Here is a 55,072-nt window from a genome sequence, read left to right on the forward strand (position 1 = left end):
TTGGGGACGGGCCAGAACACGGTACGGCCCACCGGCCCGGCCCGGCGCACGTCGGCGTACCAGGCCGCCTTGACCGACGGCACCCCGTACACCTTGGAGCCGGGCCCCGCCGCCAGCCGGTCGGCCACCTCCGACTGCACCATGACCAGGCCCTTGCGCAGCGACGGCAGCACCTCCAGCAGGTGCAGCACCACCGGGACGGCCACGTTGTACGGCAGGTTGGCCACCAGGGCGGTGGGGGTGTGGCCGGAGAGGTCGTCAGGGGTGATCTTCATGGCGTCGGCGTTGACGACCGTGAGGTTGTCGGCCCCCTCGCGCTCGGCCACGGTGACGGGGAGCTGCGCGGCCAGCACCGGGTCGATCTCGACGGCGACCACGTGCGCGGCCGACGGCAGCAGCGCGAGCGTGAGCGAGCCGAGGCCGGGACCGACCTCTATGACCACGTCATCGGGTGAGAGGTCGGCCACGCGGACGATGCGACGGACGGTCCCTGCGTCGATCACGAAGTTCTGGCCCAGTTTTTTTGTCGGACGTAGATCTAGCTTGTTCGCCAAAATACGTATTTCTGCAGGGCCCAACAGCCTCATCATCCAACCAGTCTCCCGCATCGAAGAACCTGCGATGGCGGATGGGGAGACCAGAGGAGAGGATGGCGTGGAACAGGAAGGGACGTCGCTCATGGAACCAACGGGCGCCGCGCCGCTCCGGCCCACCGACTTGCGCGCGATCGGGCCGTACCGGCTGCTGGGCCGGTTGGGCGAGGGCGGCATGGGGACCGTGTTCCTCGCGCGGGCGCCGACGGGCCGGTTCGTCGCGCTCAAGGTGGTCAAGGCCGAGTTCGCCAATCAAGAGGGGTTTGCCGCGCGCTTCCACGCGGAGGTCGACAACGCCCGTCGGGTGGCGTCGTTCTGTACGGCCCAGGTGCTGGACAACGGCAACACCGGGGACGGCCGGCCGTACATGGTGACCGAGTACATCGCGGGCACTCCCCTGTCGGATCAGATCTCGAAGTACGGCGCGCTGGAGCCGGGGCCGCTGCACGGCGTCGCGCTCGGCGTGGCGGCGGCGCTGGCCGCCATCCATGTCGCGGAGCTGGTGCACCGCGACCTCAAGCCGGCGAACGTGATCCTGTCGCTGTCCGGGCCCCGGGTGATCGACTTCGGGATCGCCAGGGCGCTCGACCGCGAGACCGGGTTCACGCTCTCCGGCGAGCTGCTGGGCAGCCCCGGGTGGTGGGCGCCCGAGCAGGTACGCGGTGAGCTGGTCAGCCCGGCGGCCGACATCTTCGCCTGGGGCTGCCTGATCGCCTACGCGGGCAACGGGCGGCATCCGTTCGGGCGCGGCGACCCCATCACCATGGCCTCCCGGGTGTTGAACACGCCGCCTGAGCTGGGGGCGTTGCCTGCGCCGCTGAACGACTTGGTGCGGCGGGCCACCTCCATGGACCCGGCGCTGCGGCCCACCGCGCAGGATCTGCTGATCGCGCTGGTCGGCGGGAGCGCGCCGATGCCGGCGGCGGCCGATCCGCCGACGCTGGTGGCCACCGAGATGCTCAGTGATTGGCAGCCGCCGCAGAACGTGGTGGATGAGCCGGACATCACGGCTACCTTTACGACGCCGCCGCCCAGTGATGCGACTGGGCACCGGGGCACGGCGCCCGGATCGCCGACCGCCGCCTCGGCGGCTACGGGTCCTGGCGGCCCTCATGGTGCTAGCGGCGCTCACGGTGTTGGAGGCTCCAGCGGCCTCGGTGGCGCGGGCGGCGTTGACGGCACGGGCAGCTCCAGCAGCGCGGGTGGCGGCGGTGTGCCGAGCTCCGCTGGTGTGAGCGGGTTCGCGAGTGGGCCGGGGGCGGGTGAAGCGCCGTCCCTGGAGGAGCGGGCTCGGCGGGAGGAGGAGGCCGCCAAGCAGGAGCTGGCACGCTGGCAGGTGCCTGGGCAGGCCGGGGCTCCGCGGCGCAGGCCCGGGCTGTTCCGGGGTAAGGCGGCGAAGGAGGAGACAGGGCAGCCCGAGCAGGAGCCCGCGCAGTCGTGGCAGGGCACCGGAGCAGGGTTTTCCCAGCAGGGCAGTGGTCAAGGCTTCGCCCAGCCCTCCAGTGGGCCGGGGCTCGCACGACCGGGCGCCGTGTCCGGGGCCGGGCGGCCGGAGACGGGGCACGTCCAGCGTGGGGGTGGGTTAGGGGCGGACACGCATCCTGGCACGGTGGGCTCCCCCGCCGACCGGGGCGACGACACCGACGACACCATCGGCGGTACCCGTACCGCCGGCACCCGCTGGCTCATCGCCGCCGCGGCCGCTGTGCTGGCGATCGTGGTGACCGTGGCCGTACTGATCGTCACGTCGGCCCGCGACACGGTCACCACCGTGACGCCCGGCACTCCCACCCAGGTCGGGGGCAGTCCCAGTCCGAACGACGTGGGGCGCAGGTTCGCGCTGGGTGCTGGTTTCGACGACCCCGTGGCGATCGTGACGGCGGTGCCGGAGTGTGGGCTGAAGGAGTTCGAGGGCGTCACGTCGGCCAAGGGTCAGCTCTGCGTGATTCGCTGGACGATGCTGAACCCGGGGGGCGAGCGCAGGGTGCTGGTGCAGCCCGTGGTGACCATGGTGGACGATCGGGGTGGCGAGCACGATCCGGCTCCCGTCACGTTGCCGCCCGCCATCCTGCCTGGCGGCCGGGTGGACAGCGCGTTCGTGTTCGATCTGGCCATGTATCGCAAGCCCATGAAGATGACGGCGACGCTGCTGGAGAACGGCAAGCTGATCGAGGTGACGCTGTGAGGATCAGGGCGGCCCTCGTCGCGCTCGTGCTCGTTTCCGGGATGTCCGCCGTGGCTGTAACTGCGGCGTCGGCCTCGGCTGTGGCCTGCGCTGGAGCGGCCGACTTCGACGGTGACGGGGTGGACGACGTCGCCGTGGGTGATCCGTTCGCGGACGATCAGAAGGGTGCGGTGCATGTGCTGTCCGGCGGCAAGGTGGTGCCGGTCAGCGTGCCGGGGCCGGTCAGGGGTGACGGGTTCGGGTGGTCGGTGCGGCTCGCGCGGGTCAACGGCGATGCCTGCGCCGACCTGGTGATCGGTGCACCGTACGCGGACGTGGACGGCACCGAGGACGCCGGCGCCGCGTACGTGGTCTACGGCGGCGGCGCGGCGGCACCGCAGCGGCTGACGGCGCCGCAACCTCAGCGGTTCGCGCACTTCGGCTGGTCGATGGCCGCGCGCGGTGACCTGGTGGCGATCAGTGCGCCGTACGAGGACGAGGCGCGGCTGCTCGACGTGGGGGCCGTCTACGTGCGTCAGGGGGCGAGTGAGCTGCGCAGGATCAGCCAGGAGACCGTGGACGTGCGGGGCAACAGCGAAGTGGGCGATCAGTTCGGCTGGTCGATGGCGTTCGGGCCGAAGAACGGCCTGGTCGTCGGCGTCCCGTATGAGAACGATGACGGCGCGGGCCGGCAGGTGGAGGCGGGGAAGATCGACTCCGGCTCGGTGGTGTTCATCGACGATGTGCTGGCGCCGCAGATCACCTCGTTCAAGCTGGACTCGCCGACGAACGCGTCGGGCGATCGGTTCGGGTACGCGGTCGCGTACGCCGAGGGCTCCGGGTACGCGGTCGGCTCGCCCGGTCCCGGTTACGTGCAGCTTCTGGACCCCGCTCGCAAACCCACGCGAAGGGTGACCGAGGGGGGTAAGCAGGCGTTCGGTTTCTCGATGGCTGTCTCTACGGACGGGCGGCTGGCCATCGGCGCTCCCTATGGTGGTGGCGTGCGGATCGTCTCCTGGGAGGACGGCGCTGAGGAGCGGAAGCTGGCGACCACCGATGGGTTGTTCGGCTGGGCGGTGGCCTTCAGCGGGAACAAGCTGTATGTCGGTCAGCCGGATGCGGCGCCGTTCGGGAAGGTGGCGGTGTCCGCTCGCAACGACGAGGCGGCGCCTCAGCCCCTCCAGCCGCCGAAGGGGGCCGACTTCGGCGTCTCCCTGGCCGGCTGACGGGCAGACCTCAGCGGGCGTCCATGGTGAACAGACGGTCACCGCAGTGCGGCCACTGGCCCTGCCACCGACCACCCACCTGCTGATAAAGCAGCTGCGCCCGATAGGTCTGCTCCTCCTCAGGCCACGTGACCGGCGTGTCCATCCCCCCCACGGCCTGCCACATGGGCAAGCTGAACTGATACAACCCGTAATAGGGCCCATCCGGGTTATAGGCCTCAAGATCCCCACGCGACTCACACTGCGCCAAGGACTCCCAATCAAGCTCAAGCACCTCAGGCTGGATCGGCACCGTCCGCGGCGGAGTGACCGTGATGACCGTCCCGTCCTTGGGGAAGCTGCTGAGCGGCGGGTTCACCAGGTACCCACGTCGCAGAGCGATGCGCTTCTGGCGCAGCACCTCGCGCACCGTCCTGGCCGTCGTACGCCAGGTCACCCGCGTCGTGCCCGCCACCACGTACACCTTGCGCCGCGTGTAGACGGTCAGCTTCATGCCCTCCAGCGGCACCCTGTCGCCGGGCGGGGCGGAGATCTTGCTGGCGGTGCGGGCGACGTCCAGCTCGGCCAGGGCGTCGCCGACGTTGGTGGCGGTCACCAGGTGGGTGCTGGTGCGGCCGTCGAGGGTGAGGGTGAGGGGACGGGCGCGGCGCACCTCGATGGTGGCGCCGTCCTCGACCTCGGCCTGGCCGGACGGGCGGACGACGTCGCCGTACCCGACGGGGACCTGCGCGTCGGCGAGCACCTCGTGGACCGTTCCACCGAAGGCGCGCACGTGCCGGCGATCGCCGTCGACGACCACGATGACCTCTTTGACGAGGAACGACACCACCACGAGCGCGCCGACGGCCACCACCCCCGCCGCGCACACGACCGGCGTCCATGGGGAACGCCATGGGATCGGCGGTCGGGGCGCACGCCTCTTTCCTCGCACGGGCCACCTCCGGTGTGGGGCAGGACGGCCCGAACGTTACGCAGGTTCGCTCCCCGTATCTGATCGTTCACCAAAAGTTGGTCACCACTCGCCGAAAACTGTGACTCCGTTGGCGCTGATCGCCTCGCACAGCTCGTCCGGGTGGACGTTCTTGACCTCCGCGAGGCACCGCAGGGTGACGGGGATGAGGTAAGGGGAGTTGGGCTTGCCGCGGTGCGGGACCGGAGGCAGGTAGGGGGCGTCGGTCTCGACGAGCAGGAGCTCGGCGGGCGCCACCTCGGCCGCCTCGCGCAGGTAGCCGGCGTTCTTGTACGTCACGGGGCCGGAGAATGACATGAAATATCCGGCGTCGGTGCATTTCTTGGCCAGGTCGGCGTCGCCGGAGAAGCTGTGGAAGACCACCTTGTCGGGTGCGCCCTCGGCGGCCAGAACCTTCAGCACGTCGTCGTGTGCCTCCCGGTCGTGGATGACCAGCGCCTTGCCGGTGCGCTTGGCGATCTCGATGTGCGCGCGGAAGCTGGCGTGCTGGTCGTCCTTGCTCGCCCAGTCGCGGTAGTAGTCGAGGCCCGTCTCCCCCACCGCCCGCACCTCGGGCCGCCGGGCCAGCGCCTCGATCTCGGCCAGCACCTCGGGGGTGGCCTCGTGGGCCTCGTTCGGGTGGATGGCCACCCCGGCGTACACGCCCTCCTGCTGGGCCGCCACGTCGGCGTTCCAGCGGGAGGACGTCAGGTCGTAGCCGATCGTCACCAGGCGCGTCACGCCCACGGCCCGCGCGTCGTCGAGGATGCCGCGCACGCTCGCCGAGGCGGCCTGCGCGGCCTGCGCCACCGGGTCGCCCGACGACGCCTGCCTGTTGCCGACCATGATGTCGAGGTGGCAGTGGCTGTCGAAGACGGGCGAGGAAAGCGGCTCTGGCGCGGCGGGAAGCTTGCTCACGCCATCAGAGCCTAGCCGCCGCGCCGAGGCTGCCGTCACTCACCGAGCCGGGCCGGCCCCTCGTCGATCGTCACTCACCGAGCCGGGCCAGCTCCTCGTCGACGACCTTCGGGTCGAGCTTCTTGAACAGCGGCACGGGCGGCGCCAGCGGCGTGCCCGGCGTGATCGGCCGGTGCTCCCAGCGGGCGGCGCCTGTGGCGTAGTCGCCGGTGATCACCGGGTACGGGGTGCCGCCGTCCTCGTCGACCTCGCGGATCTCCGGCATGCCCGACCACACGCCCTCGCCGCCCAGCATGGCGTAGACCTTGTTGGAGGAGCCGGGCAGGAACGGCGTGAGCATCGTCTTGGCGTCGTCGACGACCTGCAGCGCGACGTGCAGGATGGACTTCTGCCGCTCCGGGTCGTCCTTGAGCTTCCACGGCTCCTGGTCGGCGAGGTACTTGTTGGCCTCGCGCACCACGTCGAACGCCTCCGTGATGGCGTTCTTGAAGCGCGAGCGGCCCAGCTCGGCCCCCACCGGCGCGAACGCGTTGCGCGAGCGCTCCAGCAGCGCCCTGTCGGCGTCGGTGAGGTCGCCAGGCTCGGGCACGGCCCCGAAGTTCTTGGCCGCCATCGAGATCGACCGGTTGACCAGGTTGCCCCAGGCCGCGACCAGCTCGCCGTTGTTGCGGTTGACGAACTCCTGCCAGGTGAAGTCGGTGTCCTGGTTCTCCGGGCCGGCCACGGCGATGTAGTAGCGCAGCGCGTCGGCGTCGTAGCGGGCCAGGAAGTCGCGCACGTAGATGACGACCTGCCGCGAGGAGGAGAACTTCTTGCCCTCCATCGTCAGGAACTCGCTGGAGACCACCTCGGACGGCACGTCGAGGGCGCCCAGCGCGCCGGGCGTGCCGCCGCGTGCGCCGATGCCGCTGTAGCCGAACAGCATCGCCGGCCAGATCTCGGCGTGGAAGACGATGTTGTCCTTGCCCATGAAGTAGTAGCCGCGGGCGTCGGGATTCTGCCACCACTGGCGCCACGCGTCGGGGTCGCCCGAGCGTCTGGCCCATTCGATGGAGGCCGACAGGTAGCCGATGACCGCGTCGAACCACACGTACAGCCGCTTGTTGGGCTGGTCGCGCCAGCCGTCGAGCGGGATCGGCACGCCCCAGTCGAGGTCGCGGCTGATCGCCCGCGGCTGCAGGTCGCCGAGCAGGTTGAGGGCGAACTTCAGCACGTTGGGCCGCCACTCGCCCTGCTTGGACTGCAGGTAGGAGCCGAGCACCTCGGCGAAGGCGGGCAGGTCGAGCATGAAGTGCTCGGTCTCGACGAACACCGGCGTCTCGCCGTTGATGCGGCTCTTGGGGTTGACGAGCTGGATCGGGTCGAGCTGGTTGCCGCAGTTGTCGCACTGGTCGCCGCGCGCGCCATCGTAGCCGCAGATGGGGCAGGTGCCCTCGATGTAGCGGTCGGGCAGGGTGCGGCCGGTCGAGGGCGAGATGGCGCCCATCGTGGTCTTGGGGAAGATGTAGCCGTTGTCGTAGAGGCCCTTGAAGATGGCCTGCGTGACGGCGTAGTGGTTCTTCGTCGTGGTCCTGGTGAACAGGTCGTAGGACAGGCCGAGACCGGTCAGGTCTTCGGCGATGACGCGGTTGTAGCGGTCGGCCAGCTCCTTGGCGCTGACGCCCTCCTTGTCGGCCTGGACCTGGATGGGGGTGCCGTGCTCGTCCGTGCCGGAGACCATCAGCACGTTGTTGCCCGCCATGCGCTGGTAACGACTGAAGACGTCGGACGGCACGCCGAAGCCCGAGACGTGCCCGATATGACGCGGCCCGTTCGCATACGGCCACGCCACGGCGGTGAGGATGTGCTGGGTCATGACTCCCAGCCTACGGGTTACTGAGATTCATCTGTTACGCGCCGCCGCCGCTCTGCCCGGCGTTGCCGGGCCCCGGCGGCGCGTGACAGGGGGCGTCAGTGCTTGGAGTCTTCGAGGCTGATGGCCGCGGCGGCTTCCTCGGCAGCGGCGGCGGCGTGGTCGATCGGGGTCTCGCGGGTGCGGCGGATGCCGAGGATGCTGATGAACAGCGCCGCGAAGATCGTCTGGAAGCTCATGATGAGCGCCGTCGCCGAGGGCACCACGATGCGCAGCGACTCGCGCGGGTCCAGCTCGCCGAAGTCGCGCACCTGCCAGTGCACCAGCGACATCACCAGGCCGACGAGGCCGGCCAGGGCCAGCAGCCCGCCGACGACGAGCCCCTTCTCCAGGCTCACGATGTCGATCAGCCGCCGGATCCGCGGCGACTCGGGCAGGAAGCCCTCCTCCGCCGCGTACACCTTGGTGAACACCGCGAACAGCGCCGCCTGGAAGCCGATCACCACCAGGGCCGCCGACCCGACCAGGGTGTCGACGTCGAAGGCCAGCTCGCCGATCTCGACCGGGCCGAACACCAGCGCCGTGCCCGCGACGAGCCCGATGATCATCATCAGCACGCCGGGGTAGAAGAACAGCCACTTCGGGCTGTACAGGAGCAGGAAGCGCAGGTGGCGCCAGCCGTCGCGCCAGGAGCGCAGGTGCGGCGGGCGGGAGCGGCCGTCGGGCGAGAGCGTGGTCGGCACCTCGCGCACGTCGAGGCCGGCCAGCGTGGAGCGGACCACCATCTCCGAGGCGAACTCCATGCCGCCGGTCTGCAGCTGCAGGCGCAAGATGGACTCGCGCCGGAAGCCCCGCAGGCCGCAGTGGAAGTCCTTGATCGCGGAGGGGAAGAACAGCCGCCCGATGAACGACAGCACCGGGTTGCCCAGGTAGCGGTGCAGCGGCGGCATGGCGCCCGGGGAGATGCCGCCCCGGAAGCGGTTGCCCATGACCAGGTCGGCGCCGTCACGCAACTGCTCGACGAACGGCAGCAACGCGGTGAAGTCGTAGGAGTCGTCGGCGTCGCCCATGATGACGTACTTGCCGCGCGCCGCCCTGATGCCGCCCATGAGGGCGTTTCCGTACCCCTTCTCGTCCACATGGACCACGCGGGCCCCGGCGTCTCGGGCGAGCTGTTGCGAGCCGTCGGTGCTGCCGTTGTCGGCGATCAGCACTTCGCCCTCGATGCCGTGCTCCTCCATGCACGCCAGTGCCTTGCGTACACAGACTTCCACGGTCTCCGCCTCGTTGAGGCAGGGCATGACCACCGTCAGTTCCACGTGTCTACCCTTCAGTTAAGGCTCTTCCAGTGAACCATCATGCCCTGAACGCGCCGATGCTCGGGCACGGACGCGAAAACGACTGGCATTCTTTACAGCATGGTGAGCGTCGCGGAGATTACCCCTGTGGACCCCTCCGCCCCTGGCAGGACGGCCCGTTTGCTGGCCATGGTGCGCAGGCATCGGGTGTTCGCCGCGGCTTTCGGCGTGGGCGCCGTGCTGCGGCTCATCACCATGCTCGGCTACGGCCCGGCCATGTGGTTCAACGACTCCTACGAGTACGTCTCGGTGGCGCTGCACCCGCGGCCGCACCCGATCAGGCCCGACGGCTACAGCTTCTGGCTGATGCTGCTCCAGCCGTTCCACAGCTTCACCCTGGTGACGTTCACGCAGCACCTGATGGGCCTGGCCACGGCCTGCCTGATCTACGCGTTGCTACGGATCAAGTTCAGGCTGCCGAAGTGGGGGGCCACGCTGGCCGCGGCGCCCGTGCTGTTCGACGCCTACCAGATCCAGCTCGAGCAGATGGTGATGTCCGACACGCTGTTCCTGCTGCTCGTGGTGGGCGTGATCACGATGGTGCTGTGGAAGCGGCGGCTGACCTGGAAGGCGGGCGCGGTCGTCGGGCTGCTGCTGGCGCTGACCTGGCTGACCCGCTCCATCGGGCTGCCGATCCTGGCGCTGGTCGTGCTCTACCTGCTCGTCAAGCGCACCGGGTGGCGGCCGATCGTGGCCGTGGTCACGGCCTGCGCGATCCCGGTGATGGCGTACATGGGGTGGTTCGCCTCGGCGTACGGCAAGTTCGCGATGACCAACAGCGACGGCCTCATCCTCTACATGCGCACGGCCATCTTCGCCGACTGCAACAAGATGGACATCGACAAGTACAAAGAGGTCCAGCTTCTGCTGCTGTGCATCAACGACCCGGTCAGCCAGCGCAAGGACTACGCGCAGTGGTACCTGTGGGGCCAGGGCAACGGCGACGGCACCGGCACCGGCGAGGTGCTGCACCGGTGGGGCATCAACAAGAAGTGGAGCGAGATCACCAACGACGCGGCCAGCAAGTTCGCCACCCGGGCGATCCTGTCGCAGCCGGGTGACTACCTGAAGGTCGTGGCGCGCGATTTCTTCCGCTCCTTCCACTGGGCACGTCCACGCTTCCCCGACGAGTCGACCTACAACATGTACCAGTTCAAGCCGTACGTGGAGCTGGACGACACCGGCCAGCCCAAGCGGCTGCCCAAGTGGTCGTCGTACGCGGGGGGCCGCACCGACACCGACGCCTTCAGCTACGAGCAGGGCCCGCCGGAGACCCGCGTCGTGCAGCCGTGGGCGACCATCATGAGCAACTACCAGAAGGTCTTCTACCTGCGCGGCATCATGCTCGGCGGCATCCTGCTGATCGGCGCATACGGCGTCGTGGTGCGCTGGCGGAAGTTCGGCGGCCCCGTGGTGCTGCCCTGGCTGGGCGCGGTCGGGCTGCTGCTGGCCCCGGCGGCCACCGCCGAGTTCGACTACCGGTACGTGCTGCCGGCCGTCCCCCTGGCCTGCGTCGCGGCGGCGATCACGCTGCGCCGCGGCGTCACTTGGGCGCGGCGGTCACCCAGGAGCTCATCAGCATCCGAGCCCACCACTGCGCGTACGTGATCGTCTCGGCGGTCAGCACCGGGTAGAGCCACCAGAAGTTGATCAGTACGACGAGCGCGAACGCGCCCACGACCGCGGCCCCCGTCGCCCTCCGGGAGGCGGGGGCGTCCTGTCTGCCGAGGGCGAGCCCGGCCATGAGCACCAGCGCCAGCACCATGAACGGCACCACGGGGATCATGTAGAACAGGTACATCGTGCGGTTGTCGGCGACGGCGTAGTAGAACCACGGCAGCCAGCCCACCGCGACGCCCAGCAGCGTCGCCCCGGCCCGCCAGTCGCGCGCGGAGACGTACCAGGCGACGAGCCCGAGCAGCGCGAGCACGGCGGCGTACCACAGGGCGGGGGTGCCGACCCCGAGCACGGCCTGGGAGCACTCGTCGGCGCCGCAGGCCGACGGCGGCAGGCCGGTGGGATAGTGGAAGGAGACCGGCCGTAAGAGCAGCGGCCACTCCCAGGGCTCCGACATGTACGAGTGGTAGTCCTCCAGCCCGCTGTGGAAGCCCAGCACCTGCAACTGGTACTGCACCCAGGACCGCACCGAGTCGAGCACGAAGAAGATCGGGTTGCCGGCGGAGGCGGCCCGGTCCCAGTTGCGCCCCCAGCCGTCGGCGGAGACGAACCAGCCGGTCCACGACGCCGTGAAGACCAGCGCGGGCACGAACGCCATGGCTCCGAACCCGCCGGGCAGGTCGTACGACAGCGCCCCCCGGTACGGCTGCCGCAGCCCCAGCGCCCGCCGCGCCCCCAGGTCCCACATGAGCGACAGCGCGGCGAACCCGATGAGGAAGAAGACGCCCGACCACTTGACCGCGCACGCCGCCCCCAGGCAGGCCCCGGCCGCCAGCCGCCACGGCCGCAGCCCCAGCCGCGGGCCCAGCTCGGTGACGGGCGCGCTCTCGTACCAGGCGACCAGTCGGTGCCGCGCCGCGTCGCGGTCGGCCACCAGGCACGCGAACCCGCACAGCACCCAGAACATGAGAAAGATGTCGAGCAGCGCCGTCCGCGACAGCACCAGGTGCAGCCCGTCGAGCGCCAGCAGCAGCCCCGCCAGGCAGCCGAGCAGCGTCGAGCGGGTCATCCTGCGCGCCACCCTGACCATGACCAGGATGGACAGCGTGCCGGCCAGCGCGGCGGCGAAGCGCCAGCCGAACGGGTCCATCCCGAACAGCCACTCGCCGAGGCCGATCATCCACTTGCCCAGCGGCGGGTGGGCCACGAAGGAGGCGCACTCGGACGGCTGCCCGCACTGTTTGAAGATGTCCAGGTTGCCGGCGATGAGGCGGCGGTCGGCGATGGGGTCCTCGGCGTTGCCGAGCGTGGCCATCTCGACGCCGTGGACGATCAGCGAGTACGCGTCCTTGACGTAGAACGTCTCGTCGAAGACGACGGCCTTGGGCTCGCCCAGCCGCACGAAGCGCAGGACGCCGCCGAAGAGCGTCACCGCCAGGGCCGCCAGCCAGCTCAGGAGGGCGCCCTCCTGCATCGGCGGGACCAGCCGCCGTGCCGACACCCCCCAGTTCCTCACGATGCGCACCCTATGGCGTGGCGGTCCGCCTGTGAACCAGGTCGTACAGCTCCCGTCGCGGCACCCCCGCGCCCTTGGCCACCTCGGCCACGGCCAGGCTGCGCCGCTCCCCCGCGGCCACCCTGCGGTCCACCTCGGCGGCCAGGGCGTCGAGGTCGAGGTCGGCCTCGCCCGGCGCGTGGCCCGCGACGACGATCGTGATCTCGCCCTTGACGCCCGCCGCCGCCCACTCGGCCAGCTCGCCGAGCCCGCCCCTGCGCACCTCCTCGTAGGTCTTGGTCAGCTCCCTGCACACCGCCGCCCGCCGGTCGGCGCCGAACGCCTCGGCCATCGCCCGCAGGGACTCCGCCAGCCGGTGCGGCGACTCGAAGAAGACCATCGTGCGCTCCTCGGCGGCCAGCGCGCCGAAGCGGCGGGCCCGGTCGCCGGTCTTGCGCGGCGGGAAGCCCTCGAAGCAGAACCGGTCGCTGGCCAGCCCCGACACGGCCAGCGCGGTGGTGACGGCGCTCGGCCCCGGCAGGGCGGTGACGGTGATGCCCGCCTCGACCGCGAGCTGCGTCAGGCGGTAGCCGGGGTCGGACACGCCCGGCATGCCCGCGTCCGTGATCACCACGACCGTGCGGCCCTGCTTCAGCGTCTCGACGAGCTCCTGGGCCCGGCCCGCCTCGTTCTGGTCGTAGTAGGACACCACCCGGCCGGTGAGCTCGACGCCGAGGTCGGCGGCGAGCCTGCGCAGCCGTCTGGTGTCCTCGGCGGCCACCACGTCCGCGTCCGCGAGCAGCTCGCGCAGTCGCGGCGAGACGTCTCCGACCTGGCCAATAGGGGCTCCTGCCAGCACCAACCTGCCGTTCCCTGTCACCCGACCATTGTGGCAGGGCATCCCGATTAGACCGTGTTTCCTTGGTAACCACCGCTCTGGGGCCCGTACGATGTCCGAATGGCGGTGACCGATTCCCCGTACCAGGCCTACGAGAGCTCGGAGGTCGGCGAGAGCCATCCCAGGACGCGGTCCGTACGCGACCGGGTCGTGCCCCCCATGCGCGGCAGCGTGTTGTGGGGATGGGTGGGGCCGCTGCTCGTCACCCTGTTCGGCGGCATCATCCGCTTCATCCAGCTCGGCCATCCCAAGGCCGTGGTGTTCGACGAGACGTACTACATGAAGGACGCCTTCTCGCTGATCACCCACTGGGTCGAGAAGGTCACGGTCAAGGACGCCGACAAGGCGATCATCGCCGGCAACACCGACATCTGGCAGTCGTGCACGGCCGCCGACCTCGACAAGTGCGCCTCCTACGTGGTGCACCCGCCGATGGGCAAGTGGATGATCGGCGCCGGCGAGTGGCTGTTCGGGCTCAACCCGTTCGGCTGGCGCTTCGCCGCCGCGGTCGTCGGCACGCTGTCCATCCTCATCCTGGCCAGGGTGGCCCGCCGGATGACCCGCTCGACGCTGCTCGGCTGCTTCGCGGGCCTGCTGCTGGCGCTCGACGGCCTGCACTACGTGCTCTCCCGCACGGCGCTGCTCGACATCTTCCTCATGTTCTGGGTGCTCGCGGCGTTCGCGTGCCTGGTGGTCGACCGTGACCAGGCCAGGGAGAAGCTGGTCACCTGGTACGAGAGCTCGCCGCTGTCGCCGCAGGGCCCGTCGCTGGGCATCAGGTGGTGGCGGATCGCGGCCGGGGTGTGCCTGGCCTTCTCGATGTCGGTCAAGTGGTCGGGCCTGGCGTTCGCGGTCGGGTTCGCGATCATGTCGCTGCTGTGGGACTTCGGCGCCCGCCGCGCCGTGGGGCTGCGCCGGCCCTACCAGGGGGCGTTCAGCAAGGACGTGCCGCAGGGGGTCGTGGCGTTCGGCGTCGTGCCGTTCGTGGCGTACATGGCCACCTGGTCGGGCTGGTTCCTCACCGCGGGCGGCTACGGGCGCAACTGGGACCGGGCCACCACACCCGGCAACCCCATCTTCTTCGTCTTCGACTCGATGCGGTCGTGGGTGCAGTACCAGTGGCAGGTCTTCACCTTCCACAGCGACCTGGAGACCTCGCACCCGTACATGTCGGAGCCGTGGTCCTGGCCGCTGCTGCTGCGCCCCGTGGCCTTCTTCTACGAGGGCAAGCAGAACACCTGCGGCGTCAAGGACTGCTCGCAGGCCGTGCTGGGCGTGGGCACGCCGGTGATCTGGTTCGGCGCGGTGGCCGCGCTGGTGGCGCTGATCGCGTGGTACTTCTCCGCGCGCGACTGGCGGGCCGGGGCGGTGCTGCTGGCCTACGCCATGGGCTGGCTGCCGTGGTTCTACTTCGCCATCGCCGACAACCGCACGATGTTCCTGTTCTACGCCATTCCGATGGTGCCGTTCATGGTGCTGGCCATCACGTTGTGCGCCGGGCTGCTGATCGGGCCGGCCGCGCCGACGGTCAAGGGGGCCATGCCGATGCGGCGTACCCTCGGCGCCGCCGTCGTCGGCGCGTTCGCGCTGCTCGCGCTCATCAACTTCTGGTGGCTGCACCCCATTCTCTCCGCCGAGCTGATTCCGTACGTGGACTGGAAGGCCCGCATGTTGTTCGAGAAACGGTGGATATGATCACGTTACAGTCGGCTCAATAGGGGTTTTTTAGGTAGTCGCTGTGCAAGACCCAATACGCACCGGATTCGGTCATCGTCAGGCCCGGGGTCGATACGGCAAACTTCGAGGCATGAGTGCACCGGATGTCACCGCCCTTCTCGCCGAGTTGGAGCGATCTCACCCGGATCTGGCCGAGGAGGCCAGGACCGCCGTCGAATGGTTGACGGGTGGGGAGCCGCTGGAGACGGTGACCCAGCTCGACGTCTGCGAGTTCCTCTGGTACACGTTGCCGCTCAAGGTCGCGCCGCCCAACGCCGGGACGATGAAGGGCAGCGGCGACATGGAGCGCCTGGCGCGTTCACTGGGGCGGTTGCTCCAGCTCGGCGGCATGGAGCGGTACGCCGCCATGTGTGTGTCCCCCACGACCGTACAGATTCTGCGTACCTACGCCCGCGAGGGCGAGGACGCCGGCACCGCCGCCTACCAGCAGGCGCTGGAGGCCACGGGCGTGCTGCCGCCCGACGTGCCCGAGCTGCAGTGGAGCATGATCATGGGGCCGGAGGAGCTGGGCGCGCACATCGCCTGCTCCGCCGCGCTGGAGCTGGCGATCCTGGCCGGCGAGAACGTCGACCGCACGGCCCTGACCCGGCGCTGGCTCACCGAGCCGCGCGCCGACCTGGGCGGCGACAGCTGGCTCAACCGCGTGCACGGCGAGCGGCTCAACCGCTGGGTGCTGGGGCGCGGCCCGGCCAGGCGGGAGCTGGCCCAGCCGTTCGAGGTGCGCCTGCACGCCCCGGTGGCGCCGCAGCCGCTGCCGGCGCTGCACCGGCTGCTGTCCGTGGCCGCCTCGGGAGAGACGCTGCCGCTGCGGCTGGCGCCCTCTCCGGAGGCCGCGCGGCTGCGTGACCTGGCCGAGCGGGAGCTGGGCGCGATCCGCCGCGACGGCGCCAAGCTGGCCATCACCGACTACGGCCTGCGGCTGCTGAAGTCGAAGTCGGCCATGTGGTCGGCGGTCACCCGGCTGCTGCTGGCCAGGGGCGAGCACGAGTTCGAGGTGTCGGCCAGGGAGGCGGCGCTGATGTTGCTCGCCGACGGCACGCTCATGTCGCCCGCCAAGCTGCGCGAGCGGGTGGCCGAGGTGGTGGGCGGCGAGGGCTGGCATCCGACGACGAGCCTGGAGGACGTCACAGGGCCGGTGACCGATCTGGTGTCGCAGCTCACGGCGCTGGGGCTGGCGTTCAGCGACGACCTGGCCGTGCGCATGGACCGGCCGGGCCAGCTCGCGGCCCTGGCGGCGCTGCGGGCCCACGCTCTGCGGCCGAGGAAGTACGTCAGCTCGGCCTGATTCCCGGCACGGCGGGTTCAGCCCCTGGGGACCCGCCGTACGGCCTGCTTGAACTCGGGGCACTCCACCAGCGGGTCGTGCGTGCAGACCACCGCGTGGCGCAGGCTGTCGCGCAGCCGGGTGAGCTGGTCGACCCGCTCGGACACCTCGCGCTCCTTGGCGGCCATGCGCGCGCGCAGCCGCTCGTCGGACGGCCCGGCCCGCAGGAACTCGCCGATCTCGGAGAGCGAGAACCCGGCGTCGCGGGCGCAGGAGATCAGCGCCAGCCGCTCCAAGGTCTCCGGCCGGTACGCGCGGCGCAGCCCGTTGCGGCCCTCGGCCTGGATGAGCCCCTTGCGCTCGTAGAACCGCAGCGCTGAGGCGGCCAGCCCGCTCTGCCTGGCCACCTCGCCGATGTCGATCAACGTGTCGTCCACGCCCTGGCTCCTTGACTTGAACCGCGCTTCAAGTCGCAGTCTAACCCCATGCGAATCCACCATCTGAACCTCGCCTCCATGCGCGAGATCGACTCCCCCGACGGCCTGCCCGCCGCCCGCGCCGTCTGCCACGCGCTGCTCGTCGAGACCCCGGCCTCCGGGCTGGTCCTGGTCGAGGCGGGCCTCGGCCTGGCCGACGTGGCCGACCCCGCCGTACACCTCGAACGCGAGTGGACGGAGCTGGTCGAGCCGGCGCTGTCCCCCGCCGAGACGGCCGTGCGGCAGGTGGCGGCACTCGGGCACGACCCCTCGGACGTGCGTCACATCGTGCTGACGCACCTCGACGTGGACCACAGCGGCGGCCTGCCGGACTTCCCGCACGCCCAGGTGCACGTCATGGAGGCCGAGCTGAAGGCCGCGCTGGCGCAGGGCCTGAGCCGCCGCTACCGGCCCACCCACTGGGCGCACACGCCGCACTGGGTGACCTATCCCGGCACGGGCACCCGCTGGCTGGGCGTGGACGGCGTGCGCCCGCTGACGGGCCTGCCGGAGGAGGACTTCCTGTACGTGCCGCTCGACGGGCACACGGACGGGCACGCCGGGGTGGCGGTCAGGGACGGCGACCGGTGGCTGCTGCACGCCGGGGACGCCTACTTCTACCACGGCGAGCTGGCCAGGCAGCCGCGCCCGCACCCGCTGATGGACATCCTCCAGCTCCAGGCCCAGGTGGACGAGGAGCGACGGCTCTCCAGCCAGGAGCGGCTGCGCTCGCTCGCGCACGACCACGGCGTACGGGTCTTCTCCGCACACGACCCCTGGGAGTTGGCCGAATACTCCCAGTAGTTACGATTGTCGGGAATGCTCTAGATCGGAGGGGGCCGTCATGGAGCTGTTCCCGGCCATGCCACTCGCGGAGTGGACCGAGGCGAAGGAGACCTTTCACCGGTTCGCGCAGATCGTGGGGAAGATCCGGCTGTCGTCGAGCAACCGGCGCAACCACTGGTGGCAGGTGCCCTTCCACCCCACCGGGCGCGGGCTCACCACGCGCCCGATGGGCGGGCTGGGCGAGCAACCGCTGTTCTGCGTCGACTTCGACCTCGTCCGCCACCGGCTGGTCGTGGACGTCTTCGACGGCCGCAGCGCCGAGTTCAGCCTGATCGGCAGGTCGGTGGCGTCCTTCCACGACCGGCTCTTCGAGACGCTGGCCGGGCTGGGCATCCGGCCGGAGATCTGGGCCGTGCCGTTCGACCTGAGCGACGACACGCCGTTCGCCGAGGACACCCTGCACGCCCGCTACGACCCGGTGCTCATCAACCGGTACTGGCGGATCCTGTCGCAGGTGGTGCAGCTCCTGGACCGCTTCGCCGCCGACTTCGCCGGGAAGACCAGCCCCGTGCACCACTTCTGGCACACCTTCGACATCGCGGTCACCCGGTTCACCGGGCGGGTGGCGAAGGTCTCGCCGGACACCGACCCGGTGACGCGGGAGGCGTACAGCTGGGAGGTGATCAGCTCGGGGTTCTGGTTCGGCGACAAGGAACGGCCGTGGCCGGCGTTCTACTCCTACACCGCGCCGGAGCCCGAAGGGCTGGAACGCGAGCCGCTGCGGCCCGCCCAGGCCGAGTGGATCGCCGCCAGGGGCAGCCATCTGGCCGTGCTGCGCTACGACGACGTACGGGTCATGGAGGAGCCGGTGGCGGCCGTGCTGGAGTTCCTGGACAGCGCCTACCAGGCGGGGGCGCGGCTGACCGGGCTCGACGCGGAGACGCTGGCCTCCCCCGGCGGGGTCACCGACCCGTACCTGCGGGTACACACGTGAGCGCCCGCCCTCCGGAGAGGGCGGGCGCTCTACGTGTGCGTACCGGTGTGCGTGTCGCCTCTCGGCGAAAGGCACAACACGGCTCCAGCCGAACGGTATTCCGTGAAGGCAATAGGTGAGGCCCGGGGACACTGGGCACACCGGCCACGAATTATGTAACCACACCCCGGCGGGATCCATTCCCTCGCCACGACGATTATTTTCCGGCGGGCGGCTCGATCCATCGGGGATCGTGCTCGGCCGCCAGTTGCTCGAACGTGCAACCGTCGATGAGCCGGTCGAGCATCCCGACGGCGACCGCGCACTCCGCGGGCGGATGCTCCTCCCGGCAGCGCAGCCCGTGGCGGAGCACCTCCTGCGCCACCCTGGCCCGTGCGATCTCGGCCTCCAGCTCGCCGATCCGCTCCCGCACCGCCGCCCGCCACTGCTCGCCCGGGGCGTCCAGCATCGCCCCCGCGGTGTCCAGAGGCACGCCGAGCCGCTGCATCGTGCGCAGGAAGACCAGGCGCCGCAGCTCCTGCCTGCCGTAGACCCGGCGGCCCTGGCGGCGGCCCGCCGGAGCGACCAGGGCGCGCTCCTCGTAGTACCGCAGCGCGGAGGCGTTCACGCCGAGCAGGCGCGCGGCCTCGCCGATCGGGATCGTGTCGTCCATGACCCCATTGCACGCCATGTCCGCACGAAAGGTGTGAAGTCTCGGCGCCTTCCGCCCTAAGCTGAGCCGCATGCTCGTGTGGATCAACGGCACGTTCGGGGTGGGCAAGACGCAGACCGCCTACGAGCTGCACCGCAGGCTGCCGGGAAGCGTGGTGTGCGACCCCGAGTACGTCGGCCTGGGCCTGCACAAGATGACCCCGCGCGCGCTGCGCTCGGACTTCCAGCGCCACCCGGCCTGGCGGCAGGGCGTGTTCGAGGTGCTGGACCTGGTGCTGGGCAAGCACAAGGGCGTGGTCGTCGCGCCGATGACGCTGGTCGAGCCCGCCTACTACGACGAGATCCTGGGCCGGCTGCGCGAGGCCGGCCACGACGTGCGCCACTTCGCGCTCGTCGCCGACCGGGAGACGGTGCTGGCACGGCTGCGGCAGCGTTCCCTGAGCCTCAGGCGCGAGGCGTTCGCGGTCGACCGGCTGGACGACTGCCTGGAGCGGCTGCGCACGCCGGCGTTCGCCGAGCACGTCGAGACGGACCGGCTGACGGTGCCGCAGGTCGCCGAGCGGGTCGCGGCCGGTGCCGGGCTGAGCCTGGCGCCCAGCACCGGCGGCCCGCTGCGCCGGCGGCTGCGGCGGATCGGGGTCACCATCCGCCACATCAGGCTCTAGGAGTCGCCGTCCGGCACCCGGGGCTCCAGCCGGGCTGCCCTGGCGTGCAGGTAGCGCTGCTGGGGCAGGCTCATGGCGCGCTCCGCCGCCTCCCGGTACGCCGCGCGGGCCCCCTCGTGCTCCCCCGACATCTCCAGCAGGTGCGCCCGGACCGCGTACAGCCGGTGGTCGCCGGACAGCCGCTCGTCGCCGGCGAGCCCTTCGAGCAGGTCGAGCCCGGCCCTGGGGCCGCGCGCCATGGCCACGGCGACGGCGTGGTTGAGCGCGATCATGGGGTTGTCCGAGCCGCGCAGCAGCAGCTCGTACAGCGCCGCGATCTGCGGCCAGTCGGTCTCCTCCGCCGTCGGCGCCTCGTCGTGCAGGGCGGCGATGGCGGCCTGGAGCTGGTACGGCCCCGGGGTGCCGCGCGAGAGCGCGTCCGTGACCAGCTCGACGCCCTCGGCGATGAAGGCGGCGTGCCACAGCGTGCGGTCCTGCTCGGCCATGGGGATCAGCGTGCCGTCGCGGCCGGTGCGGGCGGGGCGGCGCGCGTCGGTGAGCAGCATGAGGGCCAGCAGCCCCGCCGCCTCGGCGTCGCCGGGCAGCAGCCGGTGCACCATGCGGGCCAGCCTGATCGCCTCGGCCGTCAGCTCGGCCCGGTGCAGGTCGGGGCCGGAGGTGCTGGCGTACCCCTCGTTGAAGATCAGGTAGAGCACGTGCAGCACCGCCCGCGTGCGCTCCGCGCGCTCGGCGGCCCCCGGCAGGCGGAACGGCACCCCGCTGTCCTTGACGCGCTGCTTGGCCCGCGTGATGCGGCGGGTCATGGTGGCCTCGGACGTCATGAAGGCGCGGGCGATCTGCACCGTGGTCAGGCCGCCGACCGCGCGCAGCGTGAGCGCGAGCTGCGAGGGCGGCGACAACGACGGGTGGCAGCACAGGTACAGCAGCACGAGCGTGTCGTCCGACACGGGCGGCGGCCGGTCGGCGGGCGGGGACAACCACTCGTCCGGCAGCGCGCGGGCGGCCACGGTGTCCTCGCGGCGGCGGCGGGCCTGCTCGGCGCGGAGCAGGTCCGTCAGGCGGCGGGCGGCCACGGTGATGAGCCAGGCCCGCGGATCGTCGGGCACGCCGTCCCCCTGCCACTGTGTGGCCGCCGCGAGCAGCGCCTCCTGTACCGCGTCCTCGGCGAGGTCGAAGTGCCCGTAGCGGCGCACGACCGCGCCGAGGACCTGCGGCGCCAGCTCGCGCAGCAGGTCCTCGGATCCGCCCATGCCGATCAGAACCCCATGTCGTCGGCCGACTCCATGATCGGCCTGATGTCGGCGTAGGCGTTGGCGTAGGCGCCCTCCGGGCCCGGGCACCGCCCCAGCCGGCCGGCGATCTCCAGCGCCCTGTCGAAGCTCTCGCACTCCACCACCCAGTAGCCGGCCAGCACCTCCTGGGTCTCGGCGTACGGGCCGTCGGTCACGTACGGGACCCCGTCACGCCTGCCGACCCTGCGGGTGTGCACCGGCGCCGCCAGGCCGCGCGTCTCGACCAGCTCGCCCGACTCCTCCAGCTCCTTGTTCACGGTCGTCATGAACGTCGTCATGGCCGCCAGGTCCTCCTCGGACCAGGGGCCGCGGCCCGCGTCCTTGCCGGACATCTCGTCGTAGTCCTGCTGGGAGGCGTACGACAGGATCATGTACTTCACGGGGGTCGTCCTCTCTCTCGTGAGCTCTCAGCAGGGACGTCGGAGCCGAGGCGGCGCACCGGACATGGCACCATCGACGACGTGTCCTACGCAACGACCCCCGCAGGGGTGAAGCTGTCCTACCAGGTCAGAGGCTCCGGATCGGCCCTCGTGCTGCTGCAGGGGCAGGCCAACGACCACCACTGGTGGGACTCCGTGCGCGAGGACTTCGGCTCGTACCTGACCATCACCCTCGACTACCGGGGCACCGGCGACAGTGACAAGCCCGACGAGCCGTACAGCACGCGCGGGTTCGCCGAGGACGTGCTGGCCGTGCTCGACGAGGTGGGGGTCGAGCGGGCGCACGTGTACGGCACCTCGATGGGCGGCCGGGTGGCCCAGTGGCTGGCGGCCGGGCATCCCGGCCGGGTCGGGGCGCTGGTGCTCGGCTGCAGCTCGCCGGGCGGCGCCCACGGGGTGGAGCGTGACAACGACGTGCGCAGGTCGCTGGCCCAGCCCGACCGGGCCGCCGCCGAGCGGGCGCTGCTGGAGCTGATGTACACGCCCGCCTGGCTGGCCGTCCACCCCGGCCCGTACCGGACGATCGGCGACCCGCGCATGCCCGCCCACGCGCGCCGCCGCCACCTGGCCGCCAGCGCCGGGCACGACGCCTGGGACGTGCTGCCCGCCATCGAGGCGCCCACGCTGGTCGTGCACGGCACCGACGACGTCTTCAATTCGGCGGCGAACGCTCCGCTGCTGGCCGGGCGCATCCCCGGAGCCGAGCTGCGCCTGATCGAGGGCGCGCGGCACGCCTACTTCGAGGAGTTCAGGCAGGTGGCGAGCCCGATGGTGCTGGAGTTCCTGCGGCGGCACGCGCACCTCGTCTGATCCGTGCTAGGTTGACGGCCATGTCCAGCCCTGAGGCATCCAGACGCTAGCCACCGGTCGTCCGGTGGCACTTTCGCGCTGCCTCCCCGCCCTCTCCAGTTGAGGCGGGTGTTCTTCGTGGGCGCTCTCGCCATCCGGATCACCGGCTCACGGGCCCATCCAGCCTGAGCCACGCGCTGCCAGGCTGATCCATCACGAGCGGGACCGGTCTGCCGTCCCGCCCGGCTTCCTGTGAGAGCTGTCTGATGCCTTTCGCTGTCTACCTGCTCGGGCTGGCGGTCTTCGCCCAGGGCACGTCCGAGTTCATGTTGTCCGGGCTGGTGCCCGCCATCGCCCGCGACCTGGGCGTCTCCATTCCGGCCGCAGGGCTGCTCACCTCGGCGTTCGCCGCCGGGATGGTGGTGGGGGCGCCGCTGATGGCCGCCCTGAGCCTGCGGTTGTCCCGGCGCTCCGCGCTGCTCGCGTTCCTGCTCGTCTTCCTGCTGGCGCACGTGGTCGGCGCGGTCACCACCAGCTACGCGGTGCTGGTCGGCACCCGGGTCGTGGCGGCGCTGGCCAACGCCGGGTTCCTGGCCGTGGCCATGGCCACCGCCGTCGCCCTGGCGCCCGCCGACGCCAAGGGGCGCGCCACCTCCGTCCTGCTGGGCGGGGTCACCCTCGCCTGCGTGGCCGGGGTGCCCGGCGGCGCGCTGCTGGGCGAGCTGTGGGGCTGGCGCTCGGCGTTCTGGGCGGTGGCCGTGGCGCTGGTGCCGGCCGTCTTCGCGGTACTGAAGTCCGTGCCCCGCACGGCTCCCGGCGGGGCGGCCGAGGGCGCGCGGGGCGAGCTGCGGACCCTGCGCCGGCCCCGGCTGCTGGTGCTCCTGCTGCTCGGCGCCCTGGTGAACGGCGCCACCTTCTGCACCTTCACCTACCTGGCGCCGGTGCTCACCGATGTCAGCGGGATCGGCTCCGCCTGGATGCCGGCGATGCTCGCGCTGTTCGGGCTCGGCTCCTTCGCCGGGGTGACGATCAGCGGGCGGCTGGCGGACCGGCGGCCCGTGCCGCTGCTGGTCGCCGGCGGGCTGGCGCTGGCGGCGGGCTGGGCCACGTTCGCGATGACGGCGGGGGCGACGGTGCCGGCGATCGTGCTGGTCCTCGTCCAGGGCACGCTGTCGTTCGCGGTGGGGTCCACGCTGATCTCCCAGGTCCTGTACGCGGCCACCGGCGCTCCCACGCTGGGCGGCGCCTTCGCCACGGCGGCGTTCAACGTGGGCGCCACGCTCGGCCCCTGGCTGGGCGGCCTGGCCATCGGGCACGGGCTCGGGTTCCGGTCGCCGCTGTGGGTGAGCGCCGTGATGGTCGCGCTCGCGCTGGCCGTCGCCGGGGTCGCCGGGCTGCGTAATCGGATGGAGGTCGATCTTCGGGCTGGGGCACAGTGAGACGCATGGATGCCGCCGCACATTTCCACCGGGAAGTACGCGCCTTCCACGACGCCGCACGCGAGGCGGCCGAGGCGGGTGACGCGCCCGCCGTGCCGTCCTGCCCGGACTGGACGATGTCCGACCTGGTGTTCCACCTGGCCGGGGTGCATCGCTTCGTGATCGCCGTCGTCAGGGACCGGCTCGACGCGCCGCCGGACCTCGCCGACCTGGGCAGAACGGAGTTTCCCGCCGACACGGCGGGCTGGCCGGTGCTCGGCCGGAGCCCGACTCACGGGCCGATCCCCGCCACGCTGCTCGACGCCTTCGAGGAGGGTGCGGGGCGGCTGGAGGCCCTGTTCAGGCAGCGTCCGCCGGACGAGCAGGTGTGGACGTGGTCGCGGGAGCAGACGGTCGGGTTCTGGCTGCGGATGCAGGTCATCGAGGCCGCCGTGCACCGCTGGGACGCCGAGAACGCCGTCGGCGCGCCCGGCCCGATCCACGAGGAGATCGCGGCCGACGCGATCACGCAGACGTTCGAGGTGATGGCGCCGACGCGGCGGGCCTGGACGTCGGCGCCGCCGGGGGCGGGCGAGCGGTTCCGGTTCCTGCGGACGGACGGGCCTGGCGAGTGGGTGGTGTGCTTCGACGGCGAGCGCGTACGGCTCGGCGGTGAGGCGTTCGACGTCGAGCTGGCCGGTACGGCGTCGGAGCTGATGTTGTTCCTCTGGCAGCGGATCCCGGCCGAGGCGCTGGCCGTGCGCGGCGACAAGGCCGTGCTCGACCGCTACTTCGAGCTGGTTCCGCCCATCTGACTGGTCGGGCGCGGCCGGGGCGGTCGGCGGCTCGCCTGGTGCTTCGCCTCGGCGGGGCTCATCGCCGTCCTGGGCGGGGCGCAGCCGCCGGTGGCCGTGCGGGTGCTGGAGGCGCGTGCGGGGCGGCGCTGATCGTCTTCGCCGCCCTCCTCGCCGCCAGGCTGCTGCCGGGCAGTTCGTGGATCACCGCAGCAGCGGCAGCCGCCCGGTGAGCCGCTCCACGACCGCCCGGGGCCCGAACAGGCTGACCGCGTAGTACGGCGGCTCCTCCGTGCGCGCCAGCTCGGCCAGGTACTCGTCGTAGACGTTGGTCCGCTGCGCGATGGCCACCATGTCGGCCACCACCAGGTCGGGCTCGGCGGCGGCCTCCTGCCTGATCCGGCCCACGATCGCGGCCGGCGCCCCCAGCACCGTGCAGCCCGTCCACGGCAGCCCCGCGTGCGCGAGCCCGGAGGCGTCCACCCCGCCGGACCCCACGATGGCCGGCACGGACACCCCGGTGGAGGCCGCCAGGCAGGCCGCCGCGTTGGCCTGCAGCCCCCGGGGCAGGTCGCGGTCGATCACGATCACCCACTTGACCGCCAGCTCCTTGGTGGGCAGATCGGTACGGCGTTCCAGCTCGTCGAGCACGGTCATCGACGCATCCCTCCTCCGAAGTTGTCCCAGCAGAGTCACACCGAGCCCGCCGTTCCACCAACCAGAAAGCTGATTTTCCGAAGATAATTCGGAAACCCGTGCCACGATGTGCACGTGGACGAACTTGATACGGCGATACTCGCCGAGCTGCAGCGCGACGGCCGCCAGACCAACCGCGAGCTGGCCGAGCACCTCGGCATCGCCCCCTCGACCTGCCTGGAGCGGGTGCGCTCGCTGCGCTCGTCCGGCGTCATCGAGGGCTTCCACGCCGAGGTCAACCTGGACGCGATCGGCCGCCCGGTGCAGGCGCTGATCAACGTGCGCCTGCACCCCAAGATCCGCGAGGCGGTGGAGGGCTTCCGCGACTACGTGGCCGCGTTGCCGGAGACGCTGGCCGTGTTCGTCGTGTCGGGCGGCGACGACTTCATCATCCAGGTCGGCGTGCGCGACGCGGGGCATCTGCGCGACTTCGTGCTCGACCACGTCTCGCGGCACCGCAACATCGCCGACGTGCGCACCTCGCTGGTCTACGACCACATCCGCAAGACCTCGGTGGAGGTGCTGCCGCCCGAGCGGCCCTCGCGACCGCGTACGGGGCGCAAACGCTGAGCCGCCACGACCCGCCGCGGCCGTGAACGTGTGGTGGCCGCAACACTAAATAAGTGGTGCCCGTATGGGCTGTCCGGTTACGGTTACGGCAGGTCAGCGAGCGGACAAGGGGTGGCGATGCCGCTGGCGGCGCCTCGCCGCGCCCTGTCCGCCTGCCAGCCTGCGAACCCGCGGCTCACCCGTACGGAGTCGTCCGACGGCGAGGCGATGGTCACCAGGGGCACCGTCCGAAACCCCGAGATGATCGCGAGCCGCGGGTTCACCCCTCCTTGGCCGGCGCGAAGCCCTCGATGGCCTCGAACAGCAGCTTCCTGAACGTCTCACTGCCCGTGTGCCCGGAGTCGGCCACCACGTGCAGGCGGGCGTCCTTCCAGACCTTGGTCAGCTCCCACGGCGTCAGCAGCGGCCCGCCCAGGTCTAGGCGGCCGTGGACCAGCACTCCGGGGATGCCGGCCAGCCGTCCCGCGTTCCGCAGCAGCACGCCCTCCTCCAGCCAGGCGCCGTTGGAGAAGTAGTGGGAGCAGATGCGCACCATCGCCATCTGCGCGGCGGCGGGCCGGTCGCTGTAGGCGCCGGGCTTGCCGTTGACCTCCTGGGAGATCACCGCGTCCTCCCAGGCGAGCCAGTCCTGGCAGGCGCGCTCCCGCACCTGCGGGTCGGGGGCGGTCAGCAGTCGCGAGTACGCCGCCAGCACCTTGAAGACGTCCCCGTCGCGATCGGCCTCGGGCACTCCCTGGAGGAAGCGCTCCTGCGCCTCCGGGAAGAACCGGCCCACGCCCCGGTAGAGCCACTCGATCTCGGAGCGCCGCGTCATCGTGACCGAGGGGATGACGATCTCCGACACCCGCTCGGGATGGGTCTCGGCGTAGGCCAGGATCAGCGTCGAGCCCCACGACCCGCCGTACAGCAGCCACCGGTCGATGCCGAGATGCTCGCGCAGCCGCTCCATGTCGGCGATCAGGTGCTGGGTGGTGTTGTGGGTCAGGTCGGTGGCCGGGTCGCTGGCATGCGGGCGGCTTCGGCCACAGTTGCGCTGGTCGAACAGCACGATGCGGAACCGTTCCGGATCGAACGCGCGGCGCGCGCCGACCGAGCAGCCCGAGCCGGGCCCGCCGTGCACGACCACGGCGGGCTTGCCCTCCGGGTTGCCGCAGACCTCCCAATAGACCAGGTTGCCGTCGCCGACGTCGAGCATGCCGTGCTCGTACGGTTCGATCGCGGGATACACCAAGGGCTCCTCTCAGCAATGTAACAGCGCTTCAATATAGCGGCCGTCACTCTGCCGACTTGAGCTCCTCGAGATACTCCCGCAACGGCTTCAGCCCGGACTCGGCCCGGCGCTCGTCCACGTTCGCCTCGTCCTCGATGGGAGTGCGGGGCCGCCACTGGCCCTGCGGATCGGTCTCCCACTGGGTGCCGTACACCTGCGGCCTCTTCTCCGCCACCCGGACCCGGTCCACGAGGAAGGCCAGGTCGGACGGGTCGGCGTCGCTCTCCTCGGCGGCCCGCCGCATCAGCTCCAGGCCGCGCTTCTGCAGCTCCAGGTCGCGGTCGGCGTGCTGGATGAGCGCCCACGCGGCCTGCGCGCCGTCCTTGCCGACCAGCGCGTAGCCGGGCCAGCCGTGCTGGTCGAGGATCTGGCGCATGCGGTCGGTGTTCGCCTTCTCCACGCGGTCCCAGTCCTCCTGGGACGCCTCCAGCGTCCGGACCTCCTGGTCCAGCTTGAGCATCGCCAGCAGTTCGGTACGCAGTGCGGGGTTCGTCGGCTCGGCCTCACCGCAGGCCGTGACGAGGGTGAGGGTGGCGAGCAGGGAGAGGAGGAACGCTCGCATGCTCCGGCTCCTTCCGCCGGGATCCCGTGGCGGCCGGGCCGGCCGCCACGGTCGTCGGATCAAGCCACTTTGGAGGACGGGGCCGACCAGGTGTCGCAGGAGCCGGGGTCGCCGGTGGAGAAGCCCCGCTTGAGCCAGAATCGCTGGTTGGCCGTCTTTCCGAACCAGCGCTCGTCACCGGGAGTGTCGCCCTCGACCGCGCCCACCAAGGCGTTCCAGTCACTTGAGGTGCGGCCTTTCATCGGCCAGACACTTCTGATGAAGGCGCCGCCCAGACACGTCGATTGAAGATCGTAGCGACGGTTCTGTTCGAGCAATTCTGCTCTCTTGCCATAAGGAATGGCGTTATAGGCGTCGGCGATGCCCACGAGGTTCTGCACGTGGTAGGCATATGTCCCGGCTGCTACATAGAAGAGCCAGAGGTCGGACATGTCGGATGTCCAGCTCTTACCCGTCTTGACGGCCAGAACGCGGGTCTCGTCGCAGTACAACGCCTGCGAGTCGTCCTGGTCCGTCTCCATGTCGCACCACTTCTTGGGGAACTTGGCGACATGCCGCACCTTGACCTTGGCATAGCTCAGACCGGCGCCGGTGAGGTGCTTCTTCCACGTCTTCTCCAGGCAGGCGACGACCGCCTCGAAGTAGGCGCGCGTCTGCTTGACGCTGCCGTTCCTGGCCTTGATCTCCGTACACGTGGAGGTAGGCAGCTTGCCCGCTTTGTACAGCGCGTTGGCGATGAGTTTGGGATGTTTCACGGGGTATGTCGCCGCGGCGGCATTGCTCGTAGCCGCTAAGGGCACCGCGAGTGCGCATGCCACGGCGGCGGTCTTCAATGATTTCACGAAGCGTGACAATAGAGGCCTGGCGTAAAGAGGGCTAGATCCAACTATGAAGTAGTTGAACCACCACTAAGGGTACTGATCGCAGCGATAACCGGATCATCACCCTCAGGGAGCATTCATGTACCGGCATGCCCTTGCCGTAGTCACCGCCACTTCCGCCGCCCTGCTCGCGACCGCTACACCGGTGTTCGGCGCACCGGTGTTCGCCGACGACACCAAGAGCGAGACCGCCTCCGGGTGCAGCAATCACGACGTGTTCAGCATCAACGTGTCGCCGCCACCACCGCTCGCCGGGTCCGTCACCGCCGAGGACATCAGGGGGCTGATGGACGCGGTCATCGCGGGCAGCCGGCTGCACGGGTTCTTCACGGCCGGCGCGGGGGCGCCCGCCGTCCCGGCGGTGCCGTATCTCGCGCCTGTCCTTCCGTTCGTGGGGGCGGAGGGTGCGCGGCACGCCATGCCGTACGATCCGCAGCACCTCATGCCGGGGCAGCCGCCGTACGCCGTGCCGGGGCAGCCGCTGGGCGCTGCCACGTACGAGCCGGGAGCCGGTGGAGTCCCGCAGCAGCCCGGGGCCGGTGGTGTCCCGCAGCAGCCGGGCGCCGGTGGAGTGAGCCCCGGCCAGCCCGGGGGCGGCGGGACGGGCCCGAGCCAGCCTGGATCCGGCGGCCCCAGCCCGAGCCAGCCGCCACTGCCCAGCCCGAGCGCGTCCGCAGCGCCGAGCACCTCGGCCTCCGCCGCACCGAGCACCTCGGCCTCCGCCGCACCGAGCACCTCGGCTTCCTCCGCGCCGAGCGCGTCGGCGCCCGCCGCTCCCGGCCTCGCCCCGTCCCCGCTCAACGCGGACGAGGAGGCGTCGGTCTCGCCCGTCCAGGCCATGTTCGAGGACCTCATCGGACGGGTGCTGGTCTGCGCCCGCGCCACGGCGGAGCCGGGCACGGAGGTGCCGGCGATGACGGAGATCGACACCGCCCAGCTCGCGCAGTACCTCGAAGGCGTCCTCAGCAGCCTCCCGGCCGCCTGCTCGTCACCCTCCGCCGGCACGCCCGCCGCTGCCCAGAGCCCGGCGCAGACTCCGGCTCAGAGCCCCGCCACGCTGCTGGACGCCATCGGCGTGGGCCAGATCCTGAGCTCGCTCACCGACTACCCGTCACTCTGCGCCGGCCCGGCAGCGGCGGGCGGCTCCTCCACCTCGCTCCTGGACTCGATCGGCGTCACCAGCCTCTTCAAGGCCCTGGCCGGCTGACACCCGCCAGCGGAAGGCCGGCCACCGGACCACTGCCACAGGCGCCTCGCCATCGGACGCCCACCACGGACGGCGTTTCTGTCGGGGCCGGCTGGCACGCTGGCCCTGTCGCCACAACCGTCCGCGTCGAAGGGGCCGCCGCATGAGCACGTCCGCCAGGGCCGTGGTGTACGTGAGCTACCACCGGCTTATCGTCCAGGAGCAGGGCGACGCGATCGAGCCCTCCCACGTGCCCAACCGGCTGACCGCGTCGGCACCTGGCGCCGCCGTCATCCTGACCGGCCTGCACACGGGCGTCGTGGACGTCACCGTACGGCTCACCGACACCCCGCCCACCGGTCCCGGCGGCGAGGGATGGGACGAGGTGGAGGAGGTCGAGCTCGTCAGCTTCACCGGCGAGATGCGCCTCACCGGCTTCGGCATGAACCTGCCCGAGGAGCTGCCCGTCCTCACCGCGCACGGCCCGGGCCGCTACGGCATGCGGGTGCACGCCCGTGGCAGGGGCGTCGCCGAGAGCGGCGTGCCGGGGGTGCCGGCGGAGTTCTACCTGGTGACCGTGTGGCCCGTCGACGTCGGGCCGCAGGCGTACGCCCGGCTCGGGATCGGCGTGGCCGAGGAGCTGGGGCTGCCCGACAAGTCGCGCGAGATCCGCGAGTGGGCCAGGCAGCACGGCCTGCCGCAGAGCGAGCGCGGCCGGATCGCCGGCCTCGATCCCCGCTCGCCCGCGCGCCCGGCCGTGCCTGCGCCCTTACGTGCCGTGGCCGTGGCCGATGAGCACCGCTTACGTGTCGTCAACCCGTTCCAGGACACGGCGCCGGCTCCCGACCTGCCCGCCGGCCTGGTCGCCGCCGCACCCGACTCGCTGGTCATCCACACGCTCAACCGCCGGGGCACCGTGGACGTGCACCTCAACTGGCGTCCGTCGGCGCTCCAGGCCGAGGCGCGGGGGTGGGAGGAGTCCGAGGAGATCGAGTTCGTCACGACGACCGGCATCATGCAGGTCGCGAGCCTGTCCCCGGACGATGGCCAGCGACCGAACCTGACCTGTCAGGGCGCTGGCCGCTACGGCCTGCGCGTCCACGGCCGTTCCCGCGGTCGCCACCTGTCCAACCGGCCGCGCGAGTCCTACCTGCTGGTCGTCTGGCCCATCGAGCTGGGCGCGCCGGCGGCGGGCGCGCTGAGGTAGTCCGTGCGCGCGCTGCGGTGATCGGGGGGCGGGGCTGGGGGTGTCGGTGGCGCCTGCGCGCATCCGCCGGATCCAGCTCAAGGGGGTGGCCTTCCGCCGGTTGTCGCCGGGTAGGGCGCGCACGAGGGTGGCGGCGGCCCGGCGGAAGGGACGACGCCGGCCCGCTCGTCACCGGCCTGCTGGAGACCGTCCACTGACCCCGCCGGCCTGGTCGGACGTATCCGGTCAGCGCGGGAGCAGCACGCTGGCCTGGTTGCTGCCCGGCACGACGCCCGCCTTCGCGTGCGCCTCCTTGAGCGCGTCGGAGGCGAAGTGCCGCCGCATGGCCTGCGCGTCCTCGCACTCGAACAGCACCACGGCCTCCTCGGGCCGCTCGGCGTCGACGCTGACCAGCACGGTGCGCATCCCGGCCGCCGCCCGCACCTCCGCGAGCCCGTCGAACGCCGCCCGCCACGTGTCGTAGTCGGTGAACCGCTGCCTGATGAGCAGGTACTCCATGACCGGCCTCCCAAGAACTCAACGCTGTTGAGTTGACCGTAGCACACGGAACTCAACGGTGGTGAGTTAGGCTGGCGTCATGCCACCTTCACGACGGGCAGGGGGCCGGCGGCCCGGCGCGACCCGTACGCGCGAGGAGATCCTCGAAGCCGCGCAGCGCAGCTTCGCCGAGTCCGGCTACGACGGCACCACCATCCGCGGCGTCGCCCGCGCGGCGGGCGTCGATCCCGCGCTCGTGCTGCAGTTCTTCGGCAGCAAGGACGGGCTGTTCGACGCCGCCCTGCGGGCCGACCCGCCCGTGCGCGACCTCGTCACGCTGGCCGGCGAGGGCTCGCCCGCCGACCTCGGCACCCGCCTGGCCCACCGCTACCTCGAGCTGTGGGAGGACCCGCACACCGGGCCCAGGATGCTGGCCGTGGTGCGGGCGGCGGCCGCCGCGCCGAGCGCGTCGGCCATGGTCACGGCGTTCATGACGGACGCCGTGATGCTGCCCCTGGCCCGCGCGATCGACGCCGACGAGCCGGAGCTGCGCGCCGCCCTGGCCGGCGCCTACCTGCTGGGCGTGGCCACGGCCCGTTACGTGCTCCGCATCGGGCCGCTGGCCACGCTGTCCCGGCAGGAGGCCGTGCCCGTCCTGGCCCCTGTCGTCCAGCATCACCTCACCGGTCAGCTCCGGGGCCCGAGCACCACCGGCAGTCTCACGGGCCCCTCGGTGATGAGCGAGGGCGTGTAGTCGATCTCGTCCGCGCCGACGGCCAGCCGCAGCCCGGGGTAGCGGCCGAACAGCGACGACAGCGCGATCCGCACCTCCAGCCTGGCCAGCGGCGCGCCCAGGCAGAAGTGCGGCCCGCGGCCGAAGCCGACGTGCGCGTCCGGCTCGCGGGAGGGGTCGAACCGCTCCGCGTCAGGGCCGTACCTGGCCGGGTCGGTGCCCGCGCCGCCGAGCCCGACGACGATCAGCTCGCCGGCGGGGATCTTCGTGCCCGTCACCTGCACGTCCTGGAGCGGGTAGCGGAACATCACGTTGAGCACCGAGTTACGGCTGCGCAGCGCCTCCTCCACCACCTTCTCCCAGGCGTCCTGGTCGTCGGCGCCGGGCACCACGGCGGGGTCGGCGCACAGGGCGACGACCGCGTTCGCGATCATGTGGACGGTGGTCTCGTGCCCGGCGATGAGCACCAGCCACAGGATCCACAACATCTCGTCGTCCGACAGCCGGTCCCCGTCGTCCTCCTGCACCGCGATGAGCCCGCTGGTGAGGTCGTCGCCCGGCTCGACGCGCTTGCGCTCGATGAACGCGTGCAGGTACCCCAGCATCGCCGCCGCGGCCTCGCCCGCCTCCTGCGGGGTGGCGGTGTGGAAGAGCAGCACGTTCGTCCACTCGCGCAGCCGGCGGCGCTCCTCCTCCGGTACGCCGAACAGCTCGCAGATCACGGCGATGGGCAGCGGCTCGCTGAAGTACCGGACGAGGTCCACCTCCTCGCCCGCGCCCGCCATCCGGTCGAGCAGCCCGTCGGTGAGCTCCTGGATGCGCGGCGCCATGGCCGCCACCCGGGCGGGTGTGAAGGCCCGGTTGACCAGGCCGCGCAGCCGGCGGTGGTCGTCGCCGTCCTTGGTCAGCAGGTGATCGCCCTGCACGAGCTGGCGGAGCGGCCAGTCAGGGGGGATGGTGCCGTCGTGCAGCGCGGGGCAGTTGCCGGCGTTCTTGCTGTACAGGGTGCCGTCGTTGAGCAGCACCTCGCTGACGCTCTCGTACGAGCACACCATCCAGGCGTTGACCTTGCCCGGCAGCTCGATCGGAACGACAGGCCCGCCTACGTCCCTGAACCGGCGGACGGTCTGTGACGTTCGCTCGCCAGGGGCCGGAATCGGCAGAGGTTCCATGCGCAGTCTCCCGTGTCGGAGGGACTTCAACTGTCCGCTCTGCCAACGACCCCGGCCATACCGCTGCGTGGTCATGTCACCACGCAGTCGGCGACACCTGCCGCCGTGGCTACAAATCGCTACGGAACGACTTCAACCAGGGGGCCGGACGATGGAGGATGATGTCCGGATGATCTCCCCCAGCCTGTTACGTCCCCGGCGGCTGCCGCTCTTCGCCCTGGCCGTCGCCCTTCTCGCCTTCTGCCTGACGCTGAGCACTCCGTCCCTGTTCCGGATGCAGGAGCTGTCGATGGGCGCGTACATGCTGCGCGGCGGCGCGGTGTTCCTCGCGGCCGTGGTGCTGGCGCCGCTGCTGGGGGTGCTCGTGGACCGGGCGCGTGGCCGCCGTGGCGTGCAGGTGGCGCTGGCGCTGGTGAGCGCGGGGGCCATCGCGATCGCGTACGGGGCGGCGCAGGGCCCGGGTGCGGTGGGCGCCCCGGTCGTCACGGCCATGATGATGACGATGTCCGCCATGGCGACCCTGGCGCCGGTCGGTCAGGACGCCTTCCTGCCGTCGGTCGTCGGCCGCGAGCGCCTGGTGCCCGCGAACGCCGTGCTGTGCGTGCTGCCGCAGCTCGTCATGCTGGTGGGCGGGGCCGCGCTGTCCTGGACCGGCCTCGACGGGCCGGCAGTCGGCGTCGTCATCGGCGTGCCGGCGCTCTGCGCGGCGGTGGCCTTCCGTGGGGTCGAGGCTGCCGAGGAGCCGCCGCCGCCCAGGGCCGGGCTCTGGCGGGAGGTGGTGGAGGGCGTGCGCTTCACCTTCCGCGAGCCGGTGCTGCGGGCGATCGCCCTGTTCCTCGTCGCGACGAGTCTCATCGACGGGTTCGTCGGTGACATGACGGGGGCGGCGCGCGGCCCGCTGCTCGACGCCGACACGACGGGCGGGGGGCTCTCGCTGGCCGTCACGGCCTCCGCCTACGGCGCGAGCTTTCTGGGGCCGCTGGTGGCCGTGCTCCTGTACCGCCGGCTCGGCGCCTACCGCCTGGCCGTGGTCGCCCTGTTGACGAGCCAGCCGTTCATCCTGCTGCTCGCCCTGTCCGGCGTGCCCGGTGGCTGGTTGTGGTACACGATCGGCGATCTCGTCCCGACGGCGGGCACGATCGTCGCCGGGATCGCGCTGCTCAGCCACCGCCAGGCGATCACGCCCGACCGGCTGCTCGGCCGCGTCGGCGGCACGCTGATCGCCGTGACCACGCTGAGCGAGACCGTGGGGAGCCCGTTGGTGGGCCTGCCCGGTGAGTGGCTCGCCGACCTCGCCGACGACGCCTCGTCGCCGCCGGCGCTGCTGCCCGGCCTGGGCCTGGCCACGGCGTTGGCCCTGGCCGCCGCCGTCCCGCTGCTGCGCGGGCGTCGGCGCGGCGAGGACGAAACCGGCGCGGCCGACGACCCTGCGGGCGCGACGCCGGCGCGGCCGTAGGACCCGCGGGCGCGACGTCAGCGCAGCCGCAAGATCCGCGGAACACGCGGTCAGCGAGGCGTAGGAGTCACGCGGGCGCGTCAGCGCAGCCGCAGGACGCGGCCCCTGCGCCCGCCCGTGAACTCGCCGGACTCGACCACCACCCGCCCCTCAAGCAGCACGTGCACGATCCCGGACGGCCGGACGGCGGGGACGGCGTAGGTGCCGGCGTGGCCGATGGTCTCGGGGTCGAACACGCAGATGTCGGCCCACGCCCCCGGCCCCAGCCACCCCCTCCCCCGCAGGCCGAACTGGTCGGCGTTCGCGGAGGTGGCCTTGCGCACGGCCTCCTCCCAGGAGATCACCTTCCGCTCCCGCACGTACGTCCCGAAGAAGCGCGGAAAGCACCCCCACGTACGAGGATGCTCCAGCCCGGCGGGAAGCCCGTTGTCGGAGCCCACGCCGATGAGCGGATCGGCCATGATCTCGGTCAGGTCCTCCTCCGCCTGGAGGAAGGCCACCATCGTGGCGGCCGGGTCGGCGGCGACCAGCGCGCAGGTGGCGGCCCAGGCGTCCACCTCCAGCTTGCGGGCGATGTCGGCCAGCGAGCGCCCGGTGTAGGACGGCTCGGCGTGCGCGGTGACCAGCACCTCGTCCGGCGTGACGTCCTGCCACAGGCCCGCGCCGGTCCCGCCGGCCGCGGCCCGCGCGCGCAGCCGCTCCCGCTCGGCGGGCACCGCCAGCAGCTCGCGCACCCGGCCGCCGGCCAGCGCCGACGGCGGCAGCAGCGCGGCCAGCACGGTCGAGCCCGCGACGTACGGGTACTGGTCGCCGCGCACGTCCACACCGCGCACCCGGGCCTCGCGCAGCCGGTCGAGGAGCAGCCGCGCCCGCCCGTGGTTGGCCCGGCCGGCGACCTTGCAGTGCGAGATCTGCAGCCGGACGCGGGCCCGCCGCGCCACCTCGACGGCCTCGTCCAGCGCCGCGCCCAGCCCGGCGCCCTCGTCGCGCAGGTGGGTGACGTACGGCACGCCGTACCCGTGGGCCACGCCGGCCAGCGCCACCAATTCGTCGGTGCCGGCGTAGCCACCCGGCGGGTAGATCAGCCCGCTGGACAGGCCGCACGCGCCCGCCGCGAAGGCCGCCGTGGCGAGGTCGCACATCCTGACCAGGTCGCCGTCGCGCAGGTGCTCCTCGAACCCGGCCACGGCCGCGCGCAGCGTGGAGTGCCCGATGAGGGTGGCCATGTGGTTGGTGGGCCCGGCCGAGGTGATCGTCTCCAGATACTCGGCGAACATCCAGTCGGGCACCTCCACGCCCGTCACCTGGGCCAGCGCGGAGGCGTCGGGCGCGTAGGAGAAGCCGCAGTTGCCGTTGACCTCGGTGGTGACGCCCTGCAGCAGCTTGAACGGCTGCGGCTGCTCCATCAGCGGCACCAGGTCGGAATGCGCGTGGGCGTCCACGAATCCCGGCGCCACCACCAGCCCCGAGACGTCGATCACCCGCCGGGCGCCGCCGAGCCGCCGCCCCGTCTCCACCACCCAGCCACCGGAGATGGCGACGTCGCCGACGAATGCCGGGGACCCGAGGCCGTCGTGAACGGTGCCGCCACGAAGGATGAGATCGACCATGTAACCCACCCTGCATCGAACGAGTCAATGAATCTTGTCATGTGGTACAACGCCAGGCGCCGGTGGAGGTTCCACGATCGCCCTGACTACTGAGTCAGGAAGCGGCAAGGACGCTCTTGCGGACCGGATACAGACTGGCTTTAAATACGCCCTGACGCTGACCCAGCCACCCCTGCCGCCGACGAGGAGCCCCTGTGACCATCCCCGCAGGTCGGGCATCATTTTCCATCGCCCGCAATCTCCACGCCAGCTTGTTAGCGCTATCACCACGCATTCCCGCCTCATGAAACTTTCTTTTTTCCCATCGGGAAAGCGCTTACCGATCGCAAAGGAAACCATCATGCGCTTACATCTCGCCGCCGCGGCCACCGTCCTGGCCCTGGCCGCGATCACGATCCCCACCGCCCCCGCCCAAGCCGCGCCGCCCACGAAACAGATGGAGGACCTGGACCGAGGGCTCGTCAGCGTACGGTCCGGCTCAGGCAACCTGGTCTCCTGGCGGCTGCTCGGCACCGACCCCGACGGCGTCTCCTTCAACCTCTACCGTGGCTCGACCCGGGTCGCCACGGGCCTGACCGGCGCCACCAACCACCTCGACGACGGCGCCGCCGCCGACGCCTCCTACACCGTGCGCGCCGTCGTGAACGGCGCCGAGCAGGCAGCCTCCCCCGCCTCGCTGCGCTTCACCGGCGGCACGTACCTGGACGTGCCCATCCAGCCGCCCTCGGGCGGCACCACCCCCGACGGGGTCGCCTACACCTACAGCGCCAACGACGCGAGCGTGGGCGACGTGGACGGCGACGGCCAGTACGAGCTCGTGCTGAAGTGGGACCCGTCCAACGCCAAGGACAACTCGCAGTCCGGGTACACCGGCAACGTGTACGTGGACGCGTACCGGCTGAACGGCACCCGGCTGTGGCGCATCGACCTGGGCCGCAACATCCGCGCCGGCGCGCACTACACGCAGTTCCAGGTCTACGACTACGACGGCGACGGCCGCGCCGAGGTGGCGATGAAGACCGCCGACGGCACCAGGGACGGCGCCGGCACGGTGATCGGCAGCCCCGGCGCCGACCACCGCAACTCCAGCGGGTACGTGCTCAGCGGTCCCGAGTACCTGACCATGTTCAACGGCCTGACGGGCGCCGCGATGTCCACGGTCGCCTACGACCCGCCGCGCGGCACGGTCTCCTCGTGGGGCGACAGCTACGGCAACCGGGTGGACCGGTTCCTGGCGGGGACCGCGTACCTGGACGGGGAGCGTCCCTCACTGATCATGGCGCGCGGCTACTACACCCGCAGCGTCATCGCCGCCTGGGACTTCCGCAACGGCACGCTCACCAAGCGCTGGACGTTCGACAGCAACTCGGCCGGCTCCCAGTACGCCGGGCAGGGCAGCCACAGCCTGTCCGTCGGCGACATCGACCAGGACGGCCGGGACGAGATCGTCTACGGCGCCATGGCCGTCAACGACAACGGCACCGGCATGTGGAGCACCCGCACCGGCCACGGCGACGCCCAGCACCTGGGCGACTTCGACCCGGCCAGGGCCGGCCTGGAGTACTTCAAGGTCAGCGAGTCCAGCTCGCAGCCCAGCTCGCTCTACATCGACCCGCGCACCGGCTCGATCCTGTGGTCCACCGCGGCCGGCGCCGACAACGGCCGCGGCGTCGCGGGCGACATCTCGACGGTCCGGGTGGCGAGCGAGTTCTGGTCCGCCTCCGACACCACCCTGCGCAGCGTCACCGGCAACAGCGCCGGCCGCGAGCCGTCCTCGGTGAACTTCCTCATCTGGTGGGACGCCGACCCCGTCAGGGAGCTGCTCGACCAGACCAGGATCGACAAGTACGGCACCAGCGCCGACACCCGCCTGCTGACAGCCTCCGGCGTGCACTCCAACAACGGCACCAAGGCGACCCCGTCGTTGTCGGCCGACCTGTTCGGCGACTGGCGCGAGGAGGTCGTCTGGCCCACCAGCGACAACCGCGCGCTGCGCATCTACGCCACCACCACGCCGACGGACCGGCGCATCCACACCCTGATGCACGACCCGCTCTACCGCGTGTCGGTGGCCTGGCAGAACACCGCCTACAACCAGCCCCCGCACACGAGTTTCTTCCTCGGCGACCGCATGCCGGCCCCGCCGCGGCCGGACATCTACGTGCGCTGACCTCCGTCCGCCTCAGCCGGAACCCCGGGCCCCGGCCACCATGCCGAGGGCCCGGGGGAACCCGCCGAGGCGGCCGGACAGCGCCTCCAGCACGGCCGGCAGCAGGGCCGGCGGGATGTCGCGCGCCGTGAGCACGCTCCGCATCCAGCCCACGAAGGCGGAGAAGAGCTCGGGGTCGTCCACGTACAGCGCGGCCCGCAGGAAGTCGACGAGGTAGGCCACCTCCTCCGCGAGCTGCCAGAGCTGCTGCTCGGTACAGCCCGCCAGCTCCGGCCCGCGCCCCAGCTCCTCGATGATGCCGCCCACCAGGTCTCCGGCGGAGCGGGTCAGCTCGGTGTACTCCCGGTCGGCCAGCAGTCGGGGCTCCTCGCCGGAGGCGGTCCGGCGCGGCAGCGGCCCGGCCGCCAGGAGGTCGGCGGCGGCCCTGGCGTCCGGCGCCCAGGCGTCGGCGCCGAGCAGGCGGGCGTAGCGACCGTCGGGGCCGAAGGCGGCGCCGCCGACCACGACCGGCTTGCCCGCCGCCTGGCAGGCGGTGATCGCCGTGTGCGCGGCCGGCAGCCTGATCGCCAGCGAGCTGGACAGCGCGACCGCGTCCGGGTTCGTCAGGTGCAGGTGCGCGACCAGGTGCGGCGTGGGGACCTGCGCGCCCAGGTAGTCGACCTGCCAGCCGCGCACCTGCAGCACCTCGGCCAGCAGCCGCGCGGGGAACGCGTGCCACTCGCCGTCGATGCACGCCACCATGATCCGCCCCCTGCTCGCCGCCGGGTCGTCCCGCCGGGGCAGGCGGTGGGCCAGGGCCGAGAGCACCCGCTCGTTGAGCGCGGTGGCGGAGTGCTCCTGGGCGACCGAGAGGTGGTTGGCGGCCCACTCGTGGCCGACGCGGGCCTGCACGGCGGCCACGACGTCCAGCAGCAGGGTCTCCATGGGCAGGCCGGCGTCGAGCGCGGCCATCGCCACGCCGGTCGCGGCGTGCTCGTCGCCGGCCCTCGCCGCCGCCCACAGCGCCTCGGTCCACTGCTCGGCCTCGCCCGTCATGGGTGCTCCCGCCCTGCCGTACGCGGGGCCGAGATGGCCACGACCGCCATGTCGTCGTGCTCGCCGTCGCCGACCCACTCCGAGGCCAGCATCTGCACCCGCTCCGCCAGCGCCTCGGGCGGCATGCCGGCGCACTGCGTGAGCTGCAGGCTCAGCCGCTCCTCACCGAAGAACTCGTGCCCGAGCGGGCCGCCCCTGGCCTCGATGATGCCGTCGCTGTAGAGCAGGCAGGTCTCGCCGGGCTCCAGCACCACCGAGTCGGTGACGCTGGTGATCTCGTCCAGCGCTCCGATCAGCGTGCCGACGGCCGGGACCGCCTCCACCCGGCCGTCGTTGCGCATGATCAGCGGCGCCGGGTGCCCGGCGCTGGTCAGCCGCAGCGCCACCCGCGAGCCGCGCTGCTGGAACGAGGCCAGCACGAGCGTGACGTAACGGGTGGGGTCGCCGTCGGTGACGAGCACCCCGTTGAGCAGCTCCAGCACGCGATGGTGGTCGTCGGCCAGCGGCAGCAGGGCACGCAGGGTGTTGCGGATCCTGCCGGTGAGCACGGCGGCCTCCAGCCCCTTGCCCGCCACGTCGCCGAGCACCACCAGCGACTCCCGTCCCGAGCCCGCCAGGGGGTAGACGTCGTAGAAGTCGCCGCCGACCCGCTCGCTGGGGCCCGCCGGCCGGTAGCGCGCGGCCAGCTCCACCCCGTCGAGAGTGGGCGTGGGCGGGGGCAGCAGCTCGGCCATCAGGGTCTCGGTGATGAGCGACTGCTCGACGTACAGGCGGGCCACCGCGATCGCGGAGCCCGCCCACTGGGCGAACAGCCGCACGAAGAGCCGCTCGTCGGCGGAGAAGCCGGCCTGCGCGCGGCGCAGCAGCACCAGCGCGCCCGCGGGCAGCCCGTGGCCGGGCAGGGCGATGATCGCCACGGAGCCCACCTCTGCGGGCCCGTCGCGCAGCACCCAGCCGGGGGCCTCCTCCGGGTCCACCCAGTGGGTGGGCACCGGCGGGAAGCCCTGCAGCGCCTCCGACAGGCCGGGCAGCGTGGCCGGGTCGATGGCCGCGTCCTGCCTGACCGCCTCGCCGCCGCAGGCGCAGCGGGCGATCGCGTACCGGCGGCCCGGGCGCGGCAGGACGACCAGCACGGCGTCGGCAAGGCGGCGGGCGGCCAGGCAGGCGGTCAGCTCCACGCAGCGGTCGAGGTTCAGCGAGGGCAGCAGCTCGTTGGAGGCCTCGGCCATGAACAGCGTCCATCCGCGCAGCGCGTCCAGCGCGTGCTGCCTGCCGGTCACGTCGATGAGCCACCAGATGATCCGGTCGCCCTCCGCGTACACGGCGTGCGCCTGGTACACGCGGTCGCCGATCTCGCCGTAGGCCTCGGTGCCGCCGGAGCAGCCGAAGTGCGCCCGCGACAGCCAGCCGGGGGCCGCGTGCTCCAGCAGCTCGCCGGTGGCCAGGCCGGGGAGCAGCGACCTGGCCTGCTTGTTCGCCTGCTCGACGACTCCCGTGGTGCTGACCGCCAGCATCGGGTACGCCGCGTCCTCCCCCACCATCCCGACCATGGCACCATCCCGCGAGACCCCCAGGACTGCTCACGCTACCGCCGGTGCACGGGGGCTCTCGTTCCGCCATATCGCTTCTTTGCAGGATCTTTCACTCGGGTGACGCGGGCGGCGCAGGCCGTACCGATCAGGAGCAGCACGGCGGCGGCGCCCACCACCCCGATGCAGGCCGCTCGCGGAGGTGGGCGCGGCGAAGTAGACGCTGCCCATGCCGGTGAGCCGCTACCGCAACCGCGTGCGGGTCAGCCGCGCGCCGGCCCGCCTGGAGCAGGGCGAGACGGACCTGGCCGCGCTCGCGTCCGGCCTGGGCTTCAGCGACCAGGCGCACCTGACCCGGGTGATGCGGGCCGAGCTGGGGCACACGCCCGGCCGGGTGCGTGCTCTGCTCGCGTCCTGAATGCGCTGTAATCCGAATCGGCCCGCCAACCGGTAGTCATCACCGGACGACGACGAGACGGAGATGACGGATGGACGACGGGTTCGCCGAGTACGTGGCACACCGGCAGCCACGCCTGTGCCGGATGGCGTACCTCCTCACCCGGGACTGGGGCACGGCCGAGGACGTGGTGCAGACGGCGCTGGCGAAGGCCTGGCTCGCCTGGCGGCGGATCGAGGGCAACCCCGACCCGTACGTCTACCGGATCATCGTGAACACCCACACCTCGTGGTGGCGCAGGCGCTGGCGCGGCGAGGTGCCGGCCGAGACGCTTCCCGAGACCGCCGACCCGCGCGACGCGGCGGCCGAGGTGGCCGACCAGGCCGCGCTGTGGAGCGCGATCGGCGCGCTCTCCCCGCGCCAGCGGGCGGTGATCGTCCTGCACTACTACGAGGGACGCACGCTCACGCAGGTCGCCGACATCGTCGGGTGCTCGCTGGGGGCGGTGAAGAGCCAGCTCAGCCGGGCCCTGACCCGTCTTCGGGTCGATCCGGACATTCAGGCCATGAACGTGGAGAGGGTCAAGCGATGAGCCACACCGAGAGCGACCTGCGAGAGCTGCTGACCGGCCGGGCCGGGGCCCAGGACGGCGGCTCGGCCCGCCTGGAGGAGATCATCCGGCGCGGGCGCCGCATCCGCCGCACCCGGCGGGCCCTGGCGGCGGGCGCGGCGGCCGTGGCCGTCACCGCCGTGGCCCTGATCGGCCTGCCGCTGCGGCCGGGCGCGCCCCCCGTCGCCCAGCAGCCCGTGAACTCGGCCGAGATCGAGCCGGCCGTTCCCGAGATCCCTGAGAAGTTCGAGGTGCGGCTGGGAGCCGTACGGTTCGACCTGCCCCTCATCCACTCCGAGCGCTTCGCGGCGATGGGCGCAGGCACGGTCACCTTCACCCCGGCCAGCACCTCCACGGGGTGGAAGGTGCTCTGCGAGGACCAGCGAGCCTGGGTCGTCATGACGTACCGGCTCAAGAGCGAGGTGCTGAGCGGCGCGGCCGGGCGGTGCGGCGGCGACGGAGTCGGCGGGCACCACGACGAGCGCTCCGCGCCCCGCGACTGGCTGGAGGCTCCGCAGAGCATGACCGTCTGGGTCTTCCCCGGTGACGCCCCGGTCCGGGAGGTGGCGGAGGAGGTCACGGGGTGCAGGCCGATCGGTAAAAGGACGGACTGTGACGAATCGGCCCAGCTCCGCGAGCTGATGAAGCCGCAGGTGCGCGAAGAGCTGATGGCCCGGGTCGGTGACCGTCCCGGCCGGTGGGCGGTCGCGATCTACGACGAGCAGTCGCCCACCGGCTGAGCGGGGCGCGCGAGCCTACCGGCCGGCCACCAGGGGCCCGCGGCGGGCCCGCCTGGTGGCGATCAGCGCGCCGGCCAGCCCGCTGACGAGGCAGATCAGCACCAGCCCCGCGTACTGCGGCAGCGAGTACGCGAACCACGGCCGGCCGGTGGCGGCCCGGCCGAGCGCGGTGAGGGTGGTGGCGGCGATGCCCGTGCCGATCAGCACCCCGGCCACCGTCACGATCAGTGTCTCCCAGACCACCGTCCTGGTGAGCTGCCGCGGCGTGGTCCCCACCGTACGCAGCACCCTCAGCTCCTCCGCCCGCTCGGCCATGGCCATCGCGGTCGCGTTGAGCACCGAGATCACGGTGTAGACGACCGCCGCCCCCACCAGCGCCGGGGCCGCCCACGCCGCCGCTCCCGTACGGGTGACGCCGGCCGCCGCGTCGGAGGTCGTCACGGCGAACAGGAAGGTGCACGCGAGCGCCACGGTCAGCATCACCGGGGACGCCGCCGCCATCGCCCGGCGCGGCTGGGTGACCAGCGACGCCCTGGCGGTCATGCCCGCGCCGGGGTCGAGCCGGGCCACCACGGCTCCCAGCAGCCAGCCGAGCCCGCGCAGCACGGCGGGGCCGAGCGCGGCGGCCCCCACGCAGAGCACCATCGTCGCCCCGAGCCCGGTCGGCACCGCCGCGTCCGGCTCGACCACCGGCGCCAGGGACACCAGCACGCCGCCCCCGGCCAGCGCCACCACCCCGGCGACGGCCCTGGGCCAGGGCAGCAGCCGCCGTTGCACCGCGCTGTCGCGCAGCACCTCCAGCGGCCCCACGCGGACCGCCCTGCGTGCCGCGACCCGGGCCGCCAGCAGCGTCACCACCAGCCCGACCACCACCGCCGGCACGAACGGCCCCGGGGTGACCGCCACCGGCACGCCCGTGGGCGCCAGCCCGGTCAGCCGCAGGAACGCGCCCATGAGCAGCGCGTACGGCACGGCCAGCACGCAGCCCGCCACGCACGCCAGCACGGCCACCACCAGCGCCTCCGCCGTCACCAGCCGGCGCACCTGCCGCGGCGTCATGCCGACCGACCGCAGCAGCCCCCAGGTCCTGCGCTGCCGCGCCACGTGCAGGCCCAGCGTGCCGGTGACCACGAACACCGACACGAACCCGGACACCGCCGCCGACAGCACCAGCAGCCCCATGACGCCGTTCAGCTCGTCCCGCGTGCCCGCCGCGGCGACCACCAGGCCGCCGCCGGCCACCAGCGTCACGGCGAGCAGCACCGCCGCGAAGGAGGCGGCCAGTCCCGTCCGGTTGGCCCGGACGTTGCTCCAGGCAAGCACGAGCGTCACCGCCGGCCGCCCAGCCGCGCGCCGATCTGCTCGGCCGAGGGCCGCTCCAGCACGTCCACGATCCGGCCATCGGTCAGGAACAGCACGCGGTCCGCCCGCGCCGCGGCCTCCGCGTCGTGCGTGACCATCACCACCGTCTGCCCGAACGCGTCGACCGCCTCCCGCAGCAGCCCCAGCACCTCGTGCCCGGTCCGCCGGTCCAGCGCCCCTGTCGGCTCGTCCGCGAACAGCACCTCGGGCCTGGCCAGCAGGGCGCGGGCGATCGCCACCCGCTGCTGCTGCCCGCCGGAAAGCTGCGCGGGCCGGTGTCTCTCCCGCCCTGCCAGGCCGACCCGCCGCAGCAGCTCGCCCACCCGCGCGGGGTCCGGCCGCCGCCGCGCCAGCCTGCTCGGCAGCACGACGTTCTGCCAGGCGGTCAGCGACGGCACCAGGTTGAACGCCTGGAAGACGACGCCCACCCGGTCGCGGCGCAGCACCGCCAGCTCCTGCTCGCCGAAGGCGGTGATGTCCTGCCCCGCCACCCGCACCGTCCCGGAGTCCGGCCGGTCCAGCCCGGAGGCGCACTGCAGCAGGCTGCTCTTCCCCGACCCCGACGGGCCCATCACCGCGGTGAAGCTCCCGCGCGCGAACCCGACACTGACCTGCCGCAACGCCGCCACTTCCGTGGCTCCCCCGCCGTAGGTCCTGGTCACCTCCTCAAGGAGGACCACCTGATCACTCATGATCGTCAGCCTGCCGGAGCGATCAGGCCGCCGCCCATCCGGGAGATCCCCGGCCCGTCCCTGAAACCGTCAGAGCCAGTGCCAGGTGACCCGGGCCTGCTCGGCGGCGTCCGCCAGCCACTCCTCGAACGCGGCCGCCCCCGCGGCCTTCAGGGTGGCCGAGTCCGCCACGGCCTCCGCCCGCTCGATCACCAGCCCCGTCAGGAAACCTCCCTCGTACGCCACCGGCCCGGCCGAGGCCCCGCCCGGCAGCTCCCGCAGCGGCTCGGGCAGCTCCCCCGCCCACGTCCTGGCCCTGGTGAGGCGAAGCCCCCACCGCTCGCCGAGACCGCCCCGCAAGGCGGCGACGTCGATCGGCTCCTCCTCCGACAGCACCCACACCGCGCGCACGGTGGCGTACCGGTCGCGATGCCGGTCCAGGTGCGCGGGCGCCAGCTCCGCCCGCATCCGGTCGCGGAAGCGCCGGTCCCTGGCCTTGGTGGTCATGTGGTCGTGGAACGCCTCGGCGCTCATGCCCATGCGTTCCAGCCACCTCAGCATCGCCTCGCGGCTGGTCAGGCCGTGCAGCCTGCGGAAGCCGTCCGCGGCGGCCTGGACGTCATCCGGGCCGACCTCCTCCTTGGCGGCGGCGTTGCGCAGCACGCAGAACCGGACCAGCTCCTCCTGCGGCGACAGCCCGGCCCGGGTGAGCGAGCGGAGCATGAGCATCGCCTCGGGCATGGAGATCTGCATGCCGTCCACGGTCAGCAGGTTGCCCGCGGCCCAGTGGGTCGAGTGGTCGACCAGCCAGGACGCGCCGTCATCCGGCTGCAGGGTCAGCATGATCGTGCCGCCGGCCGGGTCGTCGAGCAGCAGGTCGTAGTCCACCACGGGCGAGCCGGGGCGCGGGTTGCTGACGAGCTGGGCGGCGAGCGCGGGATGCGACTCGGCCCACGCGGCGGCGGCGCGGCGGGCCTCCTCCACCGCCGAACGGCGGCGGGTCAGCCCGCGCAGCAGGCCCACGCCGCTTTCCAGGGCGGGGCCGAGAGCGGGTCCAGTCATGGCGCTTCCGTTTCTCCGGCCGTGAGCCAGTCGGCGATGGCGTCGCCGATGGGCAGGCCGGTCAGGTCTTCGATCCAGCCCCACTGTCCGTTGGGGTTGATCTCGAGGAACACGTACTCCCCGTCCGGGGTCAGGATCAGGTCGATCGCGCCGAACGAGACGCCGAGCGCGGCGACCAGGTCCACGCACTGGCGGGAGACGTCGCCGGGCAGGTGGTGCACGCTGTGGCGGGCGCGGTCGAAGTCGTAGTGGCGCCAGTCGTCGCGGGTGCGCGGCGAGTCCTGCGAGGCGATCTCGGCGGCGAACACCTGCCGCCCCACGACGGTGACCCGCAGCTCCACGGCCTTGCGCACGTACGGCTGCAGGATGGTCGGCTCGTGGGCCAGCCGGGCCCGGCCAGCGAGGTCCCGGCGCTGCACGACGGTGGTGTAGACGGTGTGCCGGGCGCCGTCGATCTCGAACGGGGCGTACTCGACGGGTTTGGCGATCAGCCGCCCGCCGGCCCGCTCGTAGGCGGGCACCAGCTCGGCCGGGTCGTTGGTGATCACGGTGCGCGGCACGGCGAAGCCCAGCCGCTGGGCCAGCGCCAGGTGGACCAGCTTGTTGTGCGCCCTGCGCAGCACCGGGTGCCTGGCCGGCAGCCAGCGGGCGTCCAGCAGGTCCCAGAAGCCTTCGAGGAACCACTCCGATAGCTCCCCCGCCCGGTCCCTGAGGTCGGCCGCGGTGACGCCCGGTGCGGCGGCTGGCTGTCCGGGGCGCCGGTTCCACACGGCCGTCGTTCCGCCGAGATCGACGGTCTCCCCGCCGGTGACCAGCCTCAGCTCGGTCCTGCCCGCCGCGAACCCGGCGGTCACATGGGCGGCGGCCGGGTACTGTGCCGGGTCCCACCAGACGACCTCGGCGCCCCTGGCCTTCAGCTTGGGCAGGACCATGCGAACGGTGGTGTCACCGGGTTCGCTGAGAATCAGTAGCATGTGGCCCCCCTCGGCCGCGCGGGAGGAGCGCGAGGCCCCTCCCACGCGACCCGAGTGATCTTTAGTAGTCGGACACCCAGCCGTCGGACGGCCGGCCCTCGGTGCCGTTGGTGTGGTAGCAGCGCTCCATGCGCGCCCCACCGGAGACGAGACCGAGGTCGGCCTCGTCGATCACCGGCAGCTCGTTGCTGAGGTCGTCCAGATCCACGATCTTCTTGGTCATCTCTGCCCTCCCTTTTCGACGGGCGAGCCGGGCCCCGCGCGGGCCCGGCTCGTGTGGATGAAGCTCATCAGCCGGGATTTGGAGCCGACTTGAATGTGGCTTGGAGGGGGAGAAATATCCTTCAGTACGTCGTCCGCCGCATCGCCTGGATCAGCACGGGCAGGGCGACCACCAGGAAGACCCCGCGCACTGCGCCCGCGACCGGGTAGGCCGCGTGCACCCCGAACGCGTGCGTCACCAGCCCGCCGGCCAGCGCGCCGAGCGGCATCAGCCCCCAGCCGAGCATCCGGTAGACGCTGTTCACCCTGCCGAGCAGCTCGGACGGCACGATCTGCTGCCGGAGGCTGACGGTCACCACGTTCCACAGCGTGGTGACGAAGCCTGTGACGGCCAGCAGGGCGCCGAGCACGAACGCGTTCGGGCTCAGGCCGATCCCGACGAACGTGCCGACGTTCGTGACGAGCGCGGTGAGCAGGGCGGGCAGCGCGCCCATGCGCTCGACGACGGGCGCGCCCAGCAGCCCGCCGAGCAGGCTGCCGACGGCGGCGCCGGCGAGCAGCAGGCCGTAACCGGGCGCGTCGAGGTGCAGCGCCTGCGTCGCCAGCAGCACCAGCGAGACGTTGCCGAGCTGCCAGCAGAAGGTGTTGACGCCGAGCAGCAACGCGAGCGTGCGCAGCAGCCGGTGGCGGGCCAGCCAGCGCAGGCCGTCCGCGATCGCCGTGCGCAGGGGCGGGTGCCCGGTCCGCGCGCTCCTCCGCCTGGGCAGGGTCGCCAGCAGCGCGGCCGACAGCACGAACGAGGCGGCGTCCAGGCCGAACGGCAACGCCACCGCGATCGCGAAGAGCAGCCCGCCGACCGGCGGCCCGGCGAACTGCAGGCCGATCGTGGTGATCACCTGCTGGTGGCCGTTCGCCCTGTGCAGCAGCGGCTTGGCCACCAGGTCCGGCAGCACGGCCTGCGCCGCGTTGGCGAAGACGACGGTGCACGCCCCCAGCCCGAACGCCAGGACCGCCAGCACCGGCACGCTGACCAGGCCGGCGGCGGCGAGGACCGCGACGCCTCCCACGAGCACCGCCTGGACGGCCTGCGCCCGCCACATCAGGGCCACGCGGTCGTACCGGTCCACCAGCGCCCCGGCGGGCAGCGACAGCAGCAGCCAGGGCAGGAACGTCGCCGCGGACACCACCGACACCAGCCGCGCGTCCTGCGTGACCGTCACGGCCAGCAGCGGCACCGCCGCCGTGAACGCCCCGTCCCCGACACTGTTGATCCCCGTCGCCCACCACAACCGCCAGTAACCCGGGGACAGCCGCGGTGCGGCCTCACTCTGCGTCATGCCGTGATCGTCGGGGCGGTGGCGCCGCCAGGACAGCTTTTAGCGCGGGGCTACATAATCGGCGCATGGCTCTCACGGTCGAGCTGGGCGTGGCCGAGCTGGCGGCGACCCGGTTCGCGATCTCGCCGCTGTCGGAGACCGTGTCCGCGCTGCAGCAGCTCGGTGCTCGCGATCGGCATCCGGTCAACCTGCGGTGGCTGCGCTGGGCGGCCGACGAGCTGGCCAGGCGGCCGCTCGACCTCACGCACACCTGGCCGCTGATCGTGAGCGACCGGCCGAACTGGCCGGAGTTCCTCGTCCCCGCCCCGCGCGGCTCGTGGACGTCCATCGACGACGACCTGGCCGCGTTGCGGCGGACCCCCGCGTCCCAGGTGCGGATCAGCCTGCGCCGCGTGTTCGGCGCGAGCCCGCCAGAGCCGGTCGCCGCGCTCGCCGCGCGGCCGGCGGCCGGGCTGCGGGTGATCGCCGGGGAGCTGCGGGCGGCGCACGACCGGCTGATCGCGCCGCACTGGCCCCGGATCAGGGCCGTGCTCGACGCCGACGTCATCCACCGGGCCAAGGAGCTGGCCGCGGGCGGGGCGGAGCGGTTGTTCGCCGGCCTGCATCCGGATCTGCGCTGGCAGGACGGCCGGCTGCGGCTGGAGGGGGATCGCTGGCGGGCCGAGCGGGTGGTGGATCGCGGGCCTGGGGGGCTGGTGCTGATGCCGGTCGCGCTCGGTACGCCGTACGTGCTGATCAAGAAGAGGACGTCCACCCAGACCACCGTGCGTTACCCGGCACGCGGCGTCGGCACCTTGTGGACGGCCGGGACGCGCGCCCCCGCGGGCAGCGCGGTGCGGCTGCTGGGCCCGGTGCGCGCCGGGCTGCTGGAGGCGCTGCGCTCACCCGCGACGACGACGGACCTGGCCCGCGCGCTCGGCGTCACGCCCAGCGCGGTCTCGCAGCAGCTGCGGGTGCTGCGCGAGAGCGGGCTGGTCGCCCGCGAGCGCTCCGGGCGCACGGTCCTCTACCTGACGACCGCCCTGGGCACGGCCCTCATCGGCGGGAGCTGAAGACGGCGAACCGCTGCCTCATCGGCGGAAGCTGAAGACGGCGAACCGCCTCGCCTCATCGGCGGGAGCTGAAGGCGGCGAACCGCCTCGCCTCGGGCGCGCGCTCGGGGTCGCTGAGCCACTGGGAGGCGAGCCCGACGAGCAGGGCCAGGTAGTGCGACCCGGCCGCACGGACCTCGCGGGGATCGCTGTCCGGCCCGAGGCCGGCGAAGGCCCGCGCCAGTGACGCCCTCGCCGCCTCCTGCCCGCTCGCGATCATCGCCCTGATCTCGCCGTCCTCCCGGGCGGACGCGACGGACTCGAAGTTGACGAACCACAGCGCCCTGTTCGCCCGGATCGAGTCGATGATCCGCCCCCACAGGACCTCGTGATCCTCCGGCTCCCCCGACGTGCCGTCGAGCACCGCGAACAGCAGCTCCCCCCACTCCGTGTTGAGGTCGCGCAGGGCCTTGGTGAGCAGCTGCTCCTTGGACCCGAAGTGGTAGTTGATCGACGCCTGGTTCGCCCCCGACGCCGCGACCAGGTCGCGGACGGTGGTGTGCGCGTATCCCTTCGTCAGCAGGCAGTCGCGCGCCGCCAGCAGCAGCTTGTCCTTGGCACTCATATGCCCTACCGTATCAAATAAACATTCGTTTGAAATGAGCGTTTATTCATGGAGCTGCACATGACCACCTACGCACCACCCGTGCTGCGCATCCGCGACCTGCGCTGCGAGTACCCCGGCGAGGCCGGCCCGGTCCACGCCCTGCGCGGCATCGACCTCGACGTCCCGCGCTCGTCCTTCATCGCGATCATGGGCCCGTCCGGTTCGGGCAAGACGACCCTCCTGCACTGCGCCGCCGGGCTGCAGCGGCCCACGTCGGGCGCCGTCGAACTCGACGGGCAGGACCTGCGCGGGCTTGACCAGACCCGGCTGGCGCAGCTGCGCCGGCGCCGCGTCGGCTTCGTCTTCCAGTCGTTCAACCTGCTGCCCGCCCTCTCGACCGTCGACAACGTCGAGCTGCCGCTGCGCCTCGACTCCCGCAGGACGCAGCCGGCGCGCACGGCCGAGCTGCTCGCCAGGGTCGGGCTGGGCAACCGGGGCGGCCACCGCCCCGACCAGCTCTCGGGCGGCCAGAAGCAGCGGGTCGCGGTCGCCCGGGCGTTGATCACCGACCCGGAGATCGTCTTCGCCGACGAGCCCACCGGCGCCCTCGACATCCGCAGCGCCAGGGAGGTCCTGCGACTGATGCGCGAGCTGGCCGACCACGGCCAGACGATCATCATGGTGACGCACGACCCGGTCGCCGCCTCCTACTCCGACGCCGTGCTCTTCCTCGCCGACGGCCGGCTCGTGGACCGCCTGCCGCGCCCCACCGCGCAGCAGGTCGCCGCCCGGATGGCCGTCCTGGTCGAGTCGGCGGAGCAGGCCGCGAACGGGGCGGTGACGGCCTGATGCTCAAGCTCGCCCTGCGCTCCTTCGCCCACCACCGCGCCGCCGCGATCGCGACCGGCCTGGTGGCGCTCGTCGGCACGATCCTGGTCACCGGCATGATGAGCCTGCTCGGCACCGGGCTGGCCGCGAGCACGGCCGCCGCCGACCGCGCGTTCCTCGTGCAGTTCCCGCTCATCATGGGCGGCTGGACGGTGGCGATCGTGTTGTTCGCCATGGTCTCGACGGTCGGCGTGGCGCTCGGCGGCCGGGCCGGGGAGATCGCCGGCCTCCGCCTCATCGGCGCGACGCCCCGGCAGGTGCAGGGGATGCTCGTCGTCGAGACGACCGCCATCACCGCCGTCACGGCGCTGCCCGGCCTGGCCGGCGGCTACCTGCTCGGCTGGGTCATCAGCCGCAGCATGCACGCGGCCGGGCTCACCGGCGCGGCCTCGGTGTTCGCGCCGGGCGCGGCCCTGCCGCTGCTCGGCGTGCTCGTCGTGCTGGCCGCGAGCGTGCTCGCCGCCTGGATCGGCAGCCGCTCCCTGGCCCGCCGCAGCCCGGTCGCCGACGCGGCCCCGCCATCCCGCAGCCGTACGGGGCGGCGTCCTGGTCTCGGGCGCCGGGTGGCCGCGACCCTGATGATCTGCGCCGGGCTGGCCTCGTCGGCCACGGTGCTCGGCATGGACCCGGCCGACGTGCTCACCACGGCGATGACCGGGCCTGCCTGCGTGCTCGTCGCCGTCGGCCTCTGCCTGCTCGCCCCCGAGCTCGTCCTCGCGGCGAACCGCGCGCTGGCCGTCCTGCGCCCGGCCCACCGCGCCGCCCCGCTCCACCTGGCCGCGCTCAACCTGTCCGCCGCCCCCGACCGGGTACGGCCCACCGTCACCTTCCTCACCCTGTTCGTCGGCGTGGCGGCGGGGACGCTCAGCATGCAGGGCGTGGAGAACGCGGCGGGCACCGGCGGCAGCACGGGCGAGGTCCTCGCCTCGATCAACTACTTCGTCGTGGCGTTGATCGCCGCGTTCATGGCCATCGCGCTGACCAACAACCTCGTCGCCTCCATCACCCGGCGCCGGGCCGAGTTCGCGGTCATGTCCCTGGTCGGCTCGACCGGCGGCCAGACGCACGGCATGCTCGTCCGGGAGATCGGCGTGGCCACGGCCGTCAGCACCGTGGCCGGCAGCGTGGGCGCTTTCGTCACCGTGCTGCCCTTCGCCGTGGTCAAGACCGGCGACCCCCTGCAGGCGGCGGCGCCCCTGCCCTACGCGATCACGATCGCGATCGGGGCCGGGGTCACGCTGGGGGTCTCAGCGCTCGTGGGGCGGCGCGTGATCCGTACGGCGTGAGCTAGAAGATCTTCATGTCCCTGAGCATGCGCCAGCTCTCCAGGGCCTTGATCGAGTTGGGGTACTCCCCCTTCGCGATCCAGTCGCCCAGCGCGCGGCGGCCCGCGTACTTCTTGAGCTGGCCGTTGAACTCCCCCACGTTGTAGTACACGTAGGTCCAGTAGACCAGCTCGTCCCGGGTGGGCGCGGCGTACCCGTAGGTCTTGACGTCGGCCAGGAACAACGCGCGGCGCCGCAGCAGCATGGCGGCCTCGCCCTGCAGCCCCGTCGTCAGGTCGGGGAACAGCGCCGACTCCACCAGGGTGCCCTTCTCGTTGCGTCTGGTGTCGAGCACGACCCGCTTCGGGTCGTAGGGCAGGAAGCTCCTGCCGGGCACCCTGGCGGCGCTCATGTCGAGGAAGAAGCGGTCGGTGCCGAGGTAGTCGTAGCCGAAGATCGGGCTCGTCGTGGGGACGCTCCTGAGCTGCGCGTCCGTCGGGTCGCCGGCCTGCCTGCCCAGCCCGATCCGGTCGCGGACGTAGTCGACCAGCCCTTCCAGGTAGGCGTAGGTGTAGAGCTGGTCCGGCGGGAGGCCGGCGGTGGCGGCGGTGAAGACGACGTCGAGGACCTGGGGCGGGGTGTTCTTCAGCCAGTACTTGGCCTGCGACTTCGGGTACTTCTGCGTCAGCCTGCCCAGCGGGGTGGTGAACGCGGCGAAGAACTGCCGCTCCCTGGCCAGGTAGGCCGCCGTCCCCCCGCCGCCCCGGTCGGCCACCAGGCCCGCCCACCGCGCCAGCACCGCCTGCTCCTCCGCCGTCCTGCCGAGCACGCCCAGCGCGTGGCGGATCCGGGTGCGACCGGCGTTGGCGTTGAACGTCACGCTCTTGCCCGCCTTCACCTCCTTCAGCGCGTTCCTGAGCACGTCGACGTCGGCCTTCACGGTCGCGTCCGGGACGAGGTAGTTCTTCCTCGCCCGCTCGACGACCTGCTCGCCCCGGGTCGCGGCTGCCGCTTCGGCGGCGCCCGCCGTGCCACCGGCCAGGACGAGGGCGCATGCCAGGGTGGTCGCGGCGAATCGCCGCCTTGAGTACGTCTGCATGCCTGCTGCTTATCGGCCGGGGTGTTGTCCTGCCAGGGAGCGGCGTCCGTGGTCATGGGTGGACAAAGGCGGCACCGCGCTGTCGTGGACGAAGCCGGCGCCGCGCTGTCGTGGGCGAACCCGGCGCCGCGCTGTCCCTCTTGCGAGCTACCCCCGAATGTCCACCGCGTGGTGACGATTCCCCGCCGCCCGATCCCTAGCGTTGCCTGCGTACCCGCGACGCCCGGTCGCGGCCGTTCCCCGAACAGGAGTCGTCATGCGGCTGTTGAAGCAACTCGTGGCCGTGGCGGCGGTCGCACTGGCCGGCAGCCTGGCCGTGGGCGCCGTCCAGGACGCCCCGCTGCTCACCCTGGTCCTCGGCCTGGCCACCGCCGCACTCGCCGTGTTCGTCTACGCCCGGGTCGTGCGCTGGTCCGAGCGCCGCGAGCCCGCGGAGGTGGCCGGGAAGGGCGCCGCCCCCGCCTTCGGCCGCGGCCTGCTGATCGGCGTCGCGATGTTCGGCGCCGTCATCCTGAACATCGCCTTCCTGGGCGGCTACCGCATCGACGGCTTCGGCTCCTGGACGGGCGCGGCCGGCCTGGTCGGGTTCATGGCCGCCGCCGCGGTGACGGAGGAGCTGCTCTTCCGCGGCATCCTGTTCCGGATCATCGAGGAGCGCACCGGCACGTGGCTCGCGCTGGCGCTGACCGCCGTGCTGTTCGGCCTGTCGCACCTGTTCAACCCGCACGCGAACCTGTGGGGCGCGATCGCCATCGCGATCGAGGCCGGCGGCATGCTCGCCGCCGCCTACGCCGCCACCCGCACCCTGTGGCTGCCGATGGGCCTGCACTTCGGCTGGAACTTCGCCGCCGCCGGCATCTTCAGCACCGAGGTCTCCGGCAGCGGCGCGGCGCAGGGGCTGCTGAACGGCGTGACGTCCGGCCCCACCCTGGTCACCGGCGGCGCGTTCGGGCCGGAGGCGAGCGCGTACGCGGTGGCGTTCGGCCTGCTGCTGACCGTCGTGTTCCTGTGGCTGGCCCGCAGGCGCGGCAATCTGGTCCCGATGCGGCGCCGGACGACCGCTACGCTCGCCCCATGATCGATCCACGGCGGGTCATGAGCCTGTGGCAGCGCTACGACGTCGTGGTCAGGGACTTACCCTTCGGCCTGGTGGTGGCCGCCGTGTCGCTCATGCCGGCGATGCACGGCAAGGGAACCCAGGTCGGCGACCTGCCGGCCCGGCCGTTCGACGAGCTGGCCCTGCTGGTGATCGCCCTGGAGTGCCTGCCCCTCGCCGTGCGCCGGCGGTGGCCGGCCGTCTGCCTCGCTCTCGTCACGCTCGGCTTCGTCCTCGACCAGCTCCGCGCGTACCACGTGTTCGCCGCCACCGCGATGCCCATCGCGCTCATCAGCGCCGGCGCCCACCTGGAGCATCACCGGCGCGCCACCGTGGCCCTCCTGTCCATGGCGTACGTGCCGCTCGCGGTCGCGCTCAACCGCATCGGCGCGACCGAACGGCCGGAGGGGTACGTGGTGTTCTACCTGGCCCTGGCCATGGCCTGGGGCATCGGCGCCTGGCTGCGCTCCACCCGCGCCGCCGAGGCCGAGCGCCGCCTGCGCGTCGCCGAGGCCACCCGCGCCGCCGAACGCACCCGCATCGCCCGCGAGCTGCACGACGTCGTGACCCACCACGTCACCGCCATGGTCGTCCAGGCCGAGGCGGCCCGCTACCTGACCGCCGCCCCCGACCGCCTGGAAACCACCCTGACCGCCGTCACCGACACCGGCCGCCGCGCCATCGCCGACCTGCGCCACATGCTCGACCTGCTCAAGGCCGACCACGACCACGACGTCAGCACCCCGTCACCCGGTGACCTGCACAGCCTCGTCGAGCAGAC

At 72.2% G+C, this 55,072-nt stretch carries 54 protein-coding genes (2 of these 54 cut by a window edge); 25 read left to right on the top strand and 29 right to left on the bottom strand.

The features are described 5' to 3' along the window. A protein-coding gene (gene rsmA, locus LCN96_RS50615) for a 16S rRNA (adenine(1518)-N(6)/adenine(1519)-N(6))-dimethyltransferase RsmA (protein WP_225269533.1) crosses the window boundary here: on the bottom strand, positions 1-608 show its 5' portion. Its footprint begins 253 nt before the window's first position; only the first 608 of its 861 coding nucleotides appear in the window; its start codon is at positions 606-608; the stop codon falls past the left edge of the window. A gap of 46 nt (positions 609-654) precedes the next feature. Between rsmA and LCN96_RS50620 the strand changes: the two genes are divergently transcribed. Next, positions 655-2,778: a serine/threonine-protein kinase gene (locus LCN96_RS50620; protein WP_397351831.1), complete on the top strand. Its 2,124-nt coding sequence runs from the start codon at positions 655-657 to the stop codon at positions 2,776-2,778. Next, positions 2,775-3,983 carry a hypothetical protein gene (locus LCN96_RS50625; protein ID WP_225269534.1) on the top strand — a complete coding sequence of 403 codons (1,209 nt, stop codon included), beginning with the start codon at positions 2,775-2,777 and terminating at the stop codon, positions 3,981-3,983. The genes LCN96_RS50620 and LCN96_RS50625 overlap by 4 nt, the downstream gene beginning before the upstream one ends. Before the next feature lie 10 nt (positions 3,984-3,993). Here LCN96_RS50625 and LCN96_RS50630 read toward each other — a convergent pair whose 3' ends face one another. From LCN96_RS50630 to LCN96_RS50645, 4 genes are all read right to left on the bottom strand, one after another. After that, positions 3,994-4,851: a resuscitation-promoting factor gene (locus LCN96_RS50630; protein WP_225269535.1), complete on the bottom strand. Its 858-nt coding sequence runs from the start codon at positions 4,849-4,851 to the stop codon at positions 3,994-3,996. Between the two features lie 144 nt (positions 4,852-4,995). Beyond that, positions 4,996-5,850, bottom strand: a complete 855-nt coding sequence (locus tag LCN96_RS50635; protein WP_225269536.1) for a TatD family hydrolase — start codon at positions 5,848-5,850, stop codon at positions 4,996-4,998. Between the two features lie 70 nt (positions 5,851-5,920). Then, on the bottom strand, positions 5,921-7,705 hold the full coding sequence (metG, locus tag LCN96_RS50640; protein ID WP_225269537.1) for a methionine--tRNA ligase: 1,785 nt from the start codon (positions 7,703-7,705) through the stop codon (positions 5,921-5,923). A 95-nt stretch (positions 7,706-7,800) separates the two neighbouring features. Then, a complete protein-coding gene (locus tag LCN96_RS50645; protein ID WP_225269538.1) occupies positions 7,801-9,021 on the bottom strand; it encodes a glycosyltransferase family 2 protein in 1,221 nt (406 codons plus the stop codon). A 99-nt stretch (positions 9,022-9,120) separates the two neighbouring features. Here LCN96_RS50645 and LCN96_RS50650 point away from each other — a divergent pair, with 99 nt between their 5' ends. Beyond that, positions 9,121-10,668, top strand: a complete 1,548-nt coding sequence (locus LCN96_RS50650) for a hypothetical protein (RefSeq protein ID WP_225269539.1) — start codon at positions 9,121-9,123, stop codon at positions 10,666-10,668. On the opposite strand, the gene LCN96_RS50655 is transcribed toward LCN96_RS50650, so the two are convergent. Together LCN96_RS50655 and rsmI are read right to left on the bottom strand one after the other, a co-directional pair. Next, positions 10,604-12,193 (bottom strand): dolichyl-phosphate-mannose--protein mannosyltransferase, encoded by a 1,590-nt coding sequence (locus LCN96_RS50655; RefSeq protein ID WP_311132129.1) that lies wholly within the window; start codon positions 12,191-12,193, stop codon positions 10,604-10,606. The two genes, LCN96_RS50650 and LCN96_RS50655, sit on opposite strands and share 65 nt — an antisense overlap. Positions 12,194-12,203: 10 nt before the next feature. Then, positions 12,204-13,052 carry a 16S rRNA (cytidine(1402)-2'-O)-methyltransferase gene (rsmI, locus tag LCN96_RS50660; RefSeq protein WP_225269540.1) on the bottom strand — a complete coding sequence of 283 codons (849 nt, stop codon included), beginning with the start codon at positions 13,050-13,052 and terminating at the stop codon, positions 12,204-12,206. A 78-nt stretch (positions 13,053-13,130) separates the two neighbouring features. Between rsmI and LCN96_RS50665 the strand changes: the two genes are divergently transcribed. Beyond that, on the top strand, positions 13,131-14,765 hold the full coding sequence (locus LCN96_RS50665) for a dolichyl-phosphate-mannose--protein mannosyltransferase (RefSeq protein ID WP_225269541.1): 1,635 nt from the start codon (positions 13,131-13,133) through the stop codon (positions 14,763-14,765). A gap of 112 nt (positions 14,766-14,877) precedes the next feature. Continuing rightward, entirely contained in the window at positions 14,878-16,092 is a 1,215-nt protein-coding gene (locus LCN96_RS50670) for a hypothetical protein (protein WP_225269542.1), read from the top strand. A gap of 17 nt (positions 16,093-16,109) precedes the next feature. Here the strand turns inward: LCN96_RS50670 and LCN96_RS50675 are convergent, their stop codons facing one another. Then, the gene (locus tag LCN96_RS50675; RefSeq protein WP_225269543.1) at positions 16,110-16,508 is read right to left on the bottom strand and encodes a MerR family transcriptional regulator; all 399 of its coding nucleotides are present in this window, start codon (positions 16,506-16,508) and stop codon (positions 16,110-16,112) included. A gap of 48 nt (positions 16,509-16,556) precedes the next feature. Here LCN96_RS50675 and LCN96_RS50680 point away from each other — a divergent pair, with 48 nt between their 5' ends. Both LCN96_RS50680 and LCN96_RS50685 read left to right on the top strand, forming a co-directional pair. Continuing rightward, positions 16,557-17,351, top strand: a complete 795-nt coding sequence (locus LCN96_RS50680; RefSeq protein WP_225269544.1) for an MBL fold metallo-hydrolase — start codon at positions 16,557-16,559, stop codon at positions 17,349-17,351. Between the two features lie 40 nt (positions 17,352-17,391). Further along, positions 17,392-18,327 carry a DUF5996 family protein gene (locus LCN96_RS50685; RefSeq protein WP_225269545.1) on the top strand — a complete coding sequence of 312 codons (936 nt, stop codon included), beginning with the start codon at positions 17,392-17,394 and terminating at the stop codon, positions 18,325-18,327. Between the two features lie 196 nt (positions 18,328-18,523). Here the strand turns inward: LCN96_RS50685 and LCN96_RS50690 are convergent, their stop codons facing one another. Then, a complete protein-coding gene (locus LCN96_RS50690) occupies positions 18,524-18,979 on the bottom strand; it encodes a MerR family transcriptional regulator (RefSeq protein WP_225269546.1) in 456 nt (151 codons plus the stop codon). Between the two features lie 70 nt (positions 18,980-19,049). Between LCN96_RS50690 and LCN96_RS50695 the strand changes: the two genes are divergently transcribed. After that, positions 19,050-19,643, top strand: coding sequence for an AAA family ATPase (locus LCN96_RS50695; RefSeq protein WP_225269547.1), 594 nt, complete (start codon positions 19,050-19,052; stop codon positions 19,641-19,643). Here the strand turns inward: LCN96_RS50695 and LCN96_RS50700 are convergent. Together LCN96_RS50700 and LCN96_RS50705 are read right to left on the bottom strand one after the other, a co-directional pair. Beyond that, entirely contained in the window at positions 19,640-20,893 is a 1,254-nt protein-coding gene (locus tag LCN96_RS50700; RefSeq protein WP_225269548.1) for an RNA polymerase sigma factor, read from the bottom strand. The genes LCN96_RS50695 and LCN96_RS50700 overlap by 4 nt on opposite strands. 5 nt (positions 20,894-20,898) lie before the next feature. Further along, positions 20,899-21,306 carry a YciI family protein gene (locus LCN96_RS50705; protein WP_225276243.1) on the bottom strand — a complete coding sequence of 136 codons (408 nt, stop codon included), beginning with the start codon at positions 21,304-21,306 and terminating at the stop codon, positions 20,899-20,901. A 90-nt stretch (positions 21,307-21,396) separates the two neighbouring features. Between LCN96_RS50705 and LCN96_RS50710 the strand changes: the two genes are divergently transcribed. The 3 genes from LCN96_RS50710 (at position 21,397) to LCN96_RS50720 (ending at position 24,397) form a co-directional block, all read left to right on the top strand. Further along, on the top strand, positions 21,397-22,185 hold the full coding sequence (locus LCN96_RS50710) for an alpha/beta fold hydrolase (protein WP_225269549.1): 789 nt from the start codon (positions 21,397-21,399) through the stop codon (positions 22,183-22,185). Between the two features lie 245 nt (positions 22,186-22,430). After that, positions 22,431-23,603 (top strand): Cmx/CmrA family chloramphenicol efflux MFS transporter, encoded by a 1,173-nt coding sequence (locus LCN96_RS50715; RefSeq protein ID WP_225269550.1) that lies wholly within the window; start codon positions 22,431-22,433, stop codon positions 23,601-23,603. Between the two features lie 5 nt (positions 23,604-23,608). Further along, the gene (locus LCN96_RS50720) at positions 23,609-24,397 is read left to right on the top strand and encodes a maleylpyruvate isomerase family mycothiol-dependent enzyme (RefSeq protein WP_225269551.1); all 789 of its coding nucleotides are present in this window, start codon (positions 23,609-23,611) and stop codon (positions 24,395-24,397) included. A 183-nt stretch (positions 24,398-24,580) separates the two neighbouring features. Here the strand turns inward: LCN96_RS50720 and LCN96_RS50725 are convergent, their stop codons facing one another. Further along, on the bottom strand, positions 24,581-25,033 hold the full coding sequence (locus tag LCN96_RS50725; RefSeq protein WP_225269552.1) for a DUF2000 domain-containing protein: 453 nt from the start codon (positions 25,031-25,033) through the stop codon (positions 24,581-24,583). A gap of 114 nt (positions 25,034-25,147) precedes the next feature. Between LCN96_RS50725 and LCN96_RS50730 the strand changes: the two genes are divergently transcribed. Continuing rightward, entirely contained in the window at positions 25,148-25,642 is a 495-nt protein-coding gene (locus tag LCN96_RS50730; RefSeq protein ID WP_253756801.1) for an Lrp/AsnC family transcriptional regulator, read from the top strand. Between the two features lie 83 nt (positions 25,643-25,725). Here the strand turns inward: LCN96_RS50730 and LCN96_RS50735 are convergent, their stop codons facing one another. The 4 genes from LCN96_RS50735 to LCN96_RS50750 are packed head-to-tail and all read right to left on the bottom strand — an operon-like array spanning position 25,726 to position 28,316. Continuing rightward, a complete protein-coding gene (locus LCN96_RS50735) occupies positions 25,726-25,905 on the bottom strand; it encodes a hypothetical protein (RefSeq protein WP_225269554.1) in 180 nt (59 codons plus the stop codon). Next, positions 25,902-26,870, bottom strand: a complete 969-nt coding sequence (pip, locus tag LCN96_RS50740; protein WP_225269555.1) for a prolyl aminopeptidase — start codon at positions 26,868-26,870, stop codon at positions 25,902-25,904. The genes LCN96_RS50735 and pip overlap by 4 nt, the downstream gene beginning before the upstream one ends. A gap of 46 nt (positions 26,871-26,916) precedes the next feature. Then, a complete protein-coding gene (locus LCN96_RS50745) occupies positions 26,917-27,474 on the bottom strand; it encodes a DUF6624 domain-containing protein (RefSeq protein WP_225269556.1) in 558 nt (185 codons plus the stop codon). Positions 27,475-27,533: 59 nt separating this feature from the next. Further along, positions 27,534-28,316, bottom strand: a complete 783-nt coding sequence (locus LCN96_RS50750) for a neutral zinc metallopeptidase (protein WP_225269557.1) — start codon at positions 28,314-28,316, stop codon at positions 27,534-27,536. A 118-nt stretch (positions 28,317-28,434) separates the two neighbouring features. On the opposite strand from LCN96_RS50750, the gene LCN96_RS50755 reads away from it, so the two are divergent. Together LCN96_RS50755 and LCN96_RS50760 are read left to right on the top strand one after the other, a co-directional pair. Further along, positions 28,435-29,562, top strand: coding sequence for a hypothetical protein (locus LCN96_RS50755; protein WP_225269558.1), 1,128 nt, complete (start codon positions 28,435-28,437; stop codon positions 29,560-29,562). Between the two features lie 142 nt (positions 29,563-29,704). Further along, positions 29,705-30,748 carry an Lsr2 family protein gene (locus LCN96_RS50760; protein ID WP_225269559.1) on the top strand — a complete coding sequence of 348 codons (1,044 nt, stop codon included), beginning with the start codon at positions 29,705-29,707 and terminating at the stop codon, positions 30,746-30,748. Positions 30,749-30,973: 225 nt separating this feature from the next. Here the strand turns inward: LCN96_RS50760 and LCN96_RS50765 are convergent, their stop codons facing one another. Beyond that, on the bottom strand, positions 30,974-31,246 hold the full coding sequence (locus LCN96_RS50765; RefSeq protein ID WP_225269560.1) for an antibiotic biosynthesis monooxygenase: 273 nt from the start codon (positions 31,244-31,246) through the stop codon (positions 30,974-30,976). A 79-nt stretch (positions 31,247-31,325) separates the two neighbouring features. Between LCN96_RS50765 and LCN96_RS50770 the strand changes: the two genes are divergently transcribed. Then, complete coding sequence (locus tag LCN96_RS50770; RefSeq protein WP_225269561.1) at positions 31,326-31,979, top strand: TetR/AcrR family transcriptional regulator; 654 nt, start codon at positions 31,326-31,328, stop codon at positions 31,977-31,979. Here the strand turns inward: LCN96_RS50770 and LCN96_RS50775 are convergent. Beyond that, positions 31,913-33,130: a cytochrome P450 family protein gene (locus LCN96_RS50775; RefSeq protein WP_225269562.1), complete on the bottom strand. Its 1,218-nt coding sequence runs from the start codon at positions 33,128-33,130 to the stop codon at positions 31,913-31,915. The two genes, LCN96_RS50770 and LCN96_RS50775, sit on opposite strands and share 67 nt — an antisense overlap. A gap of 169 nt (positions 33,131-33,299) precedes the next feature. Here LCN96_RS50775 and LCN96_RS50780 point away from each other — a divergent pair, with 169 nt between their 5' ends. Next, positions 33,300-34,586 carry an MFS transporter gene (locus LCN96_RS50780; RefSeq protein WP_225269563.1) on the top strand — a complete coding sequence of 429 codons (1,287 nt, stop codon included), beginning with the start codon at positions 33,300-33,302 and terminating at the stop codon, positions 34,584-34,586. Positions 34,587-34,666: 80 nt separating this feature from the next. Here LCN96_RS50780 and LCN96_RS50785 read toward each other — a convergent pair whose 3' ends face one another. Next, on the bottom strand, positions 34,667-36,196 hold the full coding sequence (locus LCN96_RS50785; protein WP_225269564.1) for an N-acyl-D-amino-acid deacylase family protein: 1,530 nt from the start codon (positions 36,194-36,196) through the stop codon (positions 34,667-34,669). Between the two features lie 340 nt (positions 36,197-36,536). On the opposite strand from LCN96_RS50785, the gene LCN96_RS50790 reads away from it, so the two are divergent. Further along, a complete protein-coding gene (locus LCN96_RS50790) occupies positions 36,537-38,366 on the top strand; it encodes a rhamnogalacturonan lyase (RefSeq protein WP_311132134.1) in 1,830 nt (609 codons plus the stop codon). A 12-nt stretch (positions 38,367-38,378) separates the two neighbouring features. On the opposite strand, the gene LCN96_RS50795 is transcribed toward LCN96_RS50790, so the two are convergent. Both LCN96_RS50795 and LCN96_RS50800 read right to left on the bottom strand, forming a co-directional pair. Beyond that, positions 38,379-39,401, bottom strand: coding sequence for a cobalamin B12-binding domain-containing protein (locus LCN96_RS50795; RefSeq protein WP_225269565.1), 1,023 nt, complete (start codon positions 39,399-39,401; stop codon positions 38,379-38,381). Beyond that, positions 39,398-40,951 carry a PP2C family protein-serine/threonine phosphatase gene (locus tag LCN96_RS50800; protein WP_225269566.1) on the bottom strand — a complete coding sequence of 518 codons (1,554 nt, stop codon included), beginning with the start codon at positions 40,949-40,951 and terminating at the stop codon, positions 39,398-39,400. Before LCN96_RS50800 ends, LCN96_RS50795 begins: the two co-directional genes overlap by 4 nt. Before the next feature lie 208 nt (positions 40,952-41,159). Here LCN96_RS50800 and LCN96_RS50805 point away from each other — a divergent pair, with 208 nt between their 5' ends. The 3 genes from LCN96_RS50805 (at position 41,160) to LCN96_RS50815 (ending at position 42,677) form a co-directional block, all read left to right on the top strand. Continuing rightward, complete coding sequence (locus LCN96_RS50805) at positions 41,160-41,348, top strand: helix-turn-helix domain-containing protein (protein WP_225269567.1); 189 nt, start codon at positions 41,160-41,162, stop codon at positions 41,346-41,348. 70 nt (positions 41,349-41,418) lie between these two features. Then, a complete protein-coding gene (locus LCN96_RS50810) occupies positions 41,419-41,919 on the top strand; it encodes a SigE family RNA polymerase sigma factor (protein ID WP_225269568.1) in 501 nt (166 codons plus the stop codon). Further along, a complete protein-coding gene (locus LCN96_RS50815; protein WP_225269569.1) occupies positions 41,916-42,677 on the top strand; it encodes a hypothetical protein in 762 nt (253 codons plus the stop codon). The genes LCN96_RS50810 and LCN96_RS50815 overlap by 4 nt, the downstream gene beginning before the upstream one ends. Before the next feature lie 15 nt (positions 42,678-42,692). Here the strand turns inward: LCN96_RS50815 and LCN96_RS50820 are convergent, their stop codons facing one another. The 6 genes from LCN96_RS50820 to LCN96_RS50845 form a co-directional block, all read right to left on the bottom strand. After that, complete coding sequence (locus tag LCN96_RS50820; RefSeq protein ID WP_225269570.1) at positions 42,693-44,009, bottom strand: FtsX-like permease family protein; 1,317 nt, start codon at positions 44,007-44,009, stop codon at positions 42,693-42,695. Then, complete coding sequence (locus LCN96_RS50825) at positions 44,006-44,731, bottom strand: ABC transporter ATP-binding protein (protein ID WP_225269571.1); 726 nt, start codon at positions 44,729-44,731, stop codon at positions 44,006-44,008. Before LCN96_RS50825 ends, LCN96_RS50820 begins: the two co-directional genes overlap by 4 nt. Before the next feature lie 69 nt (positions 44,732-44,800). Next, positions 44,801-45,772 (bottom strand): TIGR04500 family putative peptide maturation system protein, encoded by a 972-nt coding sequence (locus LCN96_RS50830; RefSeq protein WP_225269572.1) that lies wholly within the window; start codon positions 45,770-45,772, stop codon positions 44,801-44,803. Beyond that, entirely contained in the window at positions 45,769-46,746 is a 978-nt protein-coding gene (locus LCN96_RS50835; RefSeq protein ID WP_225269573.1) for an MvdC/MvdD family ATP grasp protein, read from the bottom strand. The genes LCN96_RS50830 and LCN96_RS50835 overlap by 4 nt, the downstream gene beginning before the upstream one ends. A gap of 61 nt (positions 46,747-46,807) precedes the next feature. Further along, a complete protein-coding gene (locus tag LCN96_RS50840) occupies positions 46,808-46,969 on the bottom strand; it encodes a hypothetical protein (RefSeq protein WP_225269574.1) in 162 nt (53 codons plus the stop codon). A gap of 121 nt (positions 46,970-47,090) precedes the next feature. After that, positions 47,091-48,305, bottom strand: a complete 1,215-nt coding sequence (locus tag LCN96_RS50845; RefSeq protein ID WP_225269575.1) for an MFS transporter — start codon at positions 48,303-48,305, stop codon at positions 47,091-47,093. A 65-nt stretch (positions 48,306-48,370) separates the two neighbouring features. Between LCN96_RS50845 and LCN96_RS50850 the strand changes: the two genes are divergently transcribed. Beyond that, the gene (locus tag LCN96_RS50850) at positions 48,371-49,357 is read left to right on the top strand and encodes an ArsR/SmtB family transcription factor (RefSeq protein WP_225269576.1); all 987 of its coding nucleotides are present in this window, start codon (positions 48,371-48,373) and stop codon (positions 49,355-49,357) included. 55 nt (positions 49,358-49,412) lie between these two features. On the opposite strand, the gene LCN96_RS50855 is transcribed toward LCN96_RS50850, so the two are convergent. After that, positions 49,413-49,961: a TetR/AcrR family transcriptional regulator gene (locus LCN96_RS50855; protein WP_225269577.1), complete on the bottom strand. Its 549-nt coding sequence runs from the start codon at positions 49,959-49,961 to the stop codon at positions 49,413-49,415. 60 nt (positions 49,962-50,021) lie between these two features. Here LCN96_RS50855 and LCN96_RS50860 point away from each other — a divergent pair, with 60 nt between their 5' ends. Continuing rightward, the gene (locus LCN96_RS50860; RefSeq protein ID WP_225269578.1) at positions 50,022-50,792 is read left to right on the top strand and encodes an ABC transporter ATP-binding protein; all 771 of its coding nucleotides are present in this window, start codon (positions 50,022-50,024) and stop codon (positions 50,790-50,792) included. Next, entirely contained in the window at positions 50,792-52,117 is a 1,326-nt protein-coding gene (locus LCN96_RS50865; protein WP_225269579.1) for an FtsX-like permease family protein, read from the top strand. Before LCN96_RS50860 ends, LCN96_RS50865 begins: the two co-directional genes overlap by 1 nt. A 1-nt stretch (position 52,118) precedes the next feature. On the opposite strand, the gene LCN96_RS50870 is transcribed toward LCN96_RS50865, so the two are convergent. Next, positions 52,119-53,195, bottom strand: coding sequence for a hypothetical protein (locus LCN96_RS50870; RefSeq protein WP_225269580.1), 1,077 nt, complete (start codon positions 53,193-53,195; stop codon positions 52,119-52,121). A 256-nt stretch (positions 53,196-53,451) separates the two neighbouring features. On the opposite strand from LCN96_RS50870, the gene LCN96_RS50875 reads away from it, so the two are divergent. Both LCN96_RS50875 and LCN96_RS50880 read left to right on the top strand, forming a co-directional pair. After that, positions 53,452-54,273, top strand: a complete 822-nt coding sequence (locus tag LCN96_RS50875) for a CPBP family intramembrane glutamic endopeptidase (protein WP_225269581.1) — start codon at positions 53,452-53,454, stop codon at positions 54,271-54,273. Next, positions 54,270-55,072, top strand: the 5' portion of a protein-coding gene (locus LCN96_RS50880) for a sensor histidine kinase (protein ID WP_225269582.1). The gene runs 352 nt beyond the window's last position; 803 of the gene's 1,155 nt are visible here — the first part of the coding sequence; its start codon is at positions 54,270-54,272; its stop codon lies beyond the right edge, outside the window. The genes LCN96_RS50875 and LCN96_RS50880 overlap by 4 nt, the downstream gene beginning before the upstream one ends.

The organism is Nonomuraea gerenzanensis (genome assembly GCF_020215645.1).
Classification (GTDB): domain Bacteria; phylum Actinomycetota; class Actinomycetes; order Streptosporangiales; family Streptosporangiaceae; genus Nonomuraea; species Nonomuraea gerenzanensis.

Excerpts from the sequence above, each read along its gene's own strand:
- LCN96_RS50845 (WP_225269575.1), bottom strand. The coding sequence starts at position 48,305 with ATGACGCAGAGTGAGGCCGCACCGCGGCTGTCCCCGGGTTACTGGCGG.
- LCN96_RS50715 (WP_225269550.1), top strand. The coding sequence starts at position 22,431 with ATGCCTTTCGCTGTCTACCTGCTCGGGCTGGCGGTCTTCGCCCAGGGC.
- LCN96_RS50835 (WP_225269573.1), bottom strand. The coding sequence starts at position 46,746 with ATGCTACTGATTCTCAGCGAACCCGGTGACACCACCGTTCGCATGGTC.
- metG (WP_225269537.1), bottom strand. The coding sequence starts at position 7,705 with ATGACCCAGCACATCCTCACCGCCGTGGCGTGGCCGTATGCGAACGGG.
- LCN96_RS50815 (WP_225269569.1), top strand. The coding sequence starts at position 41,916 with ATGAGCCACACCGAGAGCGACCTGCGAGAGCTGCTGACCGGCCGGGCC.
- LCN96_RS50770 (WP_225269561.1), top strand. The coding sequence starts at position 31,326 with ATGCCACCTTCACGACGGGCAGGGGGCCGGCGGCCCGGCGCGACCCGT.
- LCN96_RS50670 (WP_225269542.1), top strand. The coding sequence starts at position 14,878 with ATGAGTGCACCGGATGTCACCGCCCTTCTCGCCGAGTTGGAGCGATCT.
- LCN96_RS50775 (WP_225269562.1), bottom strand. The coding sequence starts at position 33,130 with ATGGAACCTCTGCCGATTCCGGCCCCTGGCGAGCGAACGTCACAGACC.
- LCN96_RS50800 (WP_225269566.1), bottom strand. The coding sequence starts at position 40,951 with ATGGTCGGGATGGTGGGGGAGGACGCGGCGTACCCGATGCTGGCGGTC.
- LCN96_RS50780 (WP_225269563.1), top strand. The coding sequence starts at position 33,300 with ATGATCTCCCCCAGCCTGTTACGTCCCCGGCGGCTGCCGCTCTTCGCC.
- LCN96_RS50825 (WP_225269571.1), bottom strand. The coding sequence starts at position 44,731 with ATGAGTGATCAGGTGGTCCTCCTTGAGGAGGTGACCAGGACCTACGGC.
- LCN96_RS50725 (WP_225269552.1), bottom strand. The coding sequence starts at position 25,033 with ATGACCGTGCTCGACGAGCTGGAACGCCGTACCGATCTGCCCACCAAG.
- LCN96_RS50810 (WP_225269568.1), top strand. The coding sequence starts at position 41,419 with ATGGACGACGGGTTCGCCGAGTACGTGGCACACCGGCAGCCACGCCTG.
- LCN96_RS50705 (WP_225276243.1), bottom strand. The coding sequence starts at position 21,306 with ATGATCCTGTCGTACGCCTCCCAGCAGGACTACGACGAGATGTCCGGC.
- LCN96_RS50790 (WP_311132134.1), top strand. The coding sequence starts at position 36,537 with ATGCGCTTACATCTCGCCGCCGCGGCCACCGTCCTGGCCCTGGCCGCG.
- LCN96_RS50765 (WP_225269560.1), bottom strand. The coding sequence starts at position 31,246 with ATGGAGTACCTGCTCATCAGGCAGCGGTTCACCGACTACGACACGTGG.
- LCN96_RS50685 (WP_225269545.1), top strand. The coding sequence starts at position 17,392 with ATGGAGCTGTTCCCGGCCATGCCACTCGCGGAGTGGACCGAGGCGAAG.
- LCN96_RS50850 (WP_225269576.1), top strand. The coding sequence starts at position 48,371 with ATGGCTCTCACGGTCGAGCTGGGCGTGGCCGAGCTGGCGGCGACCCGG.
- LCN96_RS50745 (WP_225269556.1), bottom strand. The coding sequence starts at position 27,474 with ATGCGAGCGTTCCTCCTCTCCCTGCTCGCCACCCTCACCCTCGTCACG.
- LCN96_RS50865 (WP_225269579.1), top strand. The coding sequence starts at position 50,792 with ATGCTCAAGCTCGCCCTGCGCTCCTTCGCCCACCACCGCGCCGCCGCG.
- LCN96_RS50665 (WP_225269541.1), top strand. The coding sequence starts at position 13,131 with ATGGCGGTGACCGATTCCCCGTACCAGGCCTACGAGAGCTCGGAGGTC.
- LCN96_RS50755 (WP_225269558.1), top strand. The coding sequence starts at position 28,435 with ATGTACCGGCATGCCCTTGCCGTAGTCACCGCCACTTCCGCCGCCCTG.
- LCN96_RS50690 (WP_225269546.1), bottom strand. The coding sequence starts at position 18,979 with ATGGACGACACGATCCCGATCGGCGAGGCCGCGCGCCTGCTCGGCGTG.
- LCN96_RS50875 (WP_225269581.1), top strand. The coding sequence starts at position 53,452 with ATGCGGCTGTTGAAGCAACTCGTGGCCGTGGCGGCGGTCGCACTGGCC.
- LCN96_RS50840 (WP_225269574.1), bottom strand. The coding sequence starts at position 46,969 with ATGACCAAGAAGATCGTGGATCTGGACGACCTCAGCAACGAGCTGCCG.
- LCN96_RS50760 (WP_225269559.1), top strand. The coding sequence starts at position 29,705 with ATGAGCACGTCCGCCAGGGCCGTGGTGTACGTGAGCTACCACCGGCTT.
- LCN96_RS50830 (WP_225269572.1), bottom strand. The coding sequence starts at position 45,772 with ATGACTGGACCCGCTCTCGGCCCCGCCCTGGAAAGCGGCGTGGGCCTG.
- LCN96_RS50700 (WP_225269548.1), bottom strand. The coding sequence starts at position 20,893 with ATGGGCGGATCCGAGGACCTGCTGCGCGAGCTGGCGCCGCAGGTCCTC.
- LCN96_RS50855 (WP_225269577.1), bottom strand. The coding sequence starts at position 49,961 with ATGAGTGCCAAGGACAAGCTGCTGCTGGCGGCGCGCGACTGCCTGCTG.
- LCN96_RS50695 (WP_225269547.1), top strand. The coding sequence starts at position 19,050 with ATGCTCGTGTGGATCAACGGCACGTTCGGGGTGGGCAAGACGCAGACC.
- LCN96_RS50680 (WP_225269544.1), top strand. The coding sequence starts at position 16,557 with ATGCGAATCCACCATCTGAACCTCGCCTCCATGCGCGAGATCGACTCC.
- LCN96_RS50650 (WP_225269539.1), top strand. The coding sequence starts at position 9,121 with ATGGTGAGCGTCGCGGAGATTACCCCTGTGGACCCCTCCGCCCCTGGC.
- LCN96_RS50720 (WP_225269551.1), top strand. The coding sequence starts at position 23,609 with ATGGATGCCGCCGCACATTTCCACCGGGAAGTACGCGCCTTCCACGAC.
- LCN96_RS50785 (WP_225269564.1), bottom strand. The coding sequence starts at position 36,196 with ATGGTCGATCTCATCCTTCGTGGCGGCACCGTTCACGACGGCCTCGGG.
- LCN96_RS50805 (WP_225269567.1), top strand. The coding sequence starts at position 41,160 with ATGCCGGTGAGCCGCTACCGCAACCGCGTGCGGGTCAGCCGCGCGCCG.
- LCN96_RS50795 (WP_225269565.1), bottom strand. The coding sequence starts at position 39,401 with ATGACGGGCGAGGCCGAGCAGTGGACCGAGGCGCTGTGGGCGGCGGCG.
- LCN96_RS50860 (WP_225269578.1), top strand. The coding sequence starts at position 50,022 with ATGACCACCTACGCACCACCCGTGCTGCGCATCCGCGACCTGCGCTGC.
- LCN96_RS50870 (WP_225269580.1), bottom strand. The coding sequence starts at position 53,195 with ATGCAGACGTACTCAAGGCGGCGATTCGCCGCGACCACCCTGGCATGC.